The following is a 41,410-nucleotide window of genomic DNA, read 5'->3' as shown; positions in this document are numbered from 1 at the left end:
GCCACAAGCAGTCGTTCTTCGGCGACCTGCATACGCTCGGCAAGGATGGCGTCGCCTTCTTCACCGAGACCAAGTCGGTCACCTCGGTCTGGTTCTCCGAGGAAGACGCCAAGAAGGCCGTCAGCACCTGGGACGGTACCCTGACCAGAAGCTGAACCCAGAGAACACAAGGGCAACGGCGGCTCCACCCGCCGCGTCCGAACAAGCGCCTCTCCTCCGGCGCTGGCCGGCCCCCTCTCGGGGCCGGCTTTTTCTTTCCGGAGCCAAGGCGTCTCGCGGCAGCGTTCGACAGAAAACGAAAGCCGCTCCAACCGAAGCGGCTTTCGTTCTTCCCGGGAGTTGGCTCTCTTCTTACGCCGCCATGACGCGGTTTATGAAACCTTCCACCGCCGTCCGCAGGCGGCCGGCCTGCTCGTTCATGTCGTTGGACGCGGCCGAAACGGCCGATGCCGATTGCGACGTTTCACCGACCACGTGGGTCAGCGCCTCGGTCTCCTCGGTGGCCGAGCGCGTGCCGGCGGCGGCGCGCTGGGCATTGCTGGAAATCTCCGACGTGGCCGTTCCCTGCTCGGTGACGGCGCTCGAGATGATCATCGTCGTGCGGTCGACGTCGACCATGATATCGGAAATCGAGCGGATGGCCGTGACCGCCTCGGAGGTGGAAACCTGAATGGCGGCGATCTGGGTGGCGATCTCCTCGGTGGCCTTGGCCGTCTGGCCCGCCAGGTTCTTCACCTCCGAGGCGACGACGGCGAAGCCTTTGCCCGCCTCGCCGGCGCGCGCCGCTTCGATGGTGGCGTTGAGCGCCAGGAGGTTGGTCTGCTCGGCGATCGCCTTGATCAGCGTCACGACATTGCCGATCCGATCCGCCGCCTCGGCGAGGCTGACGATGGTCGCGTCGGTGCGCCGTGCCTCCTCGGAGGCCCGGCGGGCCACCTGGGTGGCATTTTCGGTCTGGCGGGCGATCTCGGCGATGGAGGCCGAAAGCTCCTCGGCCGCCGCCGCCACGGTCTGGACGCCGACCGATGCATCGCCCGATGCCTCGGCGGCGCCGGTGGCGCGCGAACTCGCCTGTTCGGCGATCGAGGCCAGCGCGCGCGCCGTCTCTTCCATCTGGTCGGCATTGCTGGACACCGAGGTCAGCATGGCGGCGATCTCCTTGCGGAAATCCTGGATGAGGACTTCGATCGCCTCCTGCCGGGCGGCGCGCCTTTCCTGTTCGGCTTCCGCCTCCGAGGCGAGGCGGTGGCGCTCGATGGCGTTGTCGCGGAAGACCTGCACGGCGCGCAGCATGTCGCCGATCTCGTCCCGCCGGCGATTGCCGCCGAGATCGACGTCGGTATCGCCCGTTGCAAGACGCGCCATCGCCTTGGTGAGCGAGACGATCGGCCGCGATACCAGCCTCGACATGCCGATGCTGACCGCGAAAGCGAGCAGAAGCGTCGCGGCGGTGATCACCGCCATCAGAGCATAGGAAGAGGTTCGGCTCTCAACCGCCGACGCCGCGTGCTGGTCGCTGACCGACCGGATGGCCGCCACCGCGGCGGCCGAATGCTGCACCGAGGCCTCCCGCGCGGCCGCAAAGGCCTTGGTGCCCTTCACCAGATCGGCGAAGGCGGTGCCGAAACTCTGGATATCGGCGGAGGGATCGGCGAGCCCGCTCGCCGCGATCGACTTGCCGGTCTCGATCGCCGTGCCGAGCATGGTCTGGACGTTGGCCTGGTTGTCGTCGGTCGGATCCAGCTTGTAGCCGGCCGTCTGGATGGTGAGGCCGTCCGCCGTATAGCTCAGGGAAATCCCTTGATCGAAGGTGGTGTTGGCCTTGGTCTTGTCGTCGGCGGCCTGCTGGGCGGCCTCCTGCGACGCCTTGCCGAGGTCGCGGGCGGCGGAGACGATGGCTTCGGTTCCCGTCACGAAGGAATCGATGCCGGCATCGACCTGCAGCCGCAGTCCTTCGATCTCGGTCGGGTCGGTTGCCGTCGTCATCTTCGCCATCAGCTTGGCAAGCTCGTTGATCGGCTTGGAGGCAAGACGCATCTGATCGCCGATGGCGTCCGAGCTGGCGAAATTGTAGATGCTGCCGATCGCCGCCTTCGCCTGATCGATCGCCGTCTTGGCGACCGCAATGTCGGCGCCGTCGCGGCTCGCGGTGTATCGGACCAGCGATGTCCTGGCTTTGACGGCCAGGACCTGCCCCTGATAGGCGAGCGCCAGGAATTCCGAAGCCTCGCGCACTTTCGCCTGCTCGGTCGCGGCGAGTTGCTCCATCTCCTGCGACTTCATCTTGGCGTCCGATTGCAGCTTGTGGGCGACCCACTGCAAGGACGAAACCGACTTGTCGACGCTGGCCCAGGCCGTCGCGATGTCGGTTGAGGCGTTGACGAGCGCGTCGATCGACTGCCGGAACGCTCCGATCGCCGCGTTCACCGGCTTCAGCGTCGGATCATCCGCCGCCCCCAGGCCGGCGATGTCGGCGTTCACCCGGTCGAGCAGCTCGCTCGCCCTTTTGGCCGCATCGGGATCCCGCGTCAGGATGAAGCGGTTGACCGCGTCGCCCGCCGCGCCGACGTCGGCGACGGCGGTGGCCGAGCGCGACGTCAGGTCGACCGCAAGCCCCAGCCGGCTGAGGCCGAAGGCGCCGGCAGCGCCCACCACGGCCGCCAGCAATGCCAGCAGGACAAGGCTCGCACTGATCTTTCGCGTGATGGACTGCCTGGCAAGCGCTTCCCTTCGCTTCATGATCTCCCCCTCGTATTTCGACCGGACATACGCCATCCGACCGAGCCGGCTTCCTCGCCGATCCGGTCGCGCCATAGCCGTCCACACGTCCGGTGCCCGTTCCTCTGAGGGCGAACCGGACGATCACCCGCATTCAGGAACGCATGATTCGTACGCGGACAAATTCAATATTTTCATTCCATCCTTGCGCCACTCTAGACGCCAACGGTTTCCCAATGGTTATCTTGCGCGCTGGCTATGGCCGCGCCGGCATCCCATGCGGCGAAGCGCCTCGCCGAAAACCTGCATGGAGCGATTTTTTATTGGCGCGAAACGGATAAGCCGGCGGTGAAATCAGCCCGGCCGGACGGTGGCCCGTTCGACGAGGCGAGTCGGCAACAGCCGCTCCTCGCCTTGACCGGCCGCTTCCTCGAGCCGGCGGGCAAGCAGCTCCGCCGTAGCGTCCATCATTGCGTCGACCGGCTGGCGCACCGTGGTGAGCCGGTAGGGGCGGTGGCCGGCGGCGGGAATGTCGTCGAAGCCGACGACGGCCAGATCAGCCGGGACATTGAGACCGAAATCGTCCCGCGCGCCGTCCAGAAAGCCCAGCGCCAGCACGTCGTTCTGGCAGAAAACGGCATCGGGCCGCGGCAGCCGCCCGAGCAGGCGCGCCGCCGCGCGACCGCCCGCCTCGTAGGAGGTTTCGCCGGAGAGATGGCGCTGCACCGGATCGAGCCCGAGCGCCGCCGCCCGGCGGACGAAGCCCCGGCCGCGGCTGTTCCAGGTGAGGCTGCCGCCCTCGCCGGCCACATAGGCGAACCGGCGGTAGCCGCGCTCGAACAACAGATCGGCCACTCCGGCGCCGGCCGCCGCGTCGTCGGAGGCTACCGAGGAGATGCCGAGCCGCCGCCGGCCATGGCGACCGAAGGCGACGATGGGCGTGCCGGTCGCCGAACAGGTCTCGACGATGGCGGCCGAAACGTCGGCGGCGCCGACGATCAACCCGTCCACCTGATATTGCAGCACCAGCGGGACGATGCCGGCGAGGCTGTCGGCGTCCTCGACGTCGAACAGCAGGGCGTGGAAGCCCCTGGCCTGCAGCGCCGACACCAGGTGCCGGAGAGCCATCTGCGGCCAGGGATTCTCGAAATCGGTTATGAGAACGCCGACCAGGTTGGTCCGGCGCGCCCTAAGGCTGCGCGCGATGAAATTGGGACGATACCCAAGCTGCTCTGCCGCCTTCAGCACCCGCTCGCGCGTTCTGGCCGATGCGCTGGCGCCGGGCGTGAAGGTGCGCGATACCGCCGATTCGGACACGCCGGCCGCCCGCGCCACGTCGCCGGCGGTCACCCGACACATTGATCTGTCGCCCGTCATCGCCATCCTCAAGCCTCGCTCCCGCGCCACGATGATATCCGCCGGACGACGCGCCGCAACGGCCATGCGATGCCGTTTCGCCAAATATACCGCAAGGCCGGCCTTCCCACCGAGAATTTTGCAATCGAATGCAAAATTTGCTTGCCGGGACACCATCGCGCGATCACTATCGATCCGATCAACGGGCACGCCGCCGAGGACGACGCGCCGGGAGGAACAATATGACCATCCGCTTTGGCCTCATCGGTTGCGGCATCATGGGGGCCGACCATGCCCGCATCCTGAGGTCGGACATCGCCGGGGCCGAACTCGTCGCCGTGCAAGACATGGACACCGGCCGCGCCGCGGCCGTCGCCGACGGAAACTGCCGCGTCCATTCCACCGCCGAGGCGCTGGTCGCCGACCGGGGCGTCGACGCGCTGATCATCGCGTCGCCCGACCGGACGCACGCGCCGCTGACGCTGGCGGCGATCGCCGCCGGCAAGCCGGTGCTCTGCGAGAAGCCGATGGCGGCGAGCCTCGACGAGGCGCGGGCGGTGGTGGCGGCGGAAATCGCCGCCGGCCGGCCGCTGGTGCAGGTGGGCTTCATGCGGCGTTTCGATCCCGGATACCGGGCGTTGCGCGCGGCGGTGGCGGAGGAAACGCATGGCCGGCCACTGTTCCTGCACTGCGTGCACCGCAACGCCGTTGGCCCCGACTACGTGACGTCCGACCTGGTTCTGGCCAATTCCTGCGTCCACGAAATCGACATTTCCCGTTTCGTGCTCGGCGAGGACCACGCCCGCGTCCGGGTGATCGCCGCCCGCCCCTCACGCCGCGCCGCCAATCGCCGGCCGCTGATGATGATCCTCGAGAGCGCGAGCGGCGTCATCGTCTCGGTCGAGGCCTTCCTCGACGCCCAGTACGGCTACGACGTGCAGGGAGAACTGGTCTGCGAGGACGGCACGCTTTCGCTCGACCCGCATCCGCCGGTCAGCCGGCGCCATGGCGGCCTCGACGGATACGGCGTCGAGCCGGACTGGCGGGGCCGCTTTGCCGACGCCTACCGCTATCAGTTGCGCGACTTCGTGGTGGCGCTGAACGGCGGCCGTTTCCTGGGCGCCAGCGCCTGGGACGGCTACGTGGCGGCGGCGACGGCGGAGGCCGCGCTGAAGGCGCTCGCCGGCGGCAACGTCGAGACCGTCGATGCCGGCGAACGGCCGATGTTCTACGCCACCCGCGCCTGAAGCGTTTCCCGGGAGATTGCCATGAAGATCGGCCTGGTCTCGGACAGCCTCGCCCACCTGCCGTTTCCCGACATGCTGGACGCGGCGAAGACGCTCGGCATCGAGGGCGTGGAGATCGCCACCGGCAACTGGTCGTCGGCGCCCCACATCGACCTCGCCGGCCTCTTGGAAAGCGCCGCCGCCCGCCGTCAATTCCGGGACGAGATCGACCGCCGCGGCCTCGAACTGGTGGCGCTCAACTGCAGCGGCAATCCCCTGCATCCGGTCGACGGTGCCCGCCAGTCGGCCATCACCTACGACACCATCCGCCTCGCCGGCGCGTTCGGCCTCAGGACGGTGGTGATGATGTCCGGCCTGCCCGGCGGCGGCCCTGATGACCGCTGGCCCAACTGGATCGTCTCCTCCTGGCCGCCGGAGACGCAGGAGATCCTCGCCTGGCAGTGGCAGGAGAAGCTCGTTCCCTATTGGCAGGATCTCGTGGCGCACGCCGCCGCCAACGGCGTCGAGCGGCTGGCGCTGGAACTGCACGGCAACCAGCTCGTCTACAACGTGCCGACGCTGCTGCGCCTGAGGGCGGCCGTCGGTCCGACGGTCGGCGCCAATCTCGATCCGAGCCACCTGATGTGGATGGGCGCCGATCCGATCGCCGCCGTCGACGCCCTCGGCGCGGCGATCCACCACGTCCACGCCAAGGATGCCTTTATCAACGCGCCGCGCGCCGCGACGGTCGGCCGGCTGGAGAACGGCTCGCTGGCCGACATTCCGGCGCGGGCCTGGAGCTACATCACGCTCGGCTACGGCCACGACGAGAGCTGGTGGCGGGCCTTCTGCTATCGCCTGCGCATGGTCGGCTACGAGGGCTGGCTGTCGATCGAACACGAGGACATGCTGCTGTCGCGCGTCGAAGGCGTCGACCGGTCGGTCAAGCTGTTGAAAGCGGTGATGCCGGTCGAGCCGGGCGACTTCGTGCCACAGCCCGTCTAGAGCATTGCCGTGTTTCATGGAAATGCGGCAATACCCTATCTTCTTGAGTTAACGCATCTTCTTCACGCGAACCGGCGTCCGCTTCGCTCGAAAATGCTATAGGGCTTCATCGGCCGAGCCATCAAACATCGCTCCTGAAGCACCGCCGTTTTCGCGACGGCGGAGGCTTGGCCTTGGCCTCCGGACAGCGGCCGATGCGGCCGCGAAGCCTGAAAACGACCTGTCGCCTGGAACCAACCGGGCCCATCGGCGTTTGACGTATACGCATGGAGTGCGGGGAGCCAGCCGAACGTCGATGCGGCCGATGCACGATGGCTCCCGGCGTCCGGTCACTTGAAACTCGTATGCCTTTTCCTATCTCGGAATGGCCGATTACGCGTTTTCCCGTGACTACAAAGACTTAGATACCATCCGTTTGGGATACCGAACCGATGCCGATCAAGACGCAACAGAGCCGGGTCAAGTCTCAGCTCAGCTTTCTTCATTCGTTTGCACGCCGATCCGCGCCGTATCGTGGATGAAACGCAGATTTCGGAGGCCTCGATGACCAGCGACAATCTCACCCCGCCCGTAAGCCACGTGACCTTGATCGGGAATTTTCCACCCCGCAAGTGCGGCATCGCCACCTTCACGGCCGACCTGCGCGAAGCGCTCGCCACCACGGACAGCGACCTCAGGATCAGCACGGTCGCCGTGACGGACGAAGGGCAGAAGCACGCCTATCCGCCGGCGGTCGGCTATGAGATCAGCCAGCATGAAGCCGACGACTATGCGGCGGCGGCCGACCATATCAATGCGCTCAACCCCGACGCCGTGTCGATCCAGCACGAATTCGGCATTTTCGGCGGCGAGGCGGGCGAGTACCTTCTCAAGCTGACCGAACGGCTGCGCGCGCCGATCGTGACGACGCTGCACACGGTGCTGGTCGATCCGACCCCCGACCAGCGCCGGGTGATGGAGCGGCTTGCCGAGCATTCGGCCCGGCTGGTGGTGATGACCGAGATGGGGCGCACCATCCTGACCCGCGACTGGAACTTCCCCGACGACAAGATCACCGTCATCCCGCATGGTATCCCGGACGTGCCGTTCCTCGACCCGGCCTTCCAGAAACACAGCTTCGGCCTCGACGGCCGTAAGGTGGTGCTGACCTTCGGGCTGCTGTCGCCCAACAAGGGCATCGAGAACATGATCGATGCCTTGCCGGAGCTCGTACGGGCGCATCCGGACCTGGTCTACGTGGTGCTGGGCGCGACGCATCCGCATCTGGTCGCCCGCGAGGGCGAGGCCTATCGCGAAAAGCTGCAGGCCCAGGCGGAGGCGCTCGGCGTCGCCGACCATCTGATGTTCGTCAATGAATATGTCGATGCGCCTATCCTGAAGGACTGGCTTTCGGCGGCCGATATCTACGTGACGCCCTATCTGCACGAGGCGCAGATCACGTCCGGTACGCTGTCCTACGCCGTGGGTCTCGGCAAGGCCGTGGTGTCCACTCCCTATTGGCACGCCAAGGAGCTGCTGGCCAACGACGCCGGCGCGCTGGTGCCGTTTGGCGATCCGAAGGCGCTGGCGTCGACCATCGGCGATCTTCTCACCGACAGCGGTCGCCGCGACCGCCTGCGCAGCAAGGCCTACGACCTCGGGCGGCAGATGATCTGGCCCGTGGTGGGACGCTCCTATCTCGACCTGCTCGCCGAGGCCCGCTCCGGCAGCCGGGTGCCGGCGCCGGTCAGCAACCTCAGAACCGGTCGGCGGTTTCCGCTGGTTTCCACGCTGGCGGCGGTCGACCGGATGACGGACGGCTGCGGCATGCTGCAGCATAGCCGCTCGACCATTCCCGACCGCCGCCATGGCTACTGCCTCGACGACAACGCTCGCGCCATGATGCTCGCCGTGGAGCTGAAGGCGGAAGGCATCGAAACCGACCGCGCGACCCGCATCGCCGACATCTGCGCCGCCTTCGTGGATTCGGCCTGGGACGAGGACCGCGCCGCCTTCCGCAATTTCATGGGCTACCAGCGCAACTGGCTGGAGGACATCGGCTCGCAGGACAGCCACGGCCGGGCCGTCTGGGCGCTCGGCCGGGTGGTTGCGAATACCGACGACCATGGGCTCAAGCTCTGGGTCACCGGCCTCGCCGACCGGGTGATTCCGGCCAGCGCCCACCTTACCAGCCCCCGTTCGAAGGCCTTCACGATCCTGGGCCTCGTCAGTTGGCTGTCGGTCTATCCGGGCCATCGGCCGGCGCGGCAGTTGCTCGACACCTTCGCCGCCCAATTGCACCAGCAGTTGCGCGAACAGCGGAGGCCCGACTGGCTGTGGTTCGAGCCGGTGCTCGCCTACGACAACGCGCGCCTGCCGGAAGCGCTGATCCGGGCCGGCCAGCGCCTCGGCCAGGACGATATGATCCGCGACGGCATCGCGGCGCTCGAGTGGCTGGCCGAGCTCCAGACCGACACCGACGGCCATTTCCGACCCGTCGGCACCGAGAGCTTCGGCAAGGTCTACAGCCGTCCCCTGCCCTTCGACCAGCAGCCGGTCGATGCCTGGGCGATGATCGAAGCGTCGGCGGTGGCATTCGAGATGACGGGCGACAGCCGCTGGCAGCGCTACGCCGAGGCGGCGTTCGACTGGTTCCACGGCCGCAACGACCTGGGACTGCGGCTCGCGACCCCGAACGGCGGCTGCTATGACGGCTTGCAAGTCGACCGCGTCAACCTGAACCAGGGCGCCGAGTCGATCCTTGCCTTCCAGTTCTCGGTGCGTTCGATAAGACAATTGCAAAGACTCGCACACAGCCGCGGTGACCGGATGGTTGTGGCGAGGGCCGGCCAATGACGTTGCAGTTGTTGCCTCAACGCCTTTATCCCGACGCCAGCCGGGTGGTCATTCGGAATTTCCAGTTGGCGGGAGAACCCAGAGGACTAAACCCCGCCTCGCAGGTGCGAGCGCGACGGATCGTCGAGACCGTCCAGGCCATGGACAACCGTACCGTCCAGGCCGAGCTGTCGCTGGTCATGGCCGACTTCGAGAACCGGCACCGCGAGGTGCGCCACTTCTTCGAGGAGCGCTATGCCGGCATCGCCGCGGACCTGGGTCTCGTCGAGCCGTTGCGTGATGCCGAGCGCCTGTTGATCGGCGCCTATTTCTGCCACGAATACTCCTTCGAGGCAGCCGCGCTGATGAACCCCAGCGTCGTGCCGCACCCCGACCAGTCCGGCCTGGCACCGAGCGAGATGCGCTTCCTGCTGTCGCTCAGGGCGGTCGGCGAGGGACACATATCCTCCATCACCTTCCGCGAAGGTATCCTCTCCGACCAGGGTGAACTGCGGCTCACCGAGGATAGTCCGTTCGCCGTCGCCTCGCGGCCGGAGGTGGGGGCGGACGGAAGGGTGTGGGCCGTCCGCGAGGGCGACGGGCCGCTCGACGAGACCGTGTTGCTGCCGGTTACCTCGGCGCAGCGCAACGGCCTCGAGGACCTGCGTCTCGTCTACTTCGACGATCCCGACGACGGGCCGCTCTGGTACGGCACCTATACCGCCTTCAGCGGTCAGTCGATCGCTTCGGAATTCCTGATCACCCGCGATTTCCGGCGCTTTGAGCTGAGACCCTTGTCGGGCCCGGCGGCCCGCAACAAGGGCATGGCGCTGTTTCCGCGCAAGATCGGCGACGACTACGCCATGCTGGGACGGCAGGACAACGAGAACCTGTTCCTGATCCGCTCCAACGATCTCTTCCACTGGGACGAAGGCCAGCGGATTGCCGGGCCGCTCCATCCATGGGAGCTTATCCAGATCGGCAACTGCGGTTCGCCGATCGAACTCGACGAGGGATGGCTGGTGCTGACGCACGGCGTCGGTCCGATGCGCAAATACGCGATCGGCGCCATGCTGCTCGACAAGGAGGAGCCGACCCGCGTGCTCGGCCGCTCGCGCGTGCCGCTGCTGTCGCCGTCGGACGCCGAGCGCGAAGGTTACGTGCCCAACGTCGTCTATACATGCGGCGCGCTGGCCCACGCCGGGCGGCTGTTCATACCCTATGGCATCGCCGACAGCGCGGTGGGGTTCGCCAGCGTCGAAATCGAGGAGTTGCTGACCCTGCTCGGTTGAGCGTCTTCAGGATCCGAAGCTTTCGACATGAGATGGAATGCGCCCGTCTTGGGCGCATTTCTTTTTCGGATGGCGGCGACGGACCGCTGCGGAAATCCGGCGGTTACCCGAAGGGTGCGGCAGGCGAGCGACCAAGCCGCATTTACTCGCATTTGCACGCGCCGCCGTTCCAAGTAAAAGAACATTGACGACTAGTCGCGCCATGGCGAGCCCCACATGGCAATGGTAAACATGTGAATCAGAATCCGCCTCCGGACCGCTCACGCTGACAGGGAGTCCATGAATGGAGCCTAACGCCGTCAAGAAAAAGGTGCCGAACCCCGCCGACGTGCATGTCGGCGCCCGCATCCGCATGCGGCGCATGATCCTGGGCATCTCCCAGGAAAAGCTCGGGACGGCGCTCGGCGTGACCTTCCAGCAGGTCCAGAAATACGAGAAGGGGGCGACCCGCGTCGGCGCCGGACGTCTGCTGGAAATCGCCAACTACCTCGGCGTGCCGATCAGCTACTTCTTCGAGACGGCCGTGTTCGAAGCCCTCGAGGCGCGCGGGCCGAGCGGCGCGATCGTCACGGCGACGGACGCATTCGACCAGTTCGTGAAGAGCTCGGAAGGCATCAAGCTCAACAATGCCTTCCTGGGCATCAACGATCCGGCGGTGCGCCGGCACCTGCTCGACCTCGTCGTCTCCATGTCGCGCAACGGCCAGAACGGCTAGAGCGACGGGCGCCCGGACATATCCGAGCCGTCGCTCTAGATCTTTGTTTGCGCATCGGATTTTCCGAAAACCGGAGTCCACTTTTCAGTCCGATGCTCCAAACGGCAACCGTTCAGTGACGCCGGCGGTGCTGGTCGAGGTCGATGACGTCGGAATCCATCTGCAACGCCAGCAGGCCGGACAGTTCGGAGCTGGCCAGGCCGAGCAGAAGGGCGGCGGAGACGCTCACCTCGCGCGCCTGCGGCATCAGATAGTCGATCATCGTCAGCATGGCGCGGATGTCCATCGGGCGATGGACATCGCCGGCATAGGTCTGCTCATCCGCCATGGGATCCTTGATATCACTGCTCATTGATCACCCGATATTCTTTCCAGGATGCCCGGCCGGTCCCACTGCCCTTCAGGGCGGACGAGCACCACGGCGCCGGAATCCGGCGACAGCGCGTCCTCGGCCGGCGGCACCACGAGGTCGGCCTCGTAATAGGTTTCGTCCGTCAGGTAGTTGATGCCGCCGCCTTGGCGCAGAACGAAGCCGAAGTGCTCCCAGATGGGGGCGATGTTCGCCGCGGTCTGGCCGTAAAAGCGGGTGTAGCCCTTGGTGCGGCACAGCTCGATGCCGGCCTTCACCAGCTTCAGGGCCAGCCGGCTCTTGCGGAAGCGCGGCAGCACGGCCAGCCGCTCCAGCTTGACGAAGCCGGCGAAGTAGCGAATGCGCAGGCAACCGGCGGGCTCGTCGCCGACGAAGCCGAGCAGATGCGTCGCCGTCAGGTCGTTGCCGTCGACGTCCTCGGCGAAGGGAATGGACTGTTCGGCAAGATAGGTCGCCGCCCTGATGGCGTGGACCATCAACAGCTGGTTGACGTCGTGGACAACCGTGATGCCGATCGCGTTCCGCCGCCCGGCCGTTCCGGGGACGCCGGGGCGCCATGTATCGTAGGGAGCCGCCGGAAGATCGGCCTCGCCATGCCGCTCCGCGTCCGTCAGGCGCCGGCAGGTCATGATGCCGGGAGCGTAGATGTCGCCGTGCCGGGCGCCCATGGTGAAGCCGATGCTCTCGAAGAGATGGCGGGCCTTGTCGTTGGCCGCCTTGCAGAACACCGGCAGGCCGCGGAACTTGTCCGAGGTCAGGCGCTCCATCACGAGCGAAATGCCGCCGGCGATGGTCGGGGAGATATAGATGCCCCAGAAATAGATGGCGGCCGGCCGTTCCCACTGGCGGGCGATGAAGCGGTCCTCGGGCGCGCCGGTATCCATGCGGCCGTCGAACAGGGCATCGAGCCCGTCCTGATTGAGCGGCAGAAGACAGACGAAGCCGAGCGGCCCGTTGCCGGCCTGTTCGCGCCATTGGCCCCGGCCGATGGCCAGGATAGTGTCGGGATTGCGCCGGTAGATGCGCATCACCGTCTCGAGGCTGGCGACACCGTGAATTTCGGGGGTCGCTTTTCTCAGCAGATCTGCAATAATTTCGCCAGAAGGGCTGAAGACGGAAAGGTTGCGGCCATACTTGGAGTAATCGATACGATCAATATGGCGAGAAGGATAGTAATTGGGTGCTTGTTCGTAATTTCGAGTGTGGGAATTCATCTTGTTCCTCGTCTTTGATGACCACGACCCCTTTCATTCGAGGTTTGAGCGTAACCAACTCGGGAGCTGTTCCGTGCATCCGATTTTGACGCAGGGTGATGAGGTAGATGGAACACGGTGACGGCGCAGCGGAACTGGACATCAACTGGGACGACGTGCGCGTATTCCTGCTCGTTGCACGCCTTTCCAGCTTCCGGGCGGCATCCCTGGAAAGCGGCGTATCGGTCAACGCCTTGCGCCGGCGAATCGAGACGCTCGAGCACAAGATCAATGCCGTGCTGCTGACCCGCTCGGCGAAGGGGGTAGAACTCACCGAGGAAGGGCGCAAGGTGGAGGAGACCGCCCAGGTGATGCTGGAGCAGGCGCGCGCCCTGGCGCGGCTGTCCTCGCGGTCCAAGCGCGGCCTCAGGGCGACGGTGCGGGTGGGGGCGACCGAGGGCCTCGGCGCCTTCTGGCTGGTGCCGCGGCTGGTCGACCTGTTCGAGCGGGCGCCCGGCATCCAGGTCGACTTTCGCAACGAGATGCGCATGCCCGACGTGTCGGGCCTTGAGGTGGATATCGCGGTGCAGCTTGAGCGGCCGGCCGACGAGAGGCTGAAGGTCGTCCGCCTCGGCTGGCTTCACATCGTGCTGTTCGCCGCCGCCGACTACATCTCCCGCCACGGCATCATCGAAACGTCGCAGGACATTCCCCGCCATCGCTTCATCGAGATCAACGCGCCGCAGATCCAGAGCGGGGCGCTCAAGGAGGAACTGCCGGAGGACGACAGCCGCAGCTTCGTGGCCTTGCGGGTCAACACCGCCTCGGCCCAGGTGCTGGCGGCCACCCACGGGGCCGGCGTGACGGCGCTGCCGACCTATGCCCGGCTTGTGACCCACAAGCTGCATCACGTCGCCCGGGAATTTTCGCTGAAACGGGATATCTGGCTCTGCTATCACCCGAGCGTCGTCGAGTTCCGCCACATGCGGCAGGCCATCGACTGGATCAAATCGTCCTTCGACCAGGAAAAGTACCCGTGGTTCGGGGAAGGATATCTGTCTCCCGATGAAATCGACCGCCTGGCGACGCAGCGCGGACTAGGTACCCTCTTTTCCGGCTTCCGGGACGAGCATAAGTTGTAGCTGACCACACCGACGGCGATGATCTGTCGCGTCGGCAGCCCCGCGGGAAACGGCGATGGAAGAAAAGGCGTTGACACTCCGCCACGAGCTGCCCGGCCTCATCGAGGCGGCGAAGGCCCTCGAGGCCTCGGTGCTCGTGATGCTCCTCACGACCGTCGATGAGGAATTGCGCAAACAGGACAAGGAGCGGCGGCATCCGCCGGGACGCGAGTCAACCGATCGCCCGTAAGCAGGAACCCGGTGTGGGAACCACCTGCAGCCGATTGCGTTCATATGAGTTGAACAGATAAATAGTCCCGATCTTGGCCTCGACTATATAGGAATTTCTGAATATAAGAGCGCGATTCCCTAGAGCGAGGATTGGGAGTCTCATATCGCCGCTACCATGACGGGAAGGCGAGCGTTTCCGGAAATCCTTTTTGACGAGGTTACGGCCTGTTGACTGTCAAGGCCGATTCGCAGGGAAGCGAACCCGTGTTTTGCCCTTACGAATTGGAAATCACGTGTCGTTTCGTTTCCTACGGCGAGTAAAATATGTCTGATAGTCGGCTCCCGACGAAATCCATCGCCAAGTCTCCAACTGGCATTTCAGGCTTCGACGACCTCACGCTGGGAGGACTTCCCACGGGGCGGCCGACGCTGGTGTGCGGAACCGCCGGCTGCGGAAAGACCCTTTTCGCGGCCACTTTCCTGGTTCATGGCGCGCGCGAGCTCGGCGAGCCCGGCGTCTTCGTAAGCTTCGAGGAACGCCCGAGCGACATCGTCGACAACGTGGCGTCGCTCGGCTTCGACCTCGAGGCGCTCATCGAGTCCGAGAAGGTGATCATCGAGCACATCGCCGTCGACCCCTCGGAAGTGGCGGAAATCGGCGATTTCGACCTCGAGGGCCTGTTCCTGCGTCTCGAACTCGCCATCGACACGATCGGCGCGAAACGCGTGGTGCTCGATACGATCGAAAGCCTGTTCTCGGCCTTCACCAACCAGGCGGTGCTGCGCGCGGAAATCCGTCGCCTATTCGACTGGCTGAAGGATCGCGGCCTGACGACGGTCATCACCGGCGAGCGGGGCGACGGAGCGCTGACGCGGCAGGGGCTGGAAGAATACGTCTCGGACTGCGTCCTGCTGCTCGACCATCGCGTCCAGAACCAGATCTCGACGCGACGGCTCAGAATCGTCAAGTATCGTGGTTCCAGCCACGGCACCAACGAATACCCTTTCCTGATCGATCAGGGCGGCTTCTCGGTCCTGCCGGTGTCTTCGCTCGGCCTCAATCACCGCGTGCTGGACGAACGGGTGAGCACCGGAGTGCACGATCTCGATGCCATGATCGGCGGCGGAGGCTTCCATCGCGGATCGAGCATCCTCATCTCGGGCGTTGCCGGTTCGGGAAAATCGTCGCTGGCGGCCAGCTTCGTCGATACGGCCTGCAAGGCGGGCCAGAGGGCGGTCTTCTTTTCGTTCGAGGAATCCGAGGACCAGACGGTCCGCAACATGCGGTCGCTGGGCATCGATCTCGGCGAGCATCTCGCCGCGGGACGGATGAAGTACGTCGCGGCGCGGCCGACCTTCTACAGCCTCGAGATGCACCTCGCCCTGATGCTGCGCGAGGCGATGGCCTTCCGGCCGGACATCTTCGTTCTCGACCCGCTTTCCGCTTTCACCGAAACGGGAAACCGGTCGGAAGTGCATGCCATGCTCCTGCGCATCGTCGACTTCCTGAAGTCGGAAGGCATCACCGGGGTCCTCACCCACCTTACCCAGAACGGCCAGACGGTGATTGAGACCGATTCCGGGCTGTCGTCCCTGATGGACGCCTGGATCCTTCTGCTCAACCGCGAGTCCAATGGTGAATTCAATCGCGAGCTCTATCTGCTGAAGGCGCGTGGGCTCAGCCATTCCAACCAGGTCCGCGAATTCGTGATGGACAGCGACGGCATTCGCCTCATGCTGCCCTACATGGGACAGGGCAAGGCCCTGACCGGCGCCGCACGACGCGTGGCGGAGGCCCAGGAGCGGCGGCAGGAGCGCCTGCGCGAGATCGAGGCCGAAAAGGCGCAACACCTGATCGAACAGCGACGCCGGCGCACGCTGGCGCAGATCGAGATCCTGCGTTCCGAGCTCGAAGCCGACGAAGCGGAGCTGCGCGGACTCGTGGAAACGGAAACAGATCGCCGGACTCAAATCGAGACGGACGAAGCCGAGATGCGCCAATCTCGCGGCAAACGATAGGGAATGTTGATGTCGACGGAAGACGCACCCACGCGCAAGCTGATCCTCTACGTCGCCGGCGAAACTCCCAAATCGCTGGCCGCCATTTCGAATCTCGAGCGCATCTGCCGGGAGCACCTGCCGGGCAAATACCGGATCGAGGTCATCGACCTCAAGAAGAACCCGCAACTCGCGCGCGAGCACAAGATCGTGGCGATTCCCACCCTGGTCAGGGAGCTGCCCATTCCCATTCGCAAGATTATCGGCGATCTTTCCGACGAACAGAAGGTTCTCGTCAATCTCAAGGTCGAATGATGCGGGATTCCCAGGAGCAGGCGCTGCAGAGCCTCATCGACGACCTCCGGCAACGCGTGGCGGAAGCCGAAGAGACGCTGTCGGCAATCCGTGACGGCAGCGTCGATGCCGTGGTGGTCGGCGGTGAAGGCCAAGACGAAGTCCTCGTCATCGGCGACGACGTGTCGGCGTTCCGCAACTTCATGGAAGCCATGGAACCAGGCGCCGTCGCCGTCGATTCCGCCGGCCGGCTTCTCTATGCCAATGCCCGCTTCCGTCAGATTTTCTGCGAGGATTGGGACCAGCTGAAAGGCAAATCCCTTTCCGAGATCCTTCCCGGGTCGGCCGCCCAGATGGTCGGCAAGCTGATCAGCCACGACGATCATGAGGCCGCGCCCTTGTCGGTCTCGTTCCTCGAGCGGGGCGTGGAACGCAACTATCTGGTTTCCGCCCGTCCGGTGCATCTCGGAACCGTGCGAGGCTTCGCGGTGACGTTTTCCGACCTGACCGAGCGCGTTCGCGCCGAAACCGCCGAAAGGGCACAACGGGTCGCCAATGCCATCATCGCGTCGGCGAACGAGGCCGTCATCGTCTGCGACCGCACGCTCACCATCACGCATGCCAACTTCGCCGCCGAGGCGCTATCGACGGAAAAACTGGTCGGCGCCCGGCTGGACACGGCAATTCCTCTCAAGTTTCCCGATGCGACCGGCATCCTGGAGGTCGGCGAACTCGTCGAGTCGTCCCTCGGCGGAACGCCGCTGCGCAGCATAGAAGCCTTTGCTCCGATGTCTCCGGGCGCCCACGACGTTCTCGTGAGCGCCGCCCCGCTCAACATTTCGGACGACGAACCGGAAGGCTGCGTCCTGACGCTGGTGGACCTGTCCCAGCGGAAGAAGGACGAGCGGCAGATGCATCTGCTGATGCGCGAGCTCGACCATCGCGTCAAGAACACCCTGGCGCTGGTCCTGTCGATCAGCAAGCGCACCGCCGCCAGCGAGGAGACGCTGGAGGGGTTCCAGGGCGCGTTCAGCGGGCGCATCGAAGCGTTGGCAGCCACTCACAACCTGCTTGCCGGCGCCTCGTGGGAAAGTCTTTCGCTGCGTCAGATCTTCGGGGCCGAGGTGCTGCCCTACACGGAGACCGGCAGCGATCGCATCAATATCATCGGCCCCGATCTCAATCTCTATCCGCGCGCCGCCATTGCGCTCGGCCTGATCTTCCACGAGCTGGCGACCAACGCCATCAAGTATGGCGCGCTATCCGGGGAGACGGGCGCCATCAATCTGGAAATCCACCCCAGGACGGACTCGCCCTCCATCGAGGTGACCTGGACGGAGCGGGGCGGACCGCCCGTCAAGTCGTTCTCGCGAAAAGGCTTCGGTCATACGGTGATCGCCCGCAGCCTCTCCTATTCGCCGCATGGCGGCACGACGCTCGAATTCGAGCCGACCGGCGTGGTTTGCCATATCCGGATTCCAAGTTCCGACGTGGCCTGAGCCCGCATTTTACTTGCCTCGGCCAACCACGCCGGCCCGCCGATCGACAGGCCGTCAGGCGAGATAATCGGCGAGCACGAAGTCGTCCAAGCCGGCAATGACCGCGTCGGCGTCGGCCAGCACCGAAGGCCTGCCGATGCCGAGCGCCGCCATGCCGGCTCCCTTGATCGAGGCGACGCCGGCCACCGCGTCCTCGACGCCGAGGCAATCGGCCGGAGCGGCGCCAAGCTGGGAGGCCGCCTTCAGGAAGATCTCCGGATCCGGCTTGCCATGCTTGAGGAGCTTTGCGTCGACCACCGCGTCGAACAGATCGGCGATGCCGAGCCGCTCGAGAATGGCCGGCGCATTCTGGCTGACCGAGGCGAGACCGACCCTGAGGCCGGCGGCGCGCACCGCCTCCAGCGTCTCGAGGGCGCCCGGCAACAGGTCGTCCCGCGTCATGGTGCCGATCAGCTCCTTGTACCAGACGTTCTTCATGTCGGCGAGACGATCGAATTCGGGCGGTTCCAGCGCGACGCCGCCCTTGTCGAGGATCATCTTGAGCGACATGCGGCGGTCGATGCCCTTCAGGCTCTCGGCCAGCTCGTCGTCGAAGCCGATATTCAGCGTGTCGGCCAACCGCTTCCAGGCGAGGTGATGGAAGCGGGCGGTGTCGGTGATGACGCCGTCGAGGTCGAACACCACGGCCTTGAACGGCTTGCGCTCGAAGGGGCGCGGCAAAGGCACGGAGCGCACCGGCTCGGCCACCGAAAGATCGATCGGCTCGCCCCGATGGAACAGGCGGATGGCGTCGCCCTCGACGAGACGGAACTCGGCGCCGCCCGCCGCCACCGCGACCTCCAGCGTCCGGCCGTGATCGACCAGGCGGAAGCGATAGCGGCTCCAGCCCTTCGGCAGCGACGGGGCGAAATGCAGTTCGCCTTTCCGCGCCCTGAGGCCGGCGAAGCCATGCACCAGGCTCATCCAGGTGCCGCCCATGGCCGCCGTATGGACGCCGTGGAAGGTGTTGCCGTGGGTGTTGTCGATGTCCATGCGGGCGGTGTCCATGAAGAACTCATAGGCCCGCTCGTGCAGCCCGACTTCCGAGGCGACGATCGAGTGGATGCAGGTGGACAGCGAGGAATCGTGGGTGGTGATGGCCTCGTAATAGTCGAAGTCGCGCCGCTTCACCGCCTTGGGGAACAGGTCGCCGCGCAGGAACAGGGAGAGCACCACGTCGGCCTGCTTGCAGACCTGGTGGCGGTAGATCACCAGCGGGTGATAATGCAGCAGCAGCGGATAGTTTTCGGCCGGCGTGCCGGCAAAATCCCAGACCTTGCGGGCAAGGAAGGCGTCGTCCTGGGCGTGGATGCCGCGCGCCGCGTCATAGGGCAGCCGCAGCCGGTCCGAAACCTCCGACCAGTGCCCGACTTCATCGTCGGCAAGGCCGAGCTTTTCCGAAAGAGCGGCGAACGCCTCCGGCTTCTGCCGGCCCATCCAGCCGGCCACCTCGACGGCGAAGGCGAGATGGGTCTTGGCCATCACGTTGGTGTAGAAGTTGTTGTTGACGAGGGCGGTGTATTCGTCCGGCCCGGTCACCTCGTCGATGTGGTAGCTGCCGCCGACCGGATGGGCGAGATCGGCCCAGATGCGCGCCGTCTCGAACACCAGCTCGGCCGCGCCATCGGCGAGCAGCGAGAGATCGCCGGTGGCCTCGACATACTGCTCGATGGCGAAGGCGATGTCGGCGTTGATGTGGTATTGCGCCGTGCCGGCCGGAAAATAGGCCGAGCATTCCTCGCCGGTGATGGTCCGCCAGGGGTAGAGCGCGCCGCGGACGTGGCCGAGATCGCGGGCGCGTGCCCGCGCCTTGTCGAGATAGCCGATGCGATGGCTGATCAGGGCCCGCGCCAGCTCCGGCAGCGTGCGCAGGAACACCGGCAGGACGTAGATCTCGGTGTCCCAGAAGGAATGGCCCTCGTAGCCCTCGCCGGTCAGGCCCTTGGCGGCGATGTTGGTGCGGCCGTCGCGGCCGATCGACTGGAAGAGGTGGTAGAGGTTGAAGTGCAGGCCCTGCGACAGGGCGTCGTCGCCTTCGATCTCGATGTCGGCCTTCTCCCAGAAGGCGGCGAGGCGGGCGCGCTGCTCGCCGGCCAGCCCCTCGAAGCCGACGGCGCGGGCGGCTTGCAGCGCCTCGGCGGCCCGGTCGGCGAGCTCGGAGGCCGGCGCATCGCGGCTGGTGACGATGGCCGTCATCTTCTCGAGCGTGACCGCCTCGCCGGCCCCGGTCGTGACGCGGAAGCGCTGGGCGAGCACGCCGTCCTGCTCGGACGCCGCGCTGTCGGCAGCCTCACCGCCGGCCAGGCCGGCCAGCGTCTCGATCCTGAGCGTCAGGCCGCTGTTGCGGGTGCGCGACACCAGCGCCGACCGCCCCGGGACGACGACGGTCTCGACGGTGGAAAGCGACCGGGCGGAGGCGCCGGAGCCGAGGCGCGGGTCGAAGCTCTCCTCGCCGCCCCGCACCGCGCTGTCGATGCTGGCGACGAATTCGATGCCGGCGGCGTCGAGCGGCGTCACCGTGACCGACTGGGCGAGGATGGCGCCATGGGAGAGGCTGACGAGGCGCTTCGAGACGATGCGCACCCGGCGGCCGGCCGGCGACTTCCATTCCACGCTGCGGACCAGCACGCCCTCGCGAAAGTCGAGGCTGCGCTCGTAGGCGAGGATCACGCCTGACGCGAGGTTGAAGCGCTCGCCGTCGATGGCGACCTCGACACCCTTGGCGTTGGGCAGGTTGAGCATGAACTCGTTGAGGCGCGCGAAGCCGTAGGCGTTCTCGGGATAGCGGATCGCCTCGGTGTCGTAGAAACCGTTGACGTAGGTTCCTTCCATGCTGGCATCGGGGTCGCCCAGCCAGGCCTCGTCGTGGCTGCCGCGCGTGCCGATATGGCCGTTGCCCAAGGCGAACAGCGTCTCGCGCAAGAGGTTGGCGTCGGCCTCCCAGCGGGTTTCGACCAGACGCCAGGGGTCGGTGGGCAGCGACGAGAGCGTTTGGGAGAGGGTCGCGGACACTTCGGTCTCCTTGGAATGGGCGCGCATCGGCTGGCGGTCCTGTCCGGACCCGGTCGCCGACGACGCGTCAAGCTTCGGCTCTGTTATCGATGAGCCAACGGCGATGGCGCAGGGATGTCAATCGGCCGCGTGGATGTGGGATGGTTCGGAGCGGCGAAGGCTGGAGCGAGGGCAGCCAGCCGGCCATCATCGCCACCGCGGCCGACCAGCGCTCCGCCATCCGGCAATATGACGGCAGCCAGTCCGCAGGCATTGACGAAACCGTCGAGATTGGCTTCCGGCGGCATGAACAGCAGATCAAAGCCAGCGAAGGCTGCTTCGATCCGCCGACAGAGGTTCGAAAGGCGGCGCTGCGCGCGCATTTGAGCCGAAACCGAGCCGCCGAATGCCCTGGCCAGACGTCCGCGCAGATGAGGCGGGAAGAGCTCGGGCAGTTCGGCGAAGATCACGGCAATATCGTCGAGCCGCGGAGCAAGCCAGACATCGTCGTCCATGAGCGCGGCGAACTCGGCAAAGGGGGCGTCATCGGCCGTGACCGTCGACAGGCCGAGCCGATTTGCGACGTCACGGGCCGGGAGGGAGGCACTGTCGCCGAACAGGCCGAGACGCGCCGGCGGTATCAAACGCTCATCGATCCCGCTGGCCTTTTCGATGAAGCAACGGACTATCGTCCCACCAGTGACATCGGCCGCAAAAATGGCGATGCCATCCAGCTCCGGAGCGATGGCGAACAATCCTTCCGTCGAGACAAGTCCCCGTGTCGGTTCGATGGCGGCAACGCCGAACCGGGCGGCCGCGGAAGCAGTGCCCCGATCGTTCGCAATGCCGAAAGCCGCGAGACCGGCGGCAACCGAGGCGGCGGCGCCGGCCGAGGCCTCGGGGCCGACAGGATCGACCGGCACCTTGCCGACCAGGAGGGCGCCGGCGGCCCGCAATCGCTCGACGACGACGGCGTCGCAATCCGGCTGAAAGTCCAGGGCAGGCACGCCCATCGAGGTGGGCAGGCCGACGACATCGACATTGGCGCCGACCACATAGGGCACGCCCCAGAGCGGCAGGTCCGACGGTTCCGGACAGCGGGCGAGAAGATCGCGGGCGGCTTCCTCCAGAGGAGCTCGGACGCAGGCGTCACCGGACGTGGCAAAGCGAGCGGCGATATCGTCGGCGACGTCGAGAAGGCATTCCGGCTCCCGCCCGAAGCGCGCGCGCAGGCCGCCCAGCGTCAACAAGGAGGCGCTCATCGGTACTCCCCCTCTATACTGCCCGTTTGCCAATCGGCCCCTACCAAAAGCGCTTTTGGGCTGGTAACATCGGCGCTGTCCGGCTGTCAATGTTTTTATCTTTTCCGCATGTCGAGCGGCCGGACCAACGTATCGGCAAAAACCCTCATAGCTTTCATGAGTTCTTCTCGTATTCCATTCCGTATAAAAATCGTTCATCCCGCAGTGAAAGCGCTTTTGCCAATGAAGGCAAGCTGTACAAACCGGTGAGCCGGCGCTATACAGGCGCCCTGTTTCCCATGGTATCGGCCCGGTCATGAACCTCAAGGAACTGGCGCGTCATCTCGGGCTTTCCCAGAGCACGGTCAGCCGCGCCCTGAACGGCTACCAGGACGTCAGCCCGGATACGCGGGAACGGGTGCTCGCCGCCGCGCGGCGTTTCGACTATTCGCCGAATGCCAGCGCCCACCGGCTGGCGACCGGTCACTCCGGGGCGATCGGCATCGTCTTTCCCTCCGGCAACGACCCGCTGCTCGACCCGCTGTTCACCGACTTCCTGTCCGGCCTCACCAACAGCGCCGCCCGCCGGCAGACGGACATCCTGGTCAGCGCCAGCCTGGACAGCGCCGAGGCGAGCTACCGGCGCCTTGCCCAGCGGGGCTCGGTCGATGCCGTCGTGCTGTCGAGTCCGCTCGTCGAGGATCCGCGCCTGCCGTTGCTCGACAGGCTGGGCATTCCTTGCGTCGTGCACGGCCGCACCAGGTCGCCGCGTCCCTACGCTTTCCTCGACATCGACAACGAAGGGGCGTTCCGGCAGGCTGCCGAGCTGCTGATCAGCCTCGGTCACCGCCGCATCGGCCTCGTCAACGGCGACAGACGCCAGGCGTTTGCCGTCGACCGCGAAGCCGGCTGGCGCTCCGCCCTCCTGCGGGCCGGCCTGTCGGCGCCGGACACGCTCAACGGCTCCGACATCATGACCGACGAGGCCGGCTACCGGCTGACCGCCGGCATGCTGGCAAACGCGACGCCGCCCACCGCCGTGATCTGCTCCAGCATTTTTTCGGCCATGGGCGCCTGCCGCGCCATCCGCGACCGCGGGCTGACGATCGGCTCCGACATCTCGGTGATCGCCCATGACGACGGCATCACCTCGATCCGGCCGGAGGCCCACCATCCGCCGCTCACCACCACCTTCTCGTCGATCCACCGGGCCGGCGAGCGCATCGCGGAGATCGTCGCCGACCTTATCGACGGCAAGGATCCGGCCCGTTGCCAGGAAGTCTGGCCGGTCGACCTGATCTTCCGCGACAGCACCAGGCCGCCCGCCGGCGCCTGAAGGCCGCCGGAGCCGCATCCTCACCCGCGTCAAAATGCTTCCCACCGTCGCGCTTCCTCGCGTCGCCAGGAACCGCCCGTCCATTTCTCGCGTTGCTTCGAGAGATATGAAAGGAAACGACAATGGAAGCCGACCGCGAAGACGAGATCCGGGCGCGCGCCTATCAGCTTTGGGAAGAGGAAGGCCGGCCCGAGGGCCGCGCCGAGCAGCACTGGTTCACCGCCAAGGAAAGCCTGGCGATCGAGGAAAACCAGGAAAGCACCTATCTGCCGATCGATACCGGCACGGATCCGGAGCCGATCGAAGCCGTCGAGAACACCGGCGAGTTTCCGACGCTCACCGATCAGGGCGAGCTGCAGACTCCCCATCGGGCGGAGCGCGGCGAGCCGCCTTCGACACCCCCGGCGAACAACTGATCCGGCCGTTGACCGCATGACCCGACGCCCACGCCGGCCAAAGCGTCAGTGCTCGGTGATATTGCCCTGATAGTCGAGACGAACGAGGGCCGGCACGCCCTTCAGCCGGGCGCTGGCGCGCCACACCCCATCCGAGCCGAGAACGAGACCGGCTACATGCGTGTAGCCGGCGTTCTCGAGCCAGGCCTTGGCCTGGCCTTCGGTAAAGCTGTTCTCCCCGGTCCGTGGCGCCTTGGTGCCCGTCGGTTCCTGCGCCCGAGGCAACTCGGCCGACGCAAGCAAGGTCGAGAGCGCCAAGCCCCCTATCGCGGCCATCGTTTTCATCGCCTGTCCTTTCGACGTCTGTCTTCCGCGATTTGCATGAATGGCCTCCAACGCCGCGCGGCGGGGATTGTTCCCCCGCGGGCCGCTCGATGTTTGCGCGGGAACGGACGATCCGGAAATTGGCGGATTTTCGCCCGCGCCGGCCCCGCGCCGAGCGATCGGCATCCGATCGGGAAGCCCTCTTCACGGGGAATCGGCGTGCGACGGCTTGACGGTTTCCGCAGGTCGAGTTATTCGTATCACTAATACGTATAATAAAACGACGGGCGGAAACTGACCCATGAAGCGTCCTACGCAGAAAGACGTCGCCAAGCTGGCGGGCGTCTCGCAGGCGGCCGTATCCATGGTGCTGAGCGGTGCGGGCGTCCCCACGGTGTCCTCCGACACGTGGGCGCGCATTACCGAGGCGGCCAGGACACTCGGCTATGCGCCCAACCGGTTCGCGCAGGCGCTCAAGACGCGGCGGACGATGACCATCGCCTGCATCGTGCCGGACATCACCAACCCCTTCTATCCGGTGCTGATCCGCGGCGTGCAGGCCGTGGCGCAGGAAGGCGCCTATGACGTGATTACCGTCAACACCGACGGCGATCCGGCCCGCGAGCGGCATTTTCTCGACTGGGCGCATCAGGGGCGGGTTGACGGCGTCATCGGCGTGTTCTTCACCCTCAGGGCGGCCGATTTCCGCTCGCTTGTCGAAGCCGGCGTACCGGTGGTGCGCATCGAGTCGGCGCGCAAGAAAGGCGGCGACATCGCCATCGACGACATCTTCGTCGACAGCCGCGAAGCCGCGCGCGCCGTCGTCGACTACCTCATCGGCCGCGGCCATCGCCGCATCGCCATGCTGGCCGGCACCGGCGGTCCGCAGCGCGTGCGGGTCGACGGCTACCGCGAGGCGATGGCGGCGGCCGGCATGGAGCCGTCGGTCACCATCACCGACGCCTTCAGCGAAGAGGCCGGTTTCGCCGCCGCGCAGTCGATCCTCGAAAACGGCTACCGGCCGACCGCCATCTTCGCCGCCAACGACCTGATGGCGATCGGCGTCATGCGCGCGTTGCGCGACCGGCAGCTCAGGATTCCCGACGACGTCGCCGTGGTCGGCTTCGACGACATCTCGCCGGCCAGCCTCGTGTCGCCGCCGCTGACCACCGTCAGCCAGTTCCAGGCAAGGATGGGCGAACGGGCGGCCGAGGCGCTTCTCGAGCGGCTGCGCGGCCTGCGGCCGCCGCATGGGACGACGGAGGAGGTCCGCTTTCAGCTCGTCGAGCGCGCGTCCGCCTGAGGAGAGGCCGGCGGCGCCCGAGCGCAGAATTGCCCGCCCGGCCATGCCCGCGGGAGGCGGCCGGTTCCTACCGGCCGGAAAGGAGCCGGATCACGCGATCGACAAGGTCGAGCCAGCAAGCGCGTCGAGCCGGAAAGAACAACAAGGTGGAGGACACACAATGGACAGACGGACATTTCTCGCGGGAGGCCTGGGCGCTTCCCTCGTTCCCCTCATGGGCCGCTTCGCCTTCGCCGCCGGCAAGCCGGTGACCTGGTGGTACGAGAGCGCCACGCCAGAGCAGCAGCAGGCCATCGCCGACGTGCTGATCGGCGGCTTCAACGCCGCCCATCCCGACTACAGCTTGACGATCGACTATCGCGGCTCCGAATTCGACAAGCAGATGCGCGTCGCGCTGCTGTCCGGCACCGGGCCCGACGTCGTCTATACCGCCGGTCCGAGCTACGTGGCGCCGATGGCCCGCGCCGGCCAGTTGCTGGCGCTCGACGACTATGCCGAGACGTTCGGCTGGAACAAGCGCATCCTGCCGGTATTCCTGGAGATGGGCAAATACGACGGCAAGCTCTACGCCTTGCCCAAGACCTACGAGACATTGGGTATCTTCTTCAACCAGACCTTCTTCGACAAGAACGGCTGGAAAGCGCCGACCACCATTGCCGAACTGGAGGCGCTGGCCGACGAGGCCCTCAAGGCCAAGCTGGTGCCGTTCGCCGCCGGCAATGCCAACTGGCGGCCGGCCAACGAGCACTATGTCACCATCGCGCTCAATTCGATCGCCGGGCCGGACAACGTCTACAAGGCGCTCACCGGCGAACTGCCCTGGACGGCCGAGCCTTTCGTCGCGGCGATCAGCAAGTTGAACGACTGGTGGCAGAAGGGCTATTTCGGCCCCGACTATTTCTCGCTCACCGATGAGCAGGCCTTCGCGCTGATGGCCAACGGCAAGGCGGCCACCATGCCGAGCGGCACCTGGCAGTTCCAGCGTATCCCGACCTATTTCCCGCCGGTCAACTCCGAGTGCGGCTTCGTCGGATTCCCGAGCGCCGACGGCATCGGCGAGCCGGTCTACGCGCTCGGCGTCGGCTCGACCCTGTCGATCGCCGCCGTCTCGCAGATCCCGGATGGCGCCGCTGCCGCCATCGACTATGTGTTCTCGCCCGAGTTCTACAGCAAGATGAACTCGGTCTGGCAGGGCGAGTGGAACACGCCGCTGGTCGACCTCAGCGCCGTCCAAATCAGCAACGAAGTGCCGGCGCTCTATGCCGAAACGATGAAGACGTTGGCCGACGCCGTCGCCGACAACCACTACGGCTACACGTCGTGGACCTTCCTGCCGCCGGCGACCGATTCCCAGCTCGTCAACGGCATCGAGGAAGTCTGGCTCGGCCGGTCGACGGTCGCCGACTTCCTCGCCCAGCTCGATGCCACGTTCCAGCAGGAAAAGGCCGACGGCAAGGTGCCGGCCGTGCCGGCCCGCTGACTATGGTGCGGTCGGCGCTCCGACAAACGCTGACCGCTCTATTCTCTTGTTGTCGCATCGCTTTAGCGGAAAACCGGTTCCCACTTTTCCGCACGATGCTCTAGCACGACGAATGGAAGCGGTCGCTCCTGGCCGCTTCCGCTCGCCGGAGACCTTTCGCATGCATCGTCTCTATCTGGTTCCGACGTTGCTGATCAACGTCGTCATCATCTTCATTCCCGCCGTGCTGACCATCGCGCTCGCCTTCTACCGGTGGGACGGCATCGGCATGCCGGTGTTCGTCGGTCTCGCCAACTTCCGGCAACTCCTCGCCGACCGCGTGTTCTGGACGGCGCTCGGCAACAACGTGATCTGGACCGTCATCTTCCTGACGGTGCCGATCGCCATGGGATTGCTTGCCGCGACCATGATGCTGGTCGCCCGCCGCGGCAGCACCTTCTTCCAGGTCGTCTACTTCCTGCCGATGGTGATCGCCACCGCCATTACCGCCCGCGTCTGGCAGGGCATGATCTATTCGCCGCTGTCCGGCATCGCCGGCCTGATCACCCGCGCCGGTTTCCCCGTCCCCAATCCGCTGACGCAGACCTCGACCGCCCTCTACGGCATCGCCGTCGTCGACCTCTGGCACTGGTGGGGCTTTCTCTGCGTCATCTTCTTCGCGGCGCTGCGCCAGGTGCCGCAGGAGCAGATCGAGGCGGCCCGCATCGAGGGGGCGAGCTTCTGGCAGATGCTGCGCTACGTGCTGCTGCCCGGCATCCGGCCGACCATCACGCTGATGATGATCATGACGATCATCTGGTCGTTCCTGGTGTTCGACTTCGTCTACATCCTGACCCAGGGCGGTCCGGCGTTCTCCAGCGAGGTGCTGTCGACGCTCGCCTACCGCAGCGCCTTCTACGACCTCGCCGTCGGCAAGGCCGCCGCCGTCGCGGTGGTGATCAGCCTGTTCGGCCTCGCCACCACCGCCGTCTACATCCGCCTGCAGGCGAAGGAGTTCGACCAATGAGGCTGATCGAAAGCCGGACGACCTTCGTGATCACCTACGCGGCACTGGCGATCCTGTTGCTGATCACGCTGTTTCCGATCGCCCTCCTCGTCCTCAACTCGCTGAAGCCGGCGGCGCAGATCGTCCAGAACCCGCTCGCCTGGCCGGAGGTCTACCGCTGGGACAACTTCGTGCGCGCCTGGAACGACGCCCGCTTCGGCACCACCATGCTCAACTCGGCGCTGCTGGCAGCGCTGACCATCGTGCTGGTCTGCACCACCGGCTCGCTCACCGCCTACGTACTGGCCCGCCGCAAGGTGAAGAGCTGGAAGATCGTCACCTTCTACCTGCTCGCCACCACCACGGCACCGATCCAGCTTTTCCTGTTCCCGCTCTATTTCGGCTTCGCCAGGCTCGGGCTCATCAACAACGTCTTCGCGGTGTCGCTGATCTACACGGCGATCTACTCGCCCTTCGCGGTGATGCTGCTCAGGACCTATTTCCTCGCCGTGCCGAAGGAACTGGAGGAGGCGGCGCTGATCGACGGCGCCACTCCCTGGCAGGTGTTCTCCAAGGTGATGCTGCCGATCGTCTCGCCCGGCATCCTGACCGTGGCGCTGATCATCGGCCTCTATTCCTGGAACGAGTTCCTGATCGCCACGACGTTCCTGCAACGCACCGACCGGCTGACCGCCGTCGTCTCCTTCTTCCTGTTGTCCGGCCAGTACACCTCCGACTGGGGGGAGATCATGGCCGCCGCGCTGATCATCGTGCTGCCGGTGATCGTCCTGTTCATCGCCCTGCAACGCCGCTTCATCGAAGGCATGGCCGGCGGATCGGTCAAAGGCTGAACCGCGCGCCCTTTTTCCCGGAGAATTCGATGTCCCTTCCCGCTGACTATCTCGACCGCGTCTATGCCGGCGTCCTCGGCAAGCTGATCGGCGTCTATCTCGGCCGCCCCTTCGAGGGCTGGACCCATGCCAGGATCATGGAGAAGCTCGGTCCCATCGATTATTACGTCCACGAGCGGCTCGGCCAGCAGCTCGTCGTCACCGACGACGACGTCGCCGGCACCTTCACCTTCCTGCGGGCGCTCGAAGACTACGGCGTGTCGCCCGATCTCTCCTCGGAGGACGTCGGCAAGGCCTGGCTCAACTACCTGATCGAGCATCGCTCGATCCTCTGGTGGGGCGGCAACGGCAACTCGACCGAGCACACCGCCTGGCTCAACCTCAAGCGCGGCATCGCCGCGCCGGCCTCCGGCTCGATCGCCGTCAACGGCGCCACGGTGGCCGAGCAGATCGGCGCCCAGATCTTCATCGACGGCTGGGCCATGGTGGCGCCCGGCCGGCCTGAGCTGGCCGCCCGTCTCGCCCGCGCCGCCGGCAAGGTCAGCCATGATGGCGAGGCGGTGCACGCCGCCGCGCTCTGGGCGGCGATGGAAGCGGAGGCCTTCGTCTCCCGCGACATCGACCACCTGATCGATACCGGCCTATCCGTCATTCCCGGCGATTGCCTGATCGCCCGGCTGGTCGCCGACGTCCGCCGCTGGCACGCCGAGAACCCCGACTGGCTGACGACGCGGCAACTGATCCAGGATACCTACGGCTACGACAAGTTCCCCGGCAACTGCCACGTCGTGCCCAACCATGCGCTGATGATCATGGCGATCCTCTACGCGCCGCACGACTTCCAGGCGGCGCAGCGCATCGTCAACACCTCCGGCTGGGACACCGACTGCAACGCCGGCAACGTCGGCTGCCTCTCCGGCCTGATGCTCGGTCTCGACGGCATCGAGGCCGGCCCCGACTGGCGCGGGCCGATCGCCGACCGGCTGCTGATCTCCTCGGCCGACGGCGGCAACGGCATCACCGACGCGGTGCGCATCGCCTATTATGTCGCGGGCCTCGGCCGGCGGCTGGCCGGCGAAGCGCCGTTGCCCTCCCCCAAGGACGGCGCCCGCTTCCACTTCTCGCTGCCCGGCAGCGTGCAGGGTTTCCGGCCCGACCGGCGGCCGACGGCCAACCCGGCGCAGCGCGTCGGCAATGTCGCTTTCGGCGATGGCCGGGCTCTGGAGATCGCCTATGCGGCGCTGGCGCCGGGACAGGTGGCCGCCGCCACGACGCCGACCTTCGCGCCGCCCGGGGTTACCGACATGCGCACCTACGAGCTGATGGCGACGCCGACCGTCTATCCCGGCCAGACGGTGCGCGCCCGCGTTCTCGCCCCCAGGGACAACGGTGGCGCGGTGGACGTGCGCCTGACGCTGAAGGTGTTCGGCGACAAGGACCGGCTCTGCGACGTCGACGGCAAGCCGGTGACATTGGCGCCGGGCGGCGAAGCGGTGCTCGAATGGCGACTGCCGGAATTCGACGGCCAGCCGATCGGCGAGATCGGTATCGCCGTAACCACCGCGACACAGCGCGCCGACGGCCGCGTGCTCGTCGACTGGCTGCGCTGGGACGGCGCGCCGGAGGTGACGCTGCGGCGTCCCAAGGCGGACGGCGATTTCTGGCGCATGGCCTGGGTCAACGGCGTCAGCTTCTTCTCAAAGCTGTTCCCGCCGAGCTTCCGCATTTCGCAGGCGGTCGGCGAAGGCATGGTGAGCCACGGCACGCGGCAGTGGACCGACTACGCGGTGAAGACCGACCTGACGATCCACCTCGGCAGCTACGGCGGCCTTGCGGTGCGCGTCCAGGGCCTGCGCCGCTATTACGGCATTCGCCTCGTCCGCGACGGCCGGCTGCAGATCGTCAAGGTGCGCGACGAAAAGGTGACGGTGCTGGCCGAGGCGCCGTTCGACTTTGCCTTCGAGAAAGCGGTGCCGGCGAGCGTCCGCGTCAGCGGCGGCGTCCTCTCCGCCGTGGTGGGCGGAGTGAGCCTCGAAGCCCGCGATGACGGCGACAGCGCTTTTGCCGACGGCGGCGTCGGCCTCGTCATCCATGAAGGGGCGCTGTCGGCCGATTACGTCACCATTTCGGCCGCCTGAGACCGAAAAGGAGAAGAACAATGGCTTCGGTCTCGATCCGCGACGCGGTGAAATCCTTCGGCGCCGTCGAGGTGATCCACGGCGTCTCCGTCGACATCGCCGACGGCGAGTTCGTGGTGCTGGTCGGCCCGTCCGGCTGCGGCAAGTCGACGCTGCTCCGGATGATCGCCGGCCTCGAGGACATCTCGGGCGGCACCATCGCCATCGGCGGCCGGGTGGTCAACGACCTGCCGCCGAAGGCGCGCGACATCTCGATGGTGTTCCAGAACTACGCGCTCTATCCGCATATGACGGTGGCCCAGAACATGGCCTTCTCGCTGACGCTGGCCGGAGCGCCGGCGGCCGAGAAGGATCAGAAGGTCAAGGCGGCGGCCGACATCCTCGGCCTGACGCCGCTGCTCGGCCGCTATCCGCGCCAATTGTCCGGCGGCCAGCGGCAGCGCGTCGCCATGGGCCGGTCGATCGTCCGCAATCCGCAGGTGTTCCTGTTCGACGAGCCGCTCTCCAACCTCGACGCCAAGCTGCGCGTCTCGATGCGCGCCGAGATCAAGGCGCTGCACCGGCGGCTCGGCACCACCACCGTCTACGTGACGCACGACCAGGTGGAAGCGATGACGCTCGCCGACCGCATCGTCGTCATGCAGGCCGGCCGCGTCGAGCAGGCGGGCGCGCCGATCGAGCTCTACGACCGGCCGGAAAACACCTTCGTCGCCCAGTTCATCGGCTCCCCCTCGATGAACATCCTCCCGGGGCGGCGCCAGGGAAGCGGCATCGTGCTCGACAACGGCGGCACGGTCGCCGCTTCCCTCCCCTCCACCATCGATGAAGGACAGGGCGTCCTGGTCGGCAAGCGACCGGAGACCATCCGCCTCGCCGACGCCGGCGGCCTCTCCGCCACCGTCAAGGTGGTCGAGCCGACGGGATCGGAGACCTACGCGGTGTTCGATGTCGGCGGCGAGGAGGTGGTTGGACTGTTCCGCGAGCGCGTCGATCTTCGCGAGCAGCAGGCGGTGCGCCTGTCGTTCGACGACGGCCCGCTGCATCTGTTCGACGCCGAGACGAAGCGGCGCCTCGCCGACTGAAGCCAATGCCTGCTAACCAAGTCCGGCGGATCGCGCCAGGCAGTCGATCCGCCGGCAGGACGCGCGCTCCACGAGTTCGGGCTGGAAGACCTCGAACTTGCCCATCGGAGGACGCTTGCTCTCGATCTCCTCGAGCAGCAGGCGTATCGAGCGTTCCGCCATCTCGTGGATCGGAACGCGAATGACGGTCGGCGGCGGGTCGAGCAAACCGGCGAAGTAGAAATCGTCGATGCCGACCAGCGACACGTCATCGGGGATGCGCAATCCGCACTCCCTCAGCGCCAGCATGGCGCCGATGCTCATCTCGTTGGAGAAGGACACCAGCGCGGTGGGACGATCGGGCCGGGCCATCAGCTCCCGTGTCTCCTCGAAAGCCCTTGGCTGCAAATAGTCGCCTCGCACCTGCAGCCGTGGATCGACCGGGATGCCGGCCGCGGCGTGAGCTTCCAGATAGCCCGAAAGGCGATCCTGGCTGGTCAGAAGCCCCGGCAGGCCGCATACGGCGCCGATACGACGATGGCCGAGGCCAATGAGATGCGCCGTGGCAATGCGCGTCGCGGTGATGTTGTCGAGCTTGACGACGTCGTAGCCGAGCCCCTCCACTGGCATGTCGAGCAGCACGGTCGGAACATGGATTTCCGCCCTGAGCCGCTTGCCGTGCTCGGCATGCGACTGGGTTGGAACGATGATCAGCCCGGCGACCCGCTGCTGCCGCATCATGCGCAGGATCTGGTTTTCTCGATCGTCGTCCTGGCCGGTCGAAAACACCACCGACATGTAACCGGCCTTCAGGCAAATGTTCTCCACCACGCGGGCAATGATCGAAAAATGCGTGTTGGAGATATTGGGCACGATCAGCCCGATCAGACGCGAGTGGCCGCTGCGCAAACTCTGGGCGGCGCCGTGAGGAATATAGCCGATGGCGCGAACGGCTTCCTCGACCTTGGCGATGATCTCCTCGCTGACCGGAGCGGACCGGTTTATGGCCGCCGAGGCGGTCGATATGGCGACGCCCGCATATTTTGCTACATCCTTGATCGTCGGCACGCTCGCCTCTCCCGGACTCAACCGCCTTGCCATGGCTTCGGGAATATGTATTATACGAAACGTTTCGCGCAATCAAACATCGAGTTGACCTCCAAACGGGGCGATTTCGGCGAAATCAAACGCGAAACGTTTCGTGTTTAGGAAGAGCTGAGGAGCCTTCCGGACATCAGGGAGGAGCATATGACCAACATCACCCGTCGCAGCGTATTGCTGTCGTCTGCCGCGCTGGCGACCGGCCTCGGCCTGTCGCGCGCCTTCGCCCAGTCCGACGTCTCGGCCACGCTGCGCCTGCAGGCGTTCGGCGGCGATGCGGAACTCGCCGGCATCAAGAACGCCATCGAGCGCTTCAACAAGAAATACCCCAACGTCGAAGTCGTCGTGTCGATCGATCCGATCTCGACCGGCTGGGGAGACTACGTCACCAAGGTCATCGGGCAGTTCACCTCGGGATCTCCGGCCGACGTCTACGGCACCGCCATCGAGACCTTCCAGTCCTTCTCGGCGCGCGGCCTGTTCATGCCACTCGACGATTTCATCAAGGCCAATCCGGGCTTCTCGGACTTCGCGCCGAGCCTGTTCGAGCATTGCGCCTACAAGGGCGTGATCAACTACATCCCGATCGGCTGGAACAACATCATGGTCAACTACAACCGTGACCTGTTCGACAAGGCCGGCCTTGCCTACCCGAAACGTGGCTGGACCTGGGACGAATTCCGCGAGATCTCAAAGAAACTGACCGTCAAGGACAGCGCCGGCAATACGACGCAGTTCGGCTACGAGGTACCCAACCAGAACTTCTTCGTTCAGTCCTGGTTCTTCAGCAACGGCACCAGCATTCTCAACAAGGACTGGACGGCTTCCAACATGCTCGACCCCAAGGTGGCCGAGACGCTGCAGTTCCTCCACGATCTCATCCATGTCGACGGCGTGTCGCCAATTCCCGGCGCCGAGACCATGGACAACCAGTTCGTGGCCGGGCAGGTGGCGATGATCAGCCGCGGCCAGTGGATCGTCCAGAACGCCAAGGCCAACAAGCTCAACATGGACATCGCCGTCCCGCCGAAGAAGACCGAGGAAGGCACCATCATCGGCTTCGGCGCCTATGCGATCGCCGCCAAGACCGAGCAGCCCGATCTCGCCAAGGCGCTGGTCCTCGAACTGACGTCCGAGGAAACCCAGCGCGAACAGGGCGAGCGCGGCGGCGGCGTCCCGGGACGCAAGTCGGCGGCCTCGACGGAAGCTTTCCTCGCCTTCCCGCCCAGCGCCTTCCTCTATTACGAGACATTGCCCTTCGCGCACGCGGTGCCTTCGCCGGCCAACTTCCAGGAGGTCGAGAAGATCTTCATCCGCCACTACACGGCAATGATGTCCGGCCAGGAAACCATCGCCGCCGGCTGTCAGGCGGCCGACGCCGAGCTCAACCAATCCTTCGCCCGCCTCAAGGCGCAGATGGGCGGCTGACCACCGCACCGGGATCGTCGGGAGCCGGCACCGGCGATCCTCCTCCTTCTTTCTCCCCCCGAACGCCCATTCACCTAGTGAGTGAGTGGGCGACAATAGAGGCTTGCCGTGACCGCAGCCCCCTTGCAAAAACGACGCCCGTCGGATCTGGAGCGCGCCCAGGCGCGCGCCGGCTATCTGTTCGTGCTGCCCACCTCCGTCCTCTATCTCACCTTCGTGCTGGCGCCGGTGACGCTGACGGTGATCCTGAGCTTTTCCTTCTACGATCCGATGCTCGGTTCGCGCTGGGTCGGCCTGGAAAACTACACCCGCTTCTTCTCCGATCCGCGCTCGCTGCAGATCTTCTGGAATACGCTCCGCTTCACCTTCTTCGCGGTGACCTTCAACGTCAGCGTCGGCCTGCTCCTCGCGGTGGCGCTCAACCGGGCGATGCCGGCCTGGCTGCTCTATTTCTTCCGCCTCGCCTTCTTCCTGCCGGTGATGATCGCCATCGCCTTCGCCGCCATCGTCTGGAGCTATTTCTTCGCCGACGACCTCGGCGTGGTGAACTACTACCTGCGCCTTTTCGGGCTGCCCGGCGTGCGCTGGCTCACCGACAGCTCCGTCGCCATGACGTCGATCATCATCATGGACGTCTGGAAGAACACCGGCTTTTTCATGATCATCTTCATCGCCGCGTTGCAGGGCGTGCCGAAGTCGCTGATGGAAGCCGCCGCCATGGATGGGACGCCGGCCTGGCGACGGTTCTTCCGCATCACCCTGCCCTACATTTCGCCGGTGGTGTTCTTCGCCATCGTCTACGCGTCGATCGGCGCGCTGCAAGTCTACGAATCCATCGTCATCCTGACGCAGGGCGGACCGGGAGACGCCACGCGCTCGCTGTCGATCCTGATCGTCGAGCAGGGGTTCGGCAGCTTCCAGATCGGTTACGCCGCCGCGATCTCGGTGGTGATGACGCTGGTCATCCTTGCCATCACCGCCCTGCAGCAGTTTCTCTCCCGGAAATGGGTGCATCAATGAGCGCCTTCAGAACCCACGCCGCCCGGCGCGGCATCGACTGGGCCATCATCCTGGTCGTCGGCGTGCTGGCCATCGGCATGCTGCTGCCGTTCCTGTGGCTGTTCTCGATGTCGTTCCGACCGGTGTCGCAGGCCTATCAGTTGCCGCCGAGCTTCCTGCCGCCCAGCCTCGATCCGGCTAACTACCAGGCGGTGCTGGCCTCGCGCATACCCTTCCTGCGCATCTACGCCAATTCGCTGCTGATCGCCGGCCTCGTCACCATCGGACAGCTCGTCACCTGCACGCTTGCCGCCTTTGCCTTCGCACGCCTCAGGTTCCGCGGCCGCGACACGCTGTTCTTCATCCTGCTGGTCGGCCTGATGTTTCCGGCCCAGGTGACAATCCTGCCGATCTATCTCGGCTATGCCCGCGTCGGCCTGACCAATCAGCCGATCGGCCTGGCGCTGATGTACCTGACGTCGAGCTTCGGCGTCTTCCTGATGCGGCAGTTCATGCTGAGCCAGCCGAAAGCGCTCGAGGAAGCGGCGCTGATGGATGGGGCCGGCTATTTCAAGATCTTCCGGCGCATCTCGCTGCCGCAACTGCGGCCGGCCCTGTCGGCGCTCGGCATCATCACCTTCACCCAGACCTGGAACTACTATTTCCAGGCCCGCATCCTGCTCGGCCGCGAGGAGTCCATGACCCTGCCCGTCGCCATGGACGTGCTGCGCGGCTACCTCGGCTCGGGAAACCTCAGCCTCGTCATGGCGGCGATGAGCATGTCGGTGCTGCCGGTCGTCCTGCTCTTTCTCTTCGCCCAGAAGTTCGTGATCGAAGGCATCACGATGAGCGGCATCAAGAACTGATCTCAAGGGATAACAACACCAATGTGGGATGATCTTCAGACCATCGAGCCGCACTTCCACTATAGCGGAGAGCGCGGCCGATACATTGCCTTCCCGCTGGGCGGCCTCGGCACGGGCGGCTTCTCGATCTCCGGCAGCGGCCGTCTCGTCGACTGGTCGATCCGCAACCGGCCGGCGCTTCAGAGCTACAACGGCTATTCGCATTTCGCGATCAAGGCCGAACGCGATGGCGCCCTCGTCGACGCCCGGGTGCTCAACGGCCCTTACGATCTCAATCCGGCCGGCGCGCCCGGCATGCGCAAGATGTTCGACGGCTTCGGGCATGGCGCCAACCGCCAGACGCTGGCCGGCGTTCCGCACTTCCGCTCGGTCGACTTCTATGGCCGTTTTCCGACCGCCGACCTGGTCTTTGCCGACGACCGCTTTCCCGGTGCTGTGCGGCTGACCGCCTTCTCGCCGTTCATTCCGCATGACGACCGGAATTCATCGATGCCGGTGGCCATGCTGGAATTCGAGATCGTCAACACCAGCAAGGACCGGCTCGACTACACGCTGGCCGGCACGCTCGGCAACTACGGCTCCAACAGCGGCGTTCACCGTTTCGTATCGCGCGATGGGCTGCACGCCCTTCACCTGTCCTCGGCCGATCCCGATCTTGCCGAAACTGCTCGCGGCGATCTCACCATCGCCACCGATGCCCCCTTTATCGAGCACACCGACTATCATTTCCGCGGCCAGTGGTTCGACGACCTTGCGGTCTACTGGAAGGAATTCGCCCGGCCGGGTCCCCTGCCGACGCGCCATTACGACCATCCGCGCAGCCGCCACATGTATGCGCAGCCGGAGCATGCGACGCTTGGCGCTCGCCTGTCGCTGGCATCAGGCGAAAGCCGGCGCGTCCGCTTCGCGATCGCCTGGAACTTCCCGCAGGGCGATGTCTACTGGGCCTATCGCGACAAGCCCGACGGGGCCATTCCCGACCGGCCGACACCGCGCTGGACCAACTATTATTCGACCCTCTGGCCGAACTCGCTGGCGAGCGCCCGCGACGCGCTGTCCCGCTGGGACGATCTCGCCGCCCGCACCTTCGCCTTCCGCGACGGCCTGTTCGGCTCGACGCTGCCGGCCGAAGTCAAGGACGCGGCCAGCGCGACGCTGGCGCTGTTGCGCACGGCGACGGTGATCCGGCTGGAAGGCGGCGAACTCTGGGGCTGGGAGGGACAGCATACCCAGGACGGCTCCTGCGAGGGCACCTGTACCCACGTCTGGAACTATCAGCAGGCGCTGCCGCATCTCTTCCCCGCCGTCGAGCGGACGCTGCGGGAGACCGAGTTCGCCTACAACATGCTCCCCTCGGGCGGCCTGACCTTCCGCCAGAAGCTGCCGCTCGGCTCCGGTTTCGACATCATCGGTCCCTGCGCCGACGGTCATTTCGGCGCCATCGTCAAGACCTGCCGCGACTGGAAGCTTTCCGGCGACACCGACTGGCTCCGCCGCCAGTGGCCCAAGGTCAGGAAGGCGCTCGAATATGCCTGGTCGCCGGACAATCCCGATCGCTGGGATCCGGGCAAGACCGGCATCCTGTCCGGCCGCCAGCACCAGACGCTCGACATGGAGCTGTTCGGACCGAATTCCTGGCTGGGATCGATCTACGTCGCGGCGCTGCTCGCAGCCTCCGAAATGGCCGCAGCGCTCGGCGAGACCGATTTTGCCGCCGAGACGCGGCGCCTGGGCGAAGCCGGCGCCAGCCATATCGACCGGCAGCTGTTCAACGGCCGCTGGTATATCCAGAAGATCGACCTTTCCGACAAGTCCATCCTGAAGCCGTTCGACGTCGGCCGCAATGCCGGCGTGCTGGCCGACCGCTTCATGGACGTCTACTGGTCGGACGAGTTCGGCGAGATCAAGTACCAGATGGGCGAAGGTTGCATCTCCGACCAGATCCTCGGTGCGTGGCATGCCGAGGTCGCCGGCCTTGGCTCCTTCCTCGATGCCGACCACGTCCAGACGGCATTGAAGGCGATCCACGCCAATAATTTCCGCCCGACGCTCGCCGATCATTTCAACCCGTGCCGCAACTATGCCTTCGAAGACGAAGGCGGCCTGCTGATCGCCACCTATCCCGAGGGCATCCGCCAGCCGATGGTCGCCGCTCCCTATGCCGAGGAAGTTTGGACCGGCATCGAGTACATGGCCGCCTCGCACATGATCATGCACGGCCTTGTCGACGAGGGCATGGACATCGTCCGGGCCGCCCGCGCCCGCCACAGCGGCGCCGAGCGGAATCCGTGGAACGACATCGAATGCGGCTCCTATTACGCCCGCTCGATGTCCGCCTGGCAGCTCGTCAATGCCTTCTCGGGGCTGAGTGCCGACCTCGTTGCCGGCGAGCTCCGCTTCACCCCGAAAATGTCCGGCGATTTCGTCCTGTTCTGGTCGGCGGGTGAAGGTTTCGGCACGCTGCGCCGGACCGGAAAGCGCCTTTCGATCACGGTGGACGGCGGCCGGCTTGCCGTGGCGAAGGTGGTTGTCGACGAAACCGCATATGCCCTGTCGCGGCCGCTGGCCGCCGGTGACACCAAGCTGCTCGGAGAAGAGTGATGGCCGCGATCGAACTCAGGGACGTTCGCAAGTCCTTCCAGGCCCTCGAAGTGATCCACGGCATCGACCTCGTCATTCCCGACGGCTCGTTCACCGTGCTGGTCGGACCGTCGGGCTGCGGCAAATCCACCCTGCTCCGGATGATGGCCGGCCTCGAGGAAGTCACCTCCGGCGAGATCCGCATCGACGGCAGTCGCTGCGACCATCTGGTGCCGTCGGCGCGCGGCATGGCCATGGTGTTCCAGTCCTATGCGCTCTACCCGCACATGTCGGTCGAAGAGAACCTGCGCTTCGGGCTGGAGAACCAGAAGATGGCCAAGGCGGAGATTGTCGCCCGCGTTGCCAAGGCGGCGGACATTCTGCAGATCGGTCATCTTCTCGCCCGCCGGCCGAACCAGCTATCGGGCGGTCAGAGCCAGCGCGTCGCCATCGGCCGCGCCATCGTCAAGGAACCCAAGGCCTTCCTGTTCGACGAACCGCTCTCCAATCTCGATGCGGAGCTGCGCGTCAAGATGCGCGGCGAGCTGATCGCCCTGCACCGGCGCCTGAAGTCCACCATGGTCTACGTCACGCATGACCAGGTGGAGGCGATGACCATGGCCGATCAGATCGTCGTGCTGAACGAGGGGCGGATCGAACAGGTCGGCTCTCCGGTCGAGCTTTACGCGCGTCCCCGCAACCTGTTCGTCGCCCGGTTCCTCGGCGCGCCGCCGATGAACCTCCTGAAGGGGCGCCTCCGTGCCGGCGAAACGCCCGCGGTGATCCTGGCCAATGGCACGACGGTTCCCCTGCCCGGCCGAGAGATCGCGCTCGCCGACGGCAGCGAGGTGTCGCTCGGCATCCGGCCCGAGCACGCCGAACCGAAAGCGGACGGGCTCGCCGTGAGGGTGCATACCACCGAGGTGCTCGGCGCCGGCACCATCGTTCATGCGACGACGACGGGCGGCGAGGAGTTCACCCTGTCGCTGCGCGGCATCAGCCGCGTTACAGCCGGTGAAACCATGTCCGTGGCGGTCGATCCTCGCTTCGCGCACGTGTTCGACGCCGACGGGCATACCGTCGGCGCCACGGACGACTGGCGGGCCGACTATCTCAACTGACCCTCGCCACCTGGGATCCTTCAAGTGCGGTCGCTGTTGCGCCAGATTCGGCTGTCGATCACCAGCCGTTCCGGGCGCGGCGGCTTGCCTTCCAGTTGATCGGTCAGGCAGCGGAAGATCGTTTCGGCGATGGCTTTTTCGTCCTGGCGGGCGGAAACGATCCGGTTGGGCAGGAAGTCCAGCAGCGGATGGTGATCGAAGGTGCCGAGCAGCATGTCCGGCGGCAGGCGCCCGTCCTGCGCGCCGATCGCCTCGAGCGCCCCCTCGAACACCAGGAGCGACGAGCAGACGAAGGCTTTCGGCAGTCCGCCGCGGCTGGCCATGGCCTCGGTCATCAGCCGCCGGCCGGCGGCGACATCGTCGCTTTCCGAGCTGAAGACGCGGGCCTCGCCGTCCTCCAGCCCGTGTTCGGCGCAGGCGGCGACAAAGCCGCGGATGCGCTCCTCGACGCTGGGCAGCCACCGGCTGGCGGCGAGGAAGACGGCATCGCCCCGTTCGGCAAGGAGGATGTCGGCGAGCCGATGTCCGGCCGCCTGGTTGTCGGTCACCACCACGGGATAAGGCTGGCCGGGAAAGGCGCGGTCGGTCATGACGACGGCGCAGGACCTGCGGCCGCCGCTCGGCGGCAGGGCGATCCTCGGAGAGCAGGGCGCGATCACCATGCCGTCGACGCCGCGTTCGAGAAGGCGCGTCACCGCCCTCGCCTCGCCCGCCGGATCGTCGTGCGAGGAGGTGGTGAGCAGAACGAGCCCGGCGGCGTGGCAGAGATCCTCCAGCGCGGCGGTCAGGTGAGCGAAGAAGGGATTGGCGAGGTCCGGCAGCACGAGGCCGATGGCGTCCGAGCGCTGCAGGCGCAGGCTGCGCGCCGTGCGATCGATGACGATGCCGTGCTCGCGAATGAACTGTTCGATCTGCTCGCGCGTCTGCGCCTTGATGCGATAGCGCTCGGCCTGGCCGTTGACGACGAAGCGGACCGTGGTGCGCGAGAAGCCGGTGGCCGCCGCCACCTCGTCGAGCGTCATCGGGGTGGAGGCGGATCTGTTCGGATCGGGGGGCGTCACCACGGTCTCGCCAAGCTCCATCTCGCGGGGCGTCCGCCGGCAGGCGTTCCGGCGGCAGGACTGAGGGCGCTTATACTCCTCGTTCCGGCAAAGGCGAATGCGAAGGCGGCCCCCGCGCCCATGGCGAGCGCGGGGAGCCGATCGGTCAGATCAGCTTGCGGGCGTCGCCGGCCACCTGCACCTTGATGTTCTGGGTGATCGCCTGGGCGACGAAGGCCTTGAGCACGTCGGCGAGCCTGTCCTCGTCGACATAGGCAAGGCTGACGTGGTTGGACTGA

General features: G+C 66.0%; 32 protein-coding genes. 23 read left to right on the top strand and 9 right to left on the bottom strand.

Annotated elements, in window-relative coordinates:
- Positions 1–351 precede the first annotated feature (351 nt).
- Together CJ014_RS25000 and CJ014_RS24995 are read right to left on the bottom strand one after the other, a co-directional pair.
- A complete protein-coding gene (locus CJ014_RS25000; protein WP_165790988.1) occupies positions 352–2,739 on the bottom strand; it encodes a methyl-accepting chemotaxis protein in 2,388 nt (795 codons plus the stop codon).
- Between the two features lie 333 nt (positions 2,740–3,072).
- A complete protein-coding gene (locus tag CJ014_RS24995) occupies positions 3,073–4,077 on the bottom strand; it encodes a LacI family DNA-binding transcriptional regulator (protein WP_165790987.1) in 1,005 nt (334 codons plus the stop codon).
- 239 nt (positions 4,078–4,316) lie between these two features.
- Here CJ014_RS24995 and CJ014_RS24985 point away from each other — a divergent pair, with 239 nt between their 5' ends.
- The 5 genes from CJ014_RS24985 to CJ014_RS24965 all read left to right on the top strand — a co-directional run bounded on the left by CJ014_RS24985 (position 4,317) and on the right by CJ014_RS24965 (position 11,126).
- Positions 4,317–5,321: a Gfo/Idh/MocA family protein gene (locus CJ014_RS24985; RefSeq protein ID WP_165790986.1), complete on the top strand. Its 1,005-nt coding sequence runs from the start codon at positions 4,317–4,319 to the stop codon at positions 5,319–5,321.
- 21 nt (positions 5,322–5,342) lie between these two features.
- The gene (locus CJ014_RS24980; protein WP_100083228.1) at positions 5,343–6,305 is read left to right on the top strand and encodes a sugar phosphate isomerase/epimerase family protein; all 963 of its coding nucleotides are present in this window, start codon (positions 5,343–5,345) and stop codon (positions 6,303–6,305) included.
- 543 nt (positions 6,306–6,848) lie between these two features.
- A complete protein-coding gene (locus tag CJ014_RS24975; protein WP_100083227.1) occupies positions 6,849–9,140 on the top strand; it encodes a glycosyltransferase in 2,292 nt (763 codons plus the stop codon).
- Positions 9,141–9,280: 140 nt separating this feature from the next.
- Positions 9,281–10,411 carry a glycoside hydrolase family 130 protein gene (locus tag CJ014_RS24970; RefSeq protein WP_245427638.1) on the top strand — a complete coding sequence of 377 codons (1,131 nt, stop codon included), beginning with the start codon at positions 9,281–9,283 and terminating at the stop codon, positions 10,409–10,411.
- A gap of 283 nt (positions 10,412–10,694) precedes the next feature.
- Entirely contained in the window at positions 10,695–11,126 is a 432-nt protein-coding gene (locus tag CJ014_RS24965) for a helix-turn-helix domain-containing protein (protein WP_100083225.1), read from the top strand.
- A gap of 112 nt (positions 11,127–11,238) precedes the next feature.
- On the opposite strand, the gene CJ014_RS24960 is transcribed toward CJ014_RS24965, so the two are convergent.
- Positions 11,239–11,478 carry a hypothetical protein gene (locus CJ014_RS24960; protein WP_100083224.1) on the bottom strand — a complete coding sequence of 80 codons (240 nt, stop codon included), beginning with the start codon at positions 11,476–11,478 and terminating at the stop codon, positions 11,239–11,241.
- On the bottom strand, positions 11,475–12,524 hold the full coding sequence (locus tag CJ014_RS24955; RefSeq protein WP_100083223.1) for a GNAT family N-acetyltransferase: 1,050 nt from the start codon (positions 12,522–12,524) through the stop codon (positions 11,475–11,477). The genes CJ014_RS24960 and CJ014_RS24955 overlap by 4 nt, the downstream gene beginning before the upstream one ends.
- A gap of 293 nt (positions 12,525–12,817) precedes the next feature.
- On the opposite strand from CJ014_RS24955, the gene CJ014_RS24950 reads away from it, so the two are divergent.
- From CJ014_RS24950 to CJ014_RS24935, 5 genes are all read left to right on the top strand, one after another.
- Entirely contained in the window at positions 12,818–13,831 is a 1,014-nt protein-coding gene (locus tag CJ014_RS24950) for a LysR family transcriptional regulator (protein WP_100083222.1), read from the top strand.
- Between the two features lie 55 nt (positions 13,832–13,886).
- The gene (locus CJ014_RS27970; RefSeq protein WP_165790985.1) at positions 13,887–14,060 is read left to right on the top strand and encodes a hypothetical protein; all 174 of its coding nucleotides are present in this window, start codon (positions 13,887–13,889) and stop codon (positions 14,058–14,060) included.
- Between the two features lie 305 nt (positions 14,061–14,365).
- Positions 14,366–16,060 (top strand): circadian clock protein KaiC, encoded by a 1,695-nt coding sequence (gene kaiC, locus CJ014_RS24945; RefSeq protein WP_100083221.1) that lies wholly within the window; start codon positions 14,366–14,368, stop codon positions 16,058–16,060.
- Positions 16,061–16,069: 9 nt separating this feature from the next.
- The gene (locus CJ014_RS24940; protein WP_425351957.1) at positions 16,070–16,354 is read left to right on the top strand and encodes a circadian clock KaiB family protein; all 285 of its coding nucleotides are present in this window, start codon (positions 16,070–16,072) and stop codon (positions 16,352–16,354) included.
- Positions 16,351–17,832, top strand: coding sequence for a sensor histidine kinase (locus CJ014_RS24935; protein WP_207765860.1), 1,482 nt, complete (start codon positions 16,351–16,353; stop codon positions 17,830–17,832). Before CJ014_RS24940 ends, CJ014_RS24935 begins: the two co-directional genes overlap by 4 nt.
- Before the next feature lie 54 nt (positions 17,833–17,886).
- On the opposite strand, the gene pgmB is transcribed toward CJ014_RS24935, so the two are convergent.
- Both pgmB and CJ014_RS24925 read right to left on the bottom strand, forming a co-directional pair.
- Positions 17,887–20,883 carry a beta-phosphoglucomutase gene (gene pgmB, locus CJ014_RS24930; protein WP_207765859.1) on the bottom strand — a complete coding sequence of 999 codons (2,997 nt, stop codon included), beginning with the start codon at positions 20,881–20,883 and terminating at the stop codon, positions 17,887–17,889.
- Between the two features lie 83 nt (positions 20,884–20,966).
- The gene (locus CJ014_RS24925) at positions 20,967–22,124 is read right to left on the bottom strand and encodes an amidase family protein (protein WP_165790982.1); all 1,158 of its coding nucleotides are present in this window, start codon (positions 22,122–22,124) and stop codon (positions 20,967–20,969) included.
- A 295-nt stretch (positions 22,125–22,419) separates the two neighbouring features.
- Between CJ014_RS24925 and CJ014_RS24920 the strand changes: the two genes are divergently transcribed.
- Positions 22,420–23,439 (top strand): substrate-binding domain-containing protein, encoded by a 1,020-nt coding sequence (locus CJ014_RS24920; RefSeq protein WP_100083219.1) that lies wholly within the window; start codon positions 22,420–22,422, stop codon positions 23,437–23,439.
- Between the two features lie 122 nt (positions 23,440–23,561).
- Positions 23,562–23,855 carry a DUF2934 domain-containing protein gene (locus CJ014_RS24915; protein ID WP_100083218.1) on the top strand — a complete coding sequence of 98 codons (294 nt, stop codon included), beginning with the start codon at positions 23,562–23,564 and terminating at the stop codon, positions 23,853–23,855.
- A gap of 45 nt (positions 23,856–23,900) precedes the next feature.
- Here the strand turns inward: CJ014_RS24915 and CJ014_RS24910 are convergent, their stop codons facing one another.
- Positions 23,901–24,170, bottom strand: a complete 270-nt coding sequence (locus CJ014_RS24910; RefSeq protein WP_245427635.1) for a PepSY domain-containing protein — start codon at positions 24,168–24,170, stop codon at positions 23,901–23,903.
- 289 nt (positions 24,171–24,459) lie between these two features.
- Between CJ014_RS24910 and CJ014_RS24905 the strand changes: the two genes are divergently transcribed.
- The 6 genes from CJ014_RS24905 to CJ014_RS24880 all read left to right on the top strand — a co-directional run bounded on the left by CJ014_RS24905 (position 24,460) and on the right by CJ014_RS24880 (position 31,997).
- Positions 24,460–25,461: a LacI family DNA-binding transcriptional regulator gene (locus CJ014_RS24905; protein ID WP_100083216.1), complete on the top strand. Its 1,002-nt coding sequence runs from the start codon at positions 24,460–24,462 to the stop codon at positions 25,459–25,461.
- A gap of 160 nt (positions 25,462–25,621) precedes the next feature.
- Positions 25,622–26,941 (top strand): ABC transporter substrate-binding protein, encoded by a 1,320-nt coding sequence (locus CJ014_RS24900; protein ID WP_100083215.1) that lies wholly within the window; start codon positions 25,622–25,624, stop codon positions 26,939–26,941.
- 160 nt (positions 26,942–27,101) lie between these two features.
- Complete coding sequence (locus tag CJ014_RS24895; RefSeq protein WP_165790981.1) at positions 27,102–27,947, top strand: carbohydrate ABC transporter permease; 846 nt, start codon at positions 27,102–27,104, stop codon at positions 27,945–27,947.
- On the top strand, positions 27,944–28,777 hold the full coding sequence (locus CJ014_RS24890; RefSeq protein ID WP_100083213.1) for a carbohydrate ABC transporter permease: 834 nt from the start codon (positions 27,944–27,946) through the stop codon (positions 28,775–28,777). Before CJ014_RS24895 ends, CJ014_RS24890 begins: the two co-directional genes overlap by 4 nt.
- 29 nt (positions 28,778–28,806) lie before the next feature.
- Positions 28,807–30,915, top strand: coding sequence for an ADP-ribosylglycohydrolase family protein (locus CJ014_RS24885; protein ID WP_100083212.1), 2,109 nt, complete (start codon positions 28,807–28,809; stop codon positions 30,913–30,915).
- Positions 30,916–30,935: 20 nt separating this feature from the next.
- Entirely contained in the window at positions 30,936–31,997 is a 1,062-nt protein-coding gene (locus CJ014_RS24880; RefSeq protein WP_100083211.1) for an ABC transporter ATP-binding protein, read from the top strand.
- Between the two features lie 12 nt (positions 31,998–32,009).
- Here CJ014_RS24880 and CJ014_RS24875 read toward each other — a convergent pair whose 3' ends face one another.
- Positions 32,010–33,044, bottom strand: a complete 1,035-nt coding sequence (locus tag CJ014_RS24875) for a LacI family DNA-binding transcriptional regulator (RefSeq protein WP_100083210.1) — start codon at positions 33,042–33,044, stop codon at positions 32,010–32,012.
- Positions 33,045–33,224: 180 nt separating this feature from the next.
- Between CJ014_RS24875 and CJ014_RS24870 the strand changes: the two genes are divergently transcribed.
- The 5 genes from CJ014_RS24870 to CJ014_RS24850 all read left to right on the top strand — a co-directional run bounded on the left by CJ014_RS24870 (position 33,225) and on the right by CJ014_RS24850 (position 40,071).
- A complete protein-coding gene (locus CJ014_RS24870) occupies positions 33,225–34,505 on the top strand; it encodes an ABC transporter substrate-binding protein (RefSeq protein WP_100083209.1) in 1,281 nt (426 codons plus the stop codon).
- 108 nt (positions 34,506–34,613) lie between these two features.
- Complete coding sequence (locus tag CJ014_RS24865; protein ID WP_245427633.1) at positions 34,614–35,525, top strand: carbohydrate ABC transporter permease; 912 nt, start codon at positions 34,614–34,616, stop codon at positions 35,523–35,525.
- Positions 35,522–36,370: a carbohydrate ABC transporter permease gene (locus CJ014_RS24860; protein WP_100083207.1), complete on the top strand. Its 849-nt coding sequence runs from the start codon at positions 35,522–35,524 to the stop codon at positions 36,368–36,370. The genes CJ014_RS24865 and CJ014_RS24860 overlap by 4 nt, the downstream gene beginning before the upstream one ends.
- Before the next feature lie 21 nt (positions 36,371–36,391).
- On the top strand, positions 36,392–38,971 hold the full coding sequence (locus tag CJ014_RS24855; RefSeq protein ID WP_100083206.1) for a GH116 family glycosyl-hydrolase: 2,580 nt from the start codon (positions 36,392–36,394) through the stop codon (positions 38,969–38,971).
- Positions 38,968–40,071, top strand: a complete 1,104-nt coding sequence (locus CJ014_RS24850; protein ID WP_280952360.1) for an ABC transporter ATP-binding protein — start codon at positions 38,968–38,970, stop codon at positions 40,069–40,071. The genes CJ014_RS24855 and CJ014_RS24850 overlap by 4 nt, the downstream gene beginning before the upstream one ends.
- Before the next feature lie 20 nt (positions 40,072–40,091).
- On the opposite strand, the gene CJ014_RS24845 is transcribed toward CJ014_RS24850, so the two are convergent.
- Positions 40,092–41,153 (bottom strand): LacI family DNA-binding transcriptional regulator, encoded by a 1,062-nt coding sequence (locus CJ014_RS24845; protein WP_100083204.1) that lies wholly within the window; start codon positions 41,151–41,153, stop codon positions 40,092–40,094.
- Positions 41,154–41,410: the final 257 nt, after the last annotated feature.

This window comes from Pleomorphomonas carboxyditropha (assembly GCF_002770725.1).
Taxonomy (GTDB): Bacteria; Pseudomonadota; Alphaproteobacteria; order Rhizobiales; family Pleomorphomonadaceae; genus Pleomorphomonas; species Pleomorphomonas carboxyditropha.
This window is presented reverse-complemented; position numbering and strand designations above follow the sequence as displayed.

Excerpts from the sequence above, each read along its gene's own strand:
- CJ014_RS25000 (WP_165790988.1), bottom strand. The coding sequence starts at position 2,739 with ATGAAGCGAAGGGAAGCGCTTGCCAGGCAGTCCATCACGCGAAAGATC.
- CJ014_RS24995 (WP_165790987.1), bottom strand. The coding sequence starts at position 4,077 with ATGTGTCGGGTGACCGCCGGCGACGTGGCGCGGGCGGCCGGCGTGTCC.
- CJ014_RS24985 (WP_165790986.1), top strand. The coding sequence starts at position 4,317 with ATGACCATCCGCTTTGGCCTCATCGGTTGCGGCATCATGGGGGCCGAC.
- CJ014_RS24980 (WP_100083228.1), top strand. The coding sequence starts at position 5,343 with ATGAAGATCGGCCTGGTCTCGGACAGCCTCGCCCACCTGCCGTTTCCC.
- CJ014_RS24975 (WP_100083227.1), top strand. The coding sequence starts at position 6,849 with ATGACCAGCGACAATCTCACCCCGCCCGTAAGCCACGTGACCTTGATC.
- CJ014_RS24970 (WP_245427638.1), top strand. The coding sequence starts at position 9,281 with ATGGACAACCGTACCGTCCAGGCCGAGCTGTCGCTGGTCATGGCCGAC.
- CJ014_RS24965 (WP_100083225.1), top strand. The coding sequence starts at position 10,695 with ATGGAGCCTAACGCCGTCAAGAAAAAGGTGCCGAACCCCGCCGACGTG.
- CJ014_RS24960 (WP_100083224.1), bottom strand. The coding sequence starts at position 11,478 with ATGAGCAGTGATATCAAGGATCCCATGGCGGATGAGCAGACCTATGCC.
- CJ014_RS24955 (WP_100083223.1), bottom strand. The coding sequence starts at position 12,524 with ATGCGCATCTACCGGCGCAATCCCGACACTATCCTGGCCATCGGCCGG.
- CJ014_RS24950 (WP_100083222.1), top strand. The coding sequence starts at position 12,818 with ATGGAACACGGTGACGGCGCAGCGGAACTGGACATCAACTGGGACGAC.
- CJ014_RS27970 (WP_165790985.1), top strand. The coding sequence starts at position 13,887 with ATGGAAGAAAAGGCGTTGACACTCCGCCACGAGCTGCCCGGCCTCATC.
- kaiC (WP_100083221.1), top strand. The coding sequence starts at position 14,366 with ATGTCTGATAGTCGGCTCCCGACGAAATCCATCGCCAAGTCTCCAACT.
- CJ014_RS24940 (WP_425351957.1), top strand. The coding sequence starts at position 16,070 with ATGTCGACGGAAGACGCACCCACGCGCAAGCTGATCCTCTACGTCGCC.
- CJ014_RS24935 (WP_207765860.1), top strand. The coding sequence starts at position 16,351 with ATGATGCGGGATTCCCAGGAGCAGGCGCTGCAGAGCCTCATCGACGAC.
- CJ014_RS24925 (WP_165790982.1), bottom strand. The coding sequence starts at position 22,124 with ATGAGCGCCTCCTTGTTGACGCTGGGCGGCCTGCGCGCGCGCTTCGGG.
- CJ014_RS24920 (WP_100083219.1), top strand. The coding sequence starts at position 22,420 with ATGAACCTCAAGGAACTGGCGCGTCATCTCGGGCTTTCCCAGAGCACG.
- CJ014_RS24915 (WP_100083218.1), top strand. The coding sequence starts at position 23,562 with ATGGAAGCCGACCGCGAAGACGAGATCCGGGCGCGCGCCTATCAGCTT.
- CJ014_RS24910 (WP_245427635.1), bottom strand. The coding sequence starts at position 24,170 with ATGGCCGCGATAGGGGGCTTGGCGCTCTCGACCTTGCTTGCGTCGGCC.
- CJ014_RS24905 (WP_100083216.1), top strand. The coding sequence starts at position 24,460 with ATGAAGCGTCCTACGCAGAAAGACGTCGCCAAGCTGGCGGGCGTCTCG.
- CJ014_RS24900 (WP_100083215.1), top strand. The coding sequence starts at position 25,622 with ATGGACAGACGGACATTTCTCGCGGGAGGCCTGGGCGCTTCCCTCGTT.
- CJ014_RS24895 (WP_165790981.1), top strand. The coding sequence starts at position 27,102 with ATGCATCGTCTCTATCTGGTTCCGACGTTGCTGATCAACGTCGTCATC.
- CJ014_RS24890 (WP_100083213.1), top strand. The coding sequence starts at position 27,944 with ATGAGGCTGATCGAAAGCCGGACGACCTTCGTGATCACCTACGCGGCA.
- CJ014_RS24885 (WP_100083212.1), top strand. The coding sequence starts at position 28,807 with ATGTCCCTTCCCGCTGACTATCTCGACCGCGTCTATGCCGGCGTCCTC.
- CJ014_RS24880 (WP_100083211.1), top strand. The coding sequence starts at position 30,936 with ATGGCTTCGGTCTCGATCCGCGACGCGGTGAAATCCTTCGGCGCCGTC.
- CJ014_RS24870 (WP_100083209.1), top strand. The coding sequence starts at position 33,225 with ATGACCAACATCACCCGTCGCAGCGTATTGCTGTCGTCTGCCGCGCTG.
- CJ014_RS24860 (WP_100083207.1), top strand. The coding sequence starts at position 35,522 with ATGAGCGCCTTCAGAACCCACGCCGCCCGGCGCGGCATCGACTGGGCC.
- CJ014_RS24855 (WP_100083206.1), top strand. The coding sequence starts at position 36,392 with ATGTGGGATGATCTTCAGACCATCGAGCCGCACTTCCACTATAGCGGA.
- CJ014_RS24845 (WP_100083204.1), bottom strand. The coding sequence starts at position 41,153 with ATGGAGCTTGGCGAGACCGTGGTGACGCCCCCCGATCCGAACAGATCC.